This is a genomic window from Campylobacter sp. BCW_4338, from assembly GCF_001763255.1.
GTDB lineage: Bacteria > Campylobacterota > Campylobacteria > Campylobacterales > Campylobacteraceae > Campylobacter_D > Campylobacter_D jejuni.
In genome coordinates this window covers 1-57,239 of record NZ_MJYJ01000033.1, presented here as the reverse complement: position 1 = coordinate 57,239, position 57,239 = coordinate 1, and the positions used below count along the sequence as shown (strand labels likewise).

Sequence of the window (57,239 nt, the reverse complement as noted above, 5' to 3'; positions counted from 1 at the left end):
ATCGCCTATAATCTCAAGTTTAATGCCCTTTAACAAAAACGCTCCAAAGCTATTACCTGCATTGCCTATAGCTTTGATATGGATACTATCTTCATCTAAAGCATCTTTTCCATAAGTTTTTAAAATTTCACTTGAAAGCATAGTTGCAAAAGTACGACTTTGATTTCCTACTTCTAAAGAAAGTTTGATAGGCTCTTTTTTCTCCACAGCATTTTTACAAAGTGGTAGTAAAATTCTATAATCAATCGTTTTTTCAAGTTTATTGTCTTTATAATCTTTAAAATGCACAGCAGTTCTATTATAAGTAGGCAAGGATTTTAAAATTTTATCTAAATTTAGCTTTCCTGCTTTACCTTGCACACTTTTTTGGCGGAGTTTATCCACACGACCTATCATATCATCTAGGCGTTCAAAACCAAGCCTTGCCATGTATTCTCTAAGCTCCTGGGCTATAAAATACATGAAATTAATCACATCATCTACTTTGCCCTTAAAACGATCTCTAAGTTCTGTATCTTGAGTGGCTATACCAAAAGGACAGGTATTTAGATGACAAACTCTCATCATCGTACAACCTAAAACAATCAAAGGCGCGGTTGCAAAACCAAATTCTTCAGCTCCTAAAAGTGCCGCTATGGCTAAATCACGCCCATTCATAAGCTTTCCATCAGTTTCTAATCTTACCCTATCTCTAAGCTTATTTAAAATCAAAGTTTGATGTGTTTCAGCCAAACCTAACTCCCAAGGAATTCCTGCATGCGGTATAGAAGTCCTAGGACTTGCACCCGTACCTCCATCATAACCTGAAACAAGGATTAAATTCGCTCCTGCCTTAGCCACACCTGCAGCAACCGTTCCTATGCCATTTTCGCTTACAAGTTTTACTGAAATTTTAGCGTCTTTGTTAGCATTTTTTAGGTCATAAATAAGTTGAGCCAAATCTTCTATAGAATAAATATCATGATGAGGAGGTGGGGAAATAAGCGTCACACCTGCAGTAGAATGTCTAGCCTTGGCTATCCAAGGATAGACTTTAAAGCCCATTAATTGTCCGCCTTCACCTGGTTTTGCGCCTTGAGCGACTTTGATTTGAATTTCTTTTGCATGACTTAAGTAGTTTAAATCCACGCCAAAACGCCCACTTGCTACTTGCTTAATGGCTGAGTTTTTATCCACACCCTCTTTGATTTCATAGCGTTCTTCATCCTCTCCACCTTCACCTGAATTTGATTTAGCACCTATTTTATTCATAGCCTGTGCTAAACACTCGTGTGCTTCTTTAGAAATAGAACCATAACTCATCGCTCCTGTTCTAAAGCGTTTAACTATACTTTCTACGCTTTCAACCTTATCTATACTGATAGCTTCACTAAAATCAAATTCCATCAAAGAACGCAAATTAACTTGTTTTTCATCTACTAAAGCCGAGTATTTTTTAAAGCTTTTATAGTCTTTGTTGCGGCAGGCTTGCTGAAGATTAAAAATCACAAACGGATCGATTAAATGTTCTTCTTTAGCACTTCTAAAACCATGAATTCCTTTAGAATCTAAAGCCTTATGTGTATCGTTAAAAGCATATTTGTGTAAAGCAATGAGCTCTTTTTCAAAATCTTCTAAATCCATACCTTCAATGCGTGAAGTTGTAGAAGTGAAGTATTTATCAATCACCTTAGAGCTTAAGCCCAGACATTCAAAAAGTGCAGAGCCATTATAACTTTGCAAGGTAGAAACTCCCATTTTAGAAGCAATTTTGACTATGCCACTTGAACTTGCCTTGATAAAATTTTCTACCGCCTTTTCATAACTTAAATTTAAATCTTTATTGGCAATGAGTTTTTGTATGCTCTCATAAACCAAATAAGGATTAATAACAGTCGCACCATAGCCTAAAAGACATGCAAAATGATGAATTTCTCTAGGTTCACCACTTTCGATGATAAGACTTGTGTGTGTTCTTAAATTTTTTCTTACTAGATGATTATGCACTCCAGAAACAGCAAGCAAAGCGGGGATATAAGCGTTTTTTTCATCCACTCCTTTATCGCTTAAAATGATAATAGAAACACCTTTTTTAACCTCATCTTCTATCTTAACACAAAGTTCATCTAAAGCCTTTTCTAAAGTTTTTTTAGAATAATCATAAAGTATAGAAAATTCTTTAACTTGAAATTTATTTAAAGCCTTAACTTCAAAAAGTTCTTCATTACTTATCACAGGCAAGGCTATTTTTACACGTTTTGCATTGTTTTCATCGGGTTTTAATAAATTGCCTTCGCTTCCTAGATAAATCCTTGTAGAAGTAACGATCTCTTCTCTTATGGCATCAAGGGGAGGATTAGTTACTTGTGCAAAAAGTTGTTTAAAATAATTATACAAAGGTTGATAAGTTTTAGAAAGTATAGCCAAAGGAGTATCTACACCCATAGCTGCTATAGCTTCTTTACCATTTTGAGCCATAGCAGCCACACTCATTTTAAGCTCATCATAACTCCAACCAAAAGCTTTTTGGAGTTTTAAAACCTCATCTTCTTTTAAAAACTGATGTTTATAAACTCCGCTTTTTTGTTTTTCAAGTTCAACTAAATTTTTAAGCCATTTTTTATAAGGCTTAGCATTAGCATAATGCTCTTTGATTTCATTATCAGCTATAACCCTACCTCTTGCTGTATCAACGAGTAAAAGTTTTCCAGGTTCTAAGCGTTTTTTAGCTTTGATATTTTTTTCATCAAGTTTTAAAGCCCCTGTTTCACTTGAAAGTATGAGCATATCATCTTTTGTAAGATAATACCTTGAAGGACGAAAACCATTTCTATCCAAACTCGCCCCCATAATCACTCCATCAGTAAAAACTATAGCAGCAGGTCCATCCCAAGGCTCCATCAATAAAGAATGATATTCATAAAAAGCACGCTTTTTGCTTTCCATATTTTCATTTTTATGCCAAGGTTCTGGCACCATCATCATAAAAGCTTCTTCTAAAGTGCGACCATTTAGAGCTAAAAATTCTAAAGTATTATCAAACATTGCAGAATCACTGCTAGGCTTAGCTATGATGGGAAAAATTTCATCTAAATTTTCAAAATACTCACTTTGCATCAAACCTTCTCTAGCTCTTATACTATCAACATTTCCGCGTATGGTATTAATCTCTCCATTATGCACCATATAGCGGTTTGGATGTGCTCTTTCCCAACTTGGAAAGGTATTAGTCGAAAAGCGAGAATGCACCAAAGCGATGGCTGATTTCATATTGACATCTTTAAAATCAAGATAAAAATTGCTCAATTGAGTTGAAAGAAGCATTCCTTTATAAACTATGGTACGTGAAGAAAAACTTGAAAAATAAAATTTTGGCACATTAATAGCTCTTTTTTCTATAAGGCGACGCGTACTATAAAGCACTCTTTCAAACTCAAGTCCTGCACTTATTTTACTTGGTTTTTTCACAAAGGCTTGTAAAAAATAAGGCATAGCTTTTAAAGCACTTACACCTATATCGCTAGGATTAAAAGGCACTTCTCTAAAACCTAAAAATTCAAGTTTTTTATCCTTTAAACCTTGTAAAAATATCTCTTTTGCTTCTTCTTTTGCATCAGTATTGGGTGATAAAAACATCTGTGCTACGGCATAATCACCCTTTTTAGGAAGTTCAAAACCCAATTCTTGAGTTTTAAAAAAATCATGTGGAATTTGGATCAAAATCCCCGCCCCATCACCTGAATTTTCTTCAGCTCCTGCACCACCTCGGTGCTCAAGATTCATCAAAATTTCTAAAGCATCACAAATAACCTTATAAGAGGCAATACCGCGTATATTAGCAATTGCAGCGATACCGCAGGCATCATGTTCGTTCTTTGGATGATATAAACCTATGCTTTGATTACTTTCTAGGATATTTTCTAAATCCATTCTGCTCTCCTTATAAGACTGATTTAAATTTTGTTAGCTTTATAAAGGATTATAGCATATATTTTTTTAAAATCGATATAATTTTTATCTTAAAAATAAATAAATTAAAAAATATTTTGATAGATTTGTAAAAATTATAAAAACATGGCGATAATACTACCTAAAATCAATAATGAGCCATTATAAAAAATAAAAGTTGGTATGCAAGTATCTTTAATGTGATCGTGTTGTTTATCAGCATTTAATCCTACAGTAGTTCCCATGGTTGTTTCACTAGCTGGACTTCCTGCATCTCCTAAAGCTCCTGCTACTCCTAAGATAAATATAATAAGTGCTGTACTAAAACCAAGTTCCAAACAAATAGGACAAAAAAGCGTAGCTATGATAGGTATAGTTCCAAAAGAAGTACCTATACCCATAGTGATGATAAGTCCTATTAAAAGCATAAAAAATACTGCTAAAAATTTACTTTGTTCCATCCAAGGAACGACTGAATTTACAAGCTCTACTACTGATCCACTTTCTTTTAAAACTTCTCCATATCCTGCAGCAACAAGGATAACAAAAGCTATAAAACCCATCATTTTAAGCCCATCATCAAAAACTTCATTGACTTTTGAAAATTCAACTCCACCCAAAATAACCATTAAAACAAAACCCAAAAGCCCTGATAAAGGTAAATTCATAGTCAAAATTTGCAAAATTAAAGTTAAAACAAGCCCAGCTAAAACGCCCCATTCCTTACGCGTCATTTCAAGATTTTCTAAATTTACTTTAGCAATTTCTACTTCTTGATACTCTCTTGGCTTACGATAAAACACAAAAAGCGCTAGAAAAAGTCCTGTTATCATACAAATAGCAGCAAAATACATAGTATTTGTAACATCATTTAAAGATACACTTACATTATTTGCATTTAAATTATCTTTTAAAAGATCTTGAAAAGTAAGTCCAAAGCCTACTGGCAAAACCATATAAGGCGTAGTAAGTCCAAAAGTTAAAGCACAAGCAACCGCTCTACGATCGATTTTAAGTTTATTAAAAAGACTTAAAAGAGGTGGAATTAACAAAGGTATAAAAGCCACATGAATAGGAATTAAATTTTGAGAAAAACAAGAAATCAAAGCTATAGACAAAAGCAATAAATATTTTTTATGAGATATAAAATGGCTTACTATCTTAATCAAATATGCAGTTAAATTTGTCTTTGAAATCGCTGCGGCAATGGCCCCTAAGAGTATATAGCTAAGAGCTGTTTTTAAATTTTCCTTCATTCCGCTTATAAGTATATTCATAGTATCTACGAGTTCAAGATGAGAAAATACACCTGCAACAAGAGCTGAAATCAAAAGACTCAAAAGCACATTAAAACGAAACAAACAAAGTAAAGTCATCAAAACAACACTGATAATGATAGGATTAGTAAGTAAAGTCAAAATCATTCCTTAAATAATTTTAAAAATTTAATTGTAGAAAAAACTTAGTTAAAATGTAATAAAACTCGAACATATGATGATTTTATTTAATATGTAAAATTATAAAAATAATTAATTTTTTTAATTTAAATAATTAATATAATTAATTATTTAAATTTTTAAAATTTATAATAAAATAAAAGATTATATAAATATTTAAGGATATTTCAATGAAACAGAACAATCAAAAAGAAAATCGTAGAGACTTTCTAAAAAATATAGGACTTGGTTTATTTGGCATTAGTGTATTGTCAAATTTTTCTTTTGAGAATTTTTTAGGAAGTAAGGCTTTGGCAAAAGAATTACCTGATTTTAAAATAGAAGGTAAAAAAGATCTTATCTATCATGGTGAAAAACCATTAACAGCAGAAACTGAAATTTATGCTCTTGATTCTGATTTTACAAAACCTGAAAATTTCTTTGTTAGAAATAATGGCTTACCACCAAGCCTAGAAACGATAAAAGAAAGACTTCATAAAGGTTGGACTTTAGAAATCGATGGAGAAAGTATTATCAATAAAAAATCTTACACCATAGAAGATTTAAAAAAGAAATTTAAAACCTATACTTATGCCTTAACAGTTGAATGCGGTGGAAATGGTAGATCTGAAGTTATACCTAGCACAAAAGGAACTCAATGGGGTTATGGTGCAGTAGCTTGTGGTAGATGGACAGGAGTGCGTTTAAAAGATATTTTAAAAGATTGTGGCATCAAAAATGATGCGGTGTATATTGGATATTATGGTATAGATACAAAATTAAATGGTGAAGAAACTTCACCTATTAGTAGAGGGGTTCCTATTTCTAAAGCTTTACAAGATGAAACTCTAATAGCTTGGGCTTATGAAGGCAAAGATATTCCTTTAGTCAATGGCTATCCACTTAGACTTGTTTGTGGTGGTTACCCTGCAAGTACAAGCGGTAAATGGCTTTATAAAATTTCAGTAAGAAATAAAATTCATGATGGTGAAAAAATGGAAGGTTCTTATAAAGTTCCTGTAAATCCGGTAAAACCAGGAGATTTTAATTATAAAGGCGAGATGAAAATCATAGAATCAATGCCTATAAGATCTGTAATTACTAATATCAAAAATGGTTCTGAAATAAAAGCAAATAAAAAATTTGAAGTTAGAGGTAAAGCTTGGGCTGGAGAACTTGAAGTTAGTGAAGTTTATATAAGCAATGATTATGGCGTAACATGGACTAAAGCAAAGGTAGAAAAACCATTAAATAGATTAGCATGGCAAAAATGGAGTGCTCAAATATCAATACCAACAAAAGGATATTATGAAATTTGGGCAAGAGCTATCGATAGTCAAGGTAACAGTCAACCTATGGTTTTAGCACAGTGGAATCCAGGAGGATATATCAATAATGCATGCCATAGAGTTAATGTTTATGGAGTTTAAGTATGAAAAAAATTATATTGATCTTAGCATTGTTTTTAAGTGCAAGTTGGGCTCAAAATCTTGAAATTAACCCTGATACAGGATTGATTATCGATCCTGATTCACCTTTAGTGGAAGCAAATTGTTTAGCTTGTCATGGATCCAATCTCATTACCAACATGCATGCAAGTAGAAAAGCTTGGTTAGCAGCTATAAGATGGATGCAAGATAGTGAAGGACTTTGGGAAATAGAACCTGAAGATGAAGAAAAAATTTTAAATTATCTTGAAAAATATTATGGAGAAAAATACGATACAAGAAGAAGAATTCCTCTAGCTATATTCTTACAAAACAAAATTCATTGAAGAAATCATTTCTTCAATGATAAATTTTACACATCCAAATGTTTTACATCTTTAGCGTGTGCTTGAATATAATCGCGTCTTGGTTCAACCTCATCGCCCATAAAGAGATTAAAGGTATCATTTGCACTTTGTGCATCTTCAATAGTAATTTTTAAAAGTCTTCTTACGCTTGGATCCATTGTGGTTTCCCAAAGTTGCTCAGGATTCATTTCTCCTAAACCTTTATAGCGTTGTATAGTAGCACCTTTTTTAGCATTGGTTTCAACATCTTCAAGAACTTCTAAAATATCTTTATCAAATTCTAAGCCTCTATCTTTAATCTTATCAAAAATATAACTTGCTTCTTCATATAGTGGATGAGTGAAAAGTTCTTCATTGATCACAAGTTCTTCTAGGCCATTTTGAGTTTGAACAAAAGCTCGAATTTCATTTTCGTTGATATAATGATTTAAGATATTGTGTCCTTGTGTTTCTAAAAATTGTTTGATTACACTAAATAATTCTTCATTATTTGCTTTAACTAAATTTGAATTTTCTATCATATAACGTATCACAGAAATCACATTAAAACGCTTTTCAAGATCTTTTAAAATCGCACGATAAGCTGCAACGATTTTTAAATAATCTTTTAAATCATTCATTCCTATACCTTCATAATTTAAACCTTCTATTCCCGTTTCTATCAGGTATTCGCTCAAAGCTTTTTCATCTTTTAAATAAATTTGTTTTTTAGCTTTTTTATAAAGATATAAAGGCGGTTGTGCTAAATAAATATGTCCATTTGTCACAAGTTCATTCATAAAACGGAAGAAGAAAGTTAAAAGCAAGGTTTGTATATGTGATCCATCAACATCCGCATCTGTCATGATGATGATTTTATGATATCTAAGTTTTGAAAGATCAAAATCTTCACCTATACCACAGCCAAAAGCGGTAATCATATTTTGAATTTGCTCAGATTTTAAAATTTTATCCAGTCTTGCTTTTTCAACATTTAAAATTTTACCACGCAAAGGCAATATAGCTTGGAAAGATCTTTCTCTACCTTGTTTTGCAGAACCTCCTGCAGAATCCCCTTCCACAAGATAAATTTCACTTTCACTTGGATCTTTACTTTGACAATCAGCTAATTTCCCTGGTAAAGTTCCTACGCTTAAACTTTCTTTTTTACGCGTTAATTCTCTGGCTTTTTTCGCTGCTTCTCTACCACGAGCAGCCATTAAAGCTTTGTTCATTATAGCTTTAGCTTCGATAGGATTTTCTTCAAAATATTTAGTCAAATACTCAAAACTTGCTTTTGAAACTATAGGACGCACATAAGTTGAACCAAGTTTTCCTTTGGTTTGTCCTTCAAATTGTGGTTCAGGCACCTTTACACTCACAACAGCGATTAAACCTTCACGCACATCTTCGCCTGTGATTTTATTATCCTTTTCTCTAGCACTTGCATTTGCTTCTATATAGTTACTTATCACACGAGTTAAGCCCATTCTAAAACCAGCTTCGTGTGTTCCACCATCTGGAGTTTTGATATTATTTACAAAAGAGAGTAAATTTTCGCTATAAGTATCATTGTAAAGCAAAGCTACTTCAACATTCACATCTTCTTCATCTACGCTAAAGAAAATTGCTTTAGTTAAAGCTTCTTTTTTATTTAAGTCTGTAACAAACTGAGAAATTCCACCTTCAAAGTGAAAACTTTCATGTTTGCCTACGCGGTTATCTTTAAAATTTATAGTGATTTTTGGATTTAAGTATGCAAGTTCACGAAATCTTTTAGCCAAAATTTCATAATCAAATTCAGTCACTTCAAAAATTTGATCATCAGGCCAAAATTCTATAGTTGTTCCTGTCTTTTTACTTTTTCCTATCACACCAAATTCACTGATAACTTTACCTTCTGAAAATTCTTGACGATAAATTTCTCCATTTCTTTCAACTGTAGCTACAAGTTTTTTAGAAAGTGCATTTACAACTGAAACCCCAACACCGTGCAAACCGCCTGAAACTTTATAAGTATCTTTATCAAATTTTCCCCCTGCATGAAGGACAGTTAAAACAACAGTTAAAGTTGGCATATTTTCAGTTGGGTGCATATCAACAGGAATACCACGACCATTATCACTAACTATACAGCTTCCTTCAGTAGTGATTTCTACATCTATAGTATTACAATGTCCTGCCATAGCTTCATCGATAGAATTATCCACAACTTCATAAATCATATGATGAAGTCCGCCTATGTTTGTATCTCCTATATACATACCTGGGCGTTTTCTAACAGCTTCTAGGCCTTTTAGGACTTTAATATTACTCGCACCGTAATTTTCTTGCATATTTTTCCTTTATCTTTTACTTGTTCTTATTATAAAACCATAGGCATGATAATCATTGATAGTCCTTGGGATTTGACTATAAATGCTGAATTAGGTTCATTTACACTTAAAGTGAATTTTTCTTCTTCTATAGAAGTTAAGAAGTCAAGTAAATATTTGATTTTTATAGTAAGATTAAATTCTTCACTCACTCCTGTTTGAATTTCAAGTTCTGTTTTTGCTTCCATATTGTCTAAACTTATACCTTCAAAGATGATTTTATCTTTGTTAAAATGAAGTTTCATTTTTTCAGTTACAACGCTGATTTTTTTAAGACTATCTATAAAATCTTCGGTTGAAAAGCTAAGTTCTTGTTTGAAAGTTTTTGGTATAACTTTTTCATAGTCTGGAAATTTATCGTTAATAAGTTTTGTAAAGAATTCAAAGTTTTCATTTTTAGCGATAAGCATATTTTGATCATAAAAGATTTCTATTTTTTCATAGAAAAGTTTTTGCATTTCCATGATAGCTTTTTTAGGGATACTAAAACTAAATTCTTGATTATTTGCTTTTTCTAAAGTATAGATTGCAAGGCGTTTTGTATCAGTTCCTACGAAGTTAATTTTATCTGTTTTTATATCTAAAAATGCACCATTTAAGGAGTATTTTGGGTTGTTTGTATCAATACTTGGTAATATCTTTTTAAGAGAACGGCTTAAATCACTTGAATCAATGTCAAATTGGTTTTTTCCTTCTGTATTTGGAAAATTTGGAAAATCTTCATGATTAAACATAGGAAGTTTATATTTTGTGCTTTTTTGTCTTATAAATAAGAAATTATCAATAGTTTCTAAAACAACTTCTTCATTATTTAAGCTTTTAATAACATCTGCAATATTTTTTGCATTTGCAGTAGCAAAACCACTTGATTCTACGCGGATTTTTTTTATCTTATAGTTGATACCTATTTCATAATCACTAGCTCTAATAAGAAGTTTATCTTCATCAGCATGAAAAAAAAGATGAGAAGTAATGGTGCTTGAATCTTTTTTTTCTACATAAGCATTACATAAAATCACTGCAGATTCTAAAGTATTTTTATTGATACTTAACTTCATTTTTTCTCCTTGGTTTATTTTAATTTAAATTCGTTGTAATAATAAGCTTGTTGAAATTGTGAAATTCTTCAAAGCAAAATAATCAAATTTGTATTTTATCATACTTTGCTTAATTTCTTTTTTTCACACTCTAGAATTTATTTTTCACATCCTTTCACTTAACTTTGACTTTTAACAAGAATTTTGTTTTTAAGTTCTTCGATTTTTGCTTTTAAAGAAGCATCATTTTCTATCATTTCTGTGATTTTTTTAACATTATGTGAAATAGCTGTATGATCTTTCATTTCAAAATAATTCGCAAGTTGTGGCATAGTCAAAGCCGTAAGTGCCCTAGCTAGGTAAATCACAATGCGTCTTGCTGTGACTATATTTTGAGTTTTTTTATTGGATTTCACATCGCTTGGTTTGATGTTAAATTCTTTACATACCAAAGATAAAATGTCATCTATAGTGATATTTTCTTTCTTTTCTTTGATATGATCTTTCATCACACTTTTGGCAAGTTCGAGTGTGATTTCTTGTCCTAGTATGGTTGCATAAGCATTTAAACTTATGATGATACCTTCGATTTCTCTTATATTATCCCCTAAAGAAGTAGCGATATAGTTTATAATATCATTAGAAAGATTGATATCGTTAAATTCACATTTTTTTCTTATGATGGCTATTTTTGTATCTAGTTGAGGTGGAGTTATATCAGCTATGATCCCATGTGCAAAACGACTTTTTAAGCGTTCGGTTATACCTTTTAGCATGTTGGGTGGATTGTCTGAAGTCATGATGATTTGTCCATCGTTATTTTTGATTTCATTAAATATAAAGAAAAATTCTTCTTGAATTTTATCGGTTTTTCCTAAAAACTGCACATCATCTATAAGCAAAACATCGCAGTTTCTATACTTTTCATGAAATTTATCTAAAGAGCCATTTTTTAAATTTGAAGTAAAATCATTGATAAAATTTTCACTTGTAGCGTAAATGACTTTTTTTCCCATTTCTAAGCTCGCATTTCCAACTGCTTGAAGTAAATGTGTTTTTCCAAGTCCTGTAGGTCCATAAACAAAGATAGGATTATAAAGTTTTCCAAGCTTGTCTTTATGTATTATAGCTTTACATGCTCCATAAGCGTATTTGTTAGAATCCCCTACAACAAAACTTTCAAAAGTAAAAGAAGGATTTAAAATCGTGCTTTGTGCTTTTATATGAGCTATGTCGATTTTTGTGCTTTTGTTGCTTTGCTTAGCACTTTGTGCTTGTATATTTATGATGGCTTTATTTCCACTTTGTACTTCATAAAAATGCGCGATTTTTTTGCCGTATTTTGTTTGTATGAATTTAGCCATGAGTTCATTTGGAGCGTTAAAAACCAAAAGATCTGCTTTGCTTTGCTTTTCGTTGAATTTTAAATTTGATAGATAGTTTTCGTATTCGTTTTCGCTTAATTCTTTTTTTAAATTTTCAAGTATTTGGCTTGGATTCATAATCTCTCTTTAAATTTTGCATAATGTATAAATTTTATCTTAAATTTCATAAAAAAAGGTTAAAATCCGCTTTTGTATTTTATTTTCAAAAGGTATGAATTTGAAAATTTTAGGTATAGATCCAGGTTCAAGAAATTGTGGTTATGCTATTATAGAAGCTAGCAAAGGAAAAAACATTCTCATAGAAGCAGGGCTTATAAAGATAAAGCCAAGCACCTTACAGTATCAAATCACAGAGCTTTGCGAGGGTTTGGACTTGATTTTTAAAAATCATTCTTTTGATGAGGTGGCTATAGAAGATATCTTTTTTGCTTACAATCCAAAAACCGTTTTAAAACTTGCACAATTTCGTGGAGCCCTATCTTTAAAAATTCTTCAAATTCATGGAGACTTTGCAGAATACACTCCCTTACAAGTGAAAAAAGCCGTCACAGGAAAAGCCAAAGCAACCAAAGAACAAGTTGCTTTTATGGTAAAAAGACTTTTAGGACTTAGCAAAGATATCAAACCTTTAGATATCACAGATGCTATAGCAGTGGCTTTAACCCATGCGGCAAATTTAAGAGTTAGGGTGTGATTTTGGTAATTTTCATTACATAAAAGCCCAAAGTTCCATAAACTCCTAAAATACCTTTAAATTTTTTCTATAAATTTTTAAAAAATTCATAAAAAATTTCAAAAGTTGGAACAGAACTTGCTTGTAAAACTTCACATAAACGCAAAAGTTTTTAAAGTCAAAGCGTTAAATTTTTAAAGCAATATTTTATAAAGGATTTAAGATGATGAGATCACTTTGGTCTGGCGTAAGCGGACTACAAGCACATCAAGTTGCGATGGATGTTGAAGGTAATAACATTTCAAATGTTAATACCACTGGTTTTAAATACTCTCGTGCAGATTTTGGAACTATGTTTAGCCAAACTGTGAAAATCGCTACAGCACCAACTGACGGAAGAGGTGGATCAAACCCACTTCAAATTGGTCTTGGTGTTTCAGTAAGCTCTACAACAAGAATTCACTCTCAAGGTTCAGTTCAAACTACAGATAAAAACACTGACGTTGCTATCAATGGTGATGGTTTTTTCATGGTGAGTGATGATGGTGGTCTTACAAACTATCTTACAAGAAGCGGGGATTTTAAACTTGATGCTTATGGGAATTTCGTAAATAATGCAGGCTTTGTGGTTCAAGGATGGAATATCAACTGGGATGATCAAACCATAGATAGTTCAAGAACTCCACAAAATATTTTCATCGATCCCGGTATGCACATCCCTGCAGCAAAATCAACTGAAGTGGCTATAAAAGCAAACTTAAATAGTGGTTTAAATATAGGAACTTCAAGTAGAAATCTTTATGCACTTGATTCTGTTCATGGTTATAATAACAAAACCAATAGAGCAGAAGATGAAAACGATACAGGAACCACTCAGTTTTATACCACTTCTAAAAATGCTATAGAAGTAACAGAAAAAGGTGTGGATGCGGCTTCTTTGTTTAATGCAAAAGGACAAGGCTTAAATTTAAGAGATGGGCAAGGCATTTGGGTATCTTATGCCGATGCGAAATTTGAGACAAATAAAGTAGGCGTAAATGCTTTTGATCCAAATTTACAAGCAAGTCAAACTGCGGCTTTTTGGGGAAATGCAGATCAAAAAGTAAATTTGGATATAACTTTAAATGGGGTTAAAATTCAAAATGCTAATATTCAAAGCATTGATGATGCTATAGCTTATATCAATACTTTTACCGCTCCAACTGATACTAGAGAAGGCACAGGAGTAAAAGCGGTTAAAAATAAAGATGGTAGTGGAATTGATTTTATCAACACAAATTCTGATGGTACTACAGATAATATGAAAAATATTGATCTTGTGGTTGCAAATACTAATACAGCAGGGGAACTTTGGAATGCTGTATGGGACCAACAAAATTCAAAATTTACTTTTAATACAGGTGGAACTGGAATGCAACCTACCATTAATAGAAATGGTAGTTCTTTATGGACAGCTAATAAAATGACGCCTAACCCACCAAATGGAAACAATGCTATAACATTAAATGGGCCAGATCGTGCCAAGATAATAACAGCTCATAAATATATTTATAGCTCAAATCCTGTGGACATAGGCCCTATGTATAATCCTGATGGCGGCCCTGGATTTCAAGCTGGAGCTAATCAAACCACAAGACCAACAGATCCTGCTTCAGCAGCCTATTGGGATGCAGTTAATGGCGGACTTTTAAATACAAATGCAAGAACTTTTAGAACCACAGAAGATTTAAGAGAGCTTTTGCAAAGAGATGCTAGATATGGGGTTGATTATGATGGAAGTGGAACTTTTGCAGCAGCAGATATCAATCAAAATGTAAAAGTAGTGGTAACAGAAAATGGAAATTTTGCTATCTCAAATGCTAATGAAAAATCAGATATTCCAGCTAATGCAATTAATGGTGTAGGACAAGTAACTCAAACAGATCCAAAAAATATGAGTTTTAATATCACAGCCTATACTAACAAAGAAGGCACAGTTAGTAAAAATGATGCTTTTACAGCTATGTTTAAATCTTTTGATGGGCCTCTAGTTATAGGAAGTCAGATTAAAGAAAGTGAGCAATTTAAACTTTCAGCTTTTTCAGCGGGACTTGAAATTTATGATTCTTTAGGTTCAAAACACACTTTAGAAGTGCAGTTTGTCAAGCAAAGCACCACTCAAGATGGGGGTAATGAATGGCAAATGATCATCCGTGTGCCTGAACCTGCAGAGATAAATACTACAGGTGAAGGTCCAAATAATATCATCGTAGGAACAGCAAGATTTAATAACGATGGATCTTTGGCAAGCTATACACCAAAAACGATCAATTTCTCACCAAATAATGGTGCTGCGCCAAATCAACAAATCAAACTTTCCTTTGGAACAAGCGGAAGCAATGACGGCCTTGTAAGCTCAAACTCTGCTTCAACTCTAACAGGACAAGCAACTGATGGTTATACTTCGGGTAACTTAAAACCTGATGCTATCCGCGTTGATGATAAAGGAAATATCTTAGGCGAATTTACTAATGGTAAAACCTTTGCAGTGGCAAAAATCGCTATGGCTTCAGTGGCTAATAACTCAGGTCTTGAGGAAATCGGCGGAAACCTTTTCAAAGTTACTGCAAATAGTGGTAATATCGTAGTAGGTGAAGCAGGAACAGGGGGTCGTGGTGAGATGAAAACCTCAGCTCTTGAAATGTCAAATGTGGATTTGAGTCGTTCTTTAACAGAACTTATCATTATCCAAAGGGGTTATCAAGCAAACTCAAAAACCATTTCAACCAGTGATCAAATGCTTCAAACCTTGATCCAGCTTAAACAATAATTTAAGCTTAGTATTCTATAAAATATTGTTTTTTGCTCCCTTAAAGGGAGCAAGCCTTGCTTTACAAGCCTATCTTGGTAGTCTTGTAATACTAGGCTTAGGCTTGAACTGCCTTCAATTTATTGCTAACTCACTCTTGCTAGGGGTGAGTTGCAATAAAATTGCATTTTCTTATCTGTATCATAATCGTTTTAAAAACTTATTTTGTTATAATTTTTGCTTGAATTTAAATTTAAGGAAAATCTATGCGTTATGGTGAAAAAGAAATCAAAGAATTTGATGTAGAAAATATGGAAATTTGGCCAAATGATGCGAAAAATGACTATATTATTAAAATTACTTTGCCTGAATTTATGTGTTGTTGTCCGCGTTCGGGTTATCCTGACTTTGCGACGATTTATCTTGAATATATGCCTGATAAATTTGTGGTTGAGCTTAAGGCGATAAAGCTTTATATCAATACTTTTATGCATAGAAATGTTTCACATGAAGCAAGTATCAATGAAATTTATAATACTTTAAAAGATAAATTAAAACCAAAATGGATTAAAGTTGTGGGGGATTTTAACCCGCGTGGAAATGTGCATACGGTAATAGAATGTCGTAGTGATATAGTTGTTCCAAAATAATATTTGAGTAAAATATTCACATATTTTTATGTAAAGATTAAATATTTTATAAAAAATTCTTATTTAATCTTTGAAGAATATATAATATAAAAAGATCTAAAATTTTTAGATCGAATTTTATTATAAGGAGTTAGGTTATGAATAAAAAATTATTAAGCATTGTCGCAAGTGCTACTTTGTTTTCAAATTTGGCTTTAGCAGATGAGAATTCCGGTTTTTTTATAGGTGCTGATGCAGCTTGGATGCATGCTCAAGTAAAAAGTGAGTTAAAGCATAATAAAACAACTAAGCAAATTTTCAATGGAGATATTTCAGGTAATATACCATCGTTTGGTCTAAAACTTGGATATCGTTTAAATGAAAATCATAGAATTTATGCTGGTTATAATTATTCTGATGAATTTAGTGATTTTATCAAAACTCCTAGAATTCAAATCGAAGGTGATTTTACTACACATAAATTTTTAACAGGTTATGATTTTACTCCTAAGCTTTTTGAAAAAACCAGAGCTGTTTTAGGTGTGTATGGAGGATATGCAAGAACAGATCTTACCTTAAAAACAAGCTTTTTATCTTTGTCGCAAAATTTTGACGGTTATTTTTATGGAGCGAAAATAGGTGCTTTATATGATTTGACACCACATAATGAAATAGAATTAGGCTTTAAAGCAGAGCAAATTCATTATAATTCTAGAAATTTTTATCAAAATAAAGTGGGCTCAAACTTTTACGATCCTAAACAAACAAATTATGGTGTATATTTAGGATATAATTATAAATTTTAATCTAATGCAAGTTTTTATAACTTGCATTAATGAAATCAACCTCCACCAATAAAGTATTTTTCAACATCATCAAGTAATTTTTCACAAATTTGAGAATCTGTGTTTTTTTCTACTATAAGATTTATATAAGTTTTAGTATCTCTAAAGCTTCCTGCTGATTTTGAATTTTCGCGAGTGAGTTTTTGAGTGTCTCTAGTGTATTCTATATTGATGTTAAATTTTAGCGCAGCGCTTGCTTCTCCTAAATTTGTTTTTACTACTACATTCATTTTAGAAGCTTTAGCGAGTGTGGCTTGGGTTTTATTTATGATTTCTTTAAAGCGTTGGCAAGATCGTATGAGTGTAGCGATAAATTTGTTATCAAGTCCCTCATAAGCTACTTTGAGTTTGTTTTTGATATCTTTTGTACTTTCCTTTTCAGGGGCGACAAAAACCATGTAAAAACCATTTTTTATAGCTACATTGTCTGTTTTTACATCGCGTCCACTTGACATAACTTTAACATAAATGGCATTATCAAGATAAACACGATCTACCATAGGGCCATAAATTTCGTATTCTTTTTTTCGGACTATGACTTCACGGGCTAGCATATTTAATTTTACATTGGCTTCGTGAATAACAGGTTCCATTTCTTTTTTAATCTCTAAGAGTTCTTTTAACATCAACATCCTTTTTGTTACTTAAAATTACAATTATATCAATAATTTTCTTAATTTAAGAATTTTACAAACACATTTACTAAAAATATGATACATTAAGGATTAATTTGAAACAAAGGAGGAAAAGATGAAACAAATTTTTGAAATTTCAAATTCAGTCCAACAAAAAAGTAAAGACAATACTTTTAATCTGCTACTGCAACTCTCACTCTAAAACTCAATTTTATTTTTAATCATTTTTTACATTTTTAATTTTTTATCATTGTTGTTAAGTTTTTGAATTTTTAATTCATTTAGTCTGTTTCGTTTTAAAGGATTAAATCATGAAAGATAATAAAATCATAATCTTTGATACCACTTTGCGTGATGGAGAACAAGCTTTAGGCAGTTCTTTAGGTATCAATCAAAAATTACAAATCGCTTTAGCGCTTGAAAATTTAGGCGTAGATGTTATAGAAGCAGGTTTTCCGGTATCTTCACAAGGGGATTTTAAAGCGGTACAAAAGATCGCTTCTAAGGTTAAAAACTCAACTATTTGTGCACTTTCTAGGGCATTGGATAAAGATATAGATATGGCTTATGAAGCTTTAAAAGTGGCAAAGCATTTTAGAATTCATACTTTTATAGCCACTTCAACTTTGCATATACAAGATAAATTAAAAAAAGATTTTGATGAAATTTTGTCTATGGCAAAAAGAGCGATTATAAGAGCAAGATCTTATACTGATGATGTAGAATTTTCATGCGAAGATGCAGGAAGAACTCCTATAGATAATCTTTGTTTTATGGTGGAAAATGCGATAAAAGCAGGTGCTAAAACTATAAATATCCCAGATACTGTGGGCTATACCTTGCCAAGTGAATTTGCTAATATCATCAAAATTTTATTTAACAAAGTGCCAAATATAGACAAAGCTATCATTTCTGTGCATTGTCACAATGACTTAGGTATGGCAACGGGTAATAGCTTAAGTGCTATTTTACAAGGTGCAAGACAGATAGAGTGCACTATAAATGGACTTGGTGAAAGGGCGGGCAATTGTGCTTTAGAAGAAGTGGTTATGGCGATAAAAACTAGGAAAGATTATTTAAAAGGTTTTTATACTGATATTAAATGTGAAAATATCTCTAAAACTTCAAAATTAGTTTCAGCTATTACTAATGAAAGCATACCTTCGCATAAAGCTATAGTGGGTAGCAATGCGTTTTCTCATAGTTCTGGCATTCATCAAGATGGAGTGCTTAAAAATAGGCAAACTTACGAGATCATAAGCCCTAGTGCTATAGGAATTCATGAAAATCGTATGTTAATGACGGCAAGAAGCGGAAGAGCTATGATAAAAACTTGCCTTGAAAATTTAGGCTATGATGAAAATACTTATAATTTAGATGATGTTTATGAGCGTTTTTTACGCCTTGCGGATAAAAAGGGTCAAGTGTATGATTATGATTTGGAAGCTTTGATGTTTTTAAGCTATGAAAATGAAGAAGAAAATGAATTTGTGCTTGAAAAATTAAGCGTGATTAGTGGCAATATCCCAACAGCTTGTGTTTGTATGCGTATCAAAGAAGAGCTAAAAACTGAAGCTTGCACAGGAAATGGTCCTGTTGAAGCAGTTTTTAATTGTATTGCTAGGATAACAAATTTAAAGCCTGTGCTAAAAGCTTATAGTATCAATGCAAAAAGTTCAGGGGTAGATGCTCAAGGACAAGTGGATGTAGATTTGGAATTTAAAGGGAGAAAATTCCATGGAAAAGGACTTTCAACAGATGTTATAGAAGCTTCAGCGCAGGCTTTTGTGAGTGCTTACAATGCGATTTATCGCTCTTTAAAAGTAGAAGAAAGGAAAATGGCATGAAAACTTATAAAGTAGCTATCCTAGCAGGAGATGGTATAGGACCTTTGGTAATGAAAGAAGCTTTAAAAATTTTAACTTTTATTGAGCAAAAATACAATTTTAATTTTGAATTTAACGAAGCTAAAATAGGTGGTGCAAGTATAGATGCTTATGGAGTGGCTTTAAGTGATGAAACTTTAAAGCTTTGTGAGCAAAGTGATGCGATTTTATTTGGTTCTGTGGGTGGACCTAAGTGGGATAATTTGCCCATAGATCAAAGACCTGAAAGAGCCTCGCTTTTGCCTTTAAGAAAGCATTTTAATTTGTTTGCAAATTTGCGTCCTTGTAAAATTTATGAAAGTTTAACTCATGTTTCACCTTTAAAAAATGAGATTATCCAAAAAGGAGTGGATATTTTATGTGTTAGAGAACTTACAGGTGGGATTTATTTTGGTAAGCAAGATTTAGGCAAAGAAAGTGCGTATGATACTGAAATTTACACTAAAAAAGAGATAGAAAGGATAGCTCATATCGCTTTTGAAAGTGCAAGAATAAGAAAGAAAAAAGTGCATTTAATCGACAAGGCGAATGTTTTAGCAAGTTCTATTTTATGGCGAGAAGTGGTGGCAAATGTTGCAAAAGATTATCAAGATATAAACTTAGAGTACATGTATGTGGATAATGCTGCGATGCAGATTGTAAAAAATCCTAGCATTTTTGATGTTATGCTTTGTTCAAATCTTTTCGGTGATATTTTGAGTGATGAGTTAGCTGCCATTAATGGATCTTTAGGTTTGTTAAGTTCAGCAAGTTTAAACGATAAAGGTTTTGGACTTTATGAGCCAGCAGGTGGAAGTGCGCCTGATATAGCTCATTTAAATATAGCCAATCCCATAGCTCAAATTTTAAGTGCGGCTTTGATGTTAAAGTATAGTTTCAAAGAAGAACAAGCCGCACAGGATATAGAAAATGCTATATCTTTGGCATTGGCACAAGGAAAAATGACTAAGGATTTAAATGCTAAGTCGTATTTAAATACTGATGAAATGGGGGATTGTATTTTAGAAATTTTAAAGGAGAATAATAATGGCTAAAACTTTATATGAAAAAGTCTTTGATGCTCATGTGGTTTATGAAGGCAAAAACGAACTTCCTATACTTTATATCGATAGGCATTTAATCCATGAAGTAACAAGTCCTCAAGCATTTTCAGGGCTTAAAATGGCTAAGCGTAGAATGGCAAGAGCGGATTTAACTTTAGCTACTATAGATCATGATGTTTCAACTAAAAGTGTGGATTTAAATGCTTGCTCTGATATGGCAAAAGAGCAAATTACAACTTTGATGCAAAATACTAAGGAATTTGGAGTAAGGCTTTTAGGACTTGGAGATAAAAATCAAGGCATAGTTCATATAGTAAGTCCTGAGCTTGGCTTTACTTTGCCTGGAGTTACTTTAGTTTGTGGGGATTCTCATACGGCAACACATGGGGCTTTTGGAGCTTTAGCCTTTGGTATAGGCACGAGTGAAGTAGAGCATGTCATGGCAACGCAAACTTTAAAACAAGTCAAACTTAAAACTATGAAAATCGAATGTAAAGGGCAGTTTCAAAAAGGTGTTTATGCTAAGGATTTGATTTTGTATTTGATCGCACAATACGGCACGGCAAAAGGCACGGGCTATGCTATAGAATTTTGCGGAGAACTTATAAGAAATTTAAGTATGGAAGCTAGAATGACTCTTTGTAATATGGCTATAGAATTTGGAGCGAAAGTAGGTATGATAGCTCCTGATGAGATCACTTTTGAGTATATTAAGGGAAAGGAATTTGCACCTAAAGGAGAAGAATTTCAAAAGTATTGTGAGTATTGGAAGAGTTTAAGAAGTGATGAAGGAGCAAAATATGATGAGAGTATTACTCTAGATGTAAGCAAGATAAAACCACAAATTAGCTATGGAACAAATCCTTCGCAAGTGATTGGCATAGATGAAAAAATTCCAAAAATAAGTGATTTTAAAAATCAAAGTGAGCAAAAATCTTTACTTGATGCTTTATCTTATGTAAATTTAGAGCAAGATCAAGTTATAGAAGGGGTAAAAATCGACATTGTATTTATAGGATCTTGCACAAATGGGCGTTTAGAAGATCTTAAAATAGCCGCAGATATCTTAAAAGGGCGCAAAATTCATAAAAATGTTAAAGCTTTAATCGTGCCTGGTTCAATGCAAGTAAGAAAAGAAGCTGAAAATTTAGGACTTGATAAGATTTTTATCGAGGCAGGGTGTGAGTGGAGATATGCAGGGTGTTCTATGTGTCTTGGTATGAATGATGACAAAGCAAATTCAGGTCAAAGAGTTGCTTCAACTTCAAATCGTAACTTTGTAGGCAGACAAGGTAAAGGTTCTATCACTCATTTGATGAGTCCTGCAAGTGCGGCAGCTTGTGCCATAGAAGGTGTTATTTGTGATAATAGAAAGTATTTAGGAGTTTAATATGCAAAAATTTATTATACATAAAGGTATAGCTTGTCCTTTAGAATATGCTAACATAGATACAGATCAAATTATACCTAAACAATTTTTACTTGCAGTGTCTAAGCAAGGTTTTGGTAGGCATTTGTTCCATGATTTGCGTTATTTAGATGATAAAGAAAGTGTTTTAAATATGGATTTTAATCTTAACAAAAAAGAATATCAAAATAGCTCTATTTTGGTGAGTTTTGAAAATTTTGGTAGTGGCTCTTCAAGAGAGCATGCGCCTTGGGCTTTGGTTGATTATGGTATTAGAGCTATTATCGCACCTTCTTTTGCGGATATTTTTAAAAACAATGCCTTAGGAAATGGTTTACTTACCATAGAACTTGCTAAAGATGAGGTTTTGGAAATAGTTGATGAGTTAAAAAAATCCCAAGATAAAAATATAGAAATTTCTTTGTTGGAAAAAAGAGTATTTTTTAAAGATAAGATTTTTTCTTTTGATTTAGATGATTTTCACAGAATTTGTCTTTTGGAAGGACTTGATAATATAGCTTTAACTTTAAAACATGAAGCACAAATCAAAGCCTATGAGAAAAACTCAAAAAGCTTTTTGGTTTAGAATTTTTTCATAAGCTAAAAAAGGATCTTGGTAATTGGGTATGTCAAAATTTCCACAAAAATTAAAATCGAGCTTTTTAAAAAGCGAATTCATAGGAAAATTTTTACTATGAGTATCTGCTCTTAAACTTGCCTTGTAATTTTCCAAGGCAAAATTTTCGCAAAAATTTAAAAGTTTTTGTGCTACGCCTTTGCCCTTTGCCTTTTGTTTGACGGCTAAACGGTGTAGATAAAAGGCTTTATCATCATAATTTTTGTTAAAAATAACTTGTTTATAAAATTCAGGTTCAAATTTTTCATTGATACAGATAAAGCCTAAAATTTCATCATTTTCTTTAAACACATAAAGTTCTTGTGCTTGTATATCTTCTTGAAAAACTATTTCATTGGGATAATTCTCATCCCATTGGTGAAAATTCATAGCTTTCATAGCATTTAAAGCATCTTTTGTGATTTCAAGTATAGAATTTAAATCTTTATGGATGGCTTTTTGTATGATAGTGTTTTGCATGATAATCCTTTGTATAAGGAAGGGTGATGGTGGCTCCGATTGGACTTGAACCAACGGCCACTACCATGTCAAGGTAGTGCTCTACCAGCTGAGCTACGGAACCATATGGTGGAGCATAGCGGGTTCGAACCGCTGACCCCAACGCTGCCAGCGTTGTGCTCTCCCAGCTGAGCTAATGCCCCTTTATAAGTCTGAGATTTTATCGCAATATTACTTGTTTTTGGCTGAAAACTAAAATCAAATTTTTAATTTATGATGTAATATACTACTTTATTAAAAGATTTAAATCAAGTTTCTAAATATGTTAAAGATGAAAAAATTAAAAAACTTTTAATAGAAAAAGATAAAGATAAAAAAGGCGAAAATGGCGGAATAGGAACTCCAGCAACAAGAAGTAATCACATAGAAACTTTAATAAACAGAGGCTATATTGTAGTTTCAAAGGATAAAAAGCAAATTGTTAATGCTACAGAACTTGGAATTAATTTAATCCAAAATTTAGATCCTATATTGACAAATCCAGACATGACAGCTTTATGGTTTGAATCTCAAAAAGAGATACAAGAAGGAAAACTAAAAAGAAGCGATTTTTTAAATTCAATTAATGATTTTATTTTAAAAATAATTGATAATGAAAAGAGTTTAAACAAAAAAATTGTTTCTAATGAAGAAAAAGAAAAAATAACTTGTCCTAAATGTCAAAAAGGTTTTTTAAGAGAAATAAATGGAAAATTTGGAAAATTCTTTTCTTGTTCTGAATATTCTAATGGTTGTGATTTTAAGGCAAAATCTGTTAATGGAAAACCTGAATTAGAAAATAAAAGCACTAATTTAAATACATCTTTTAAATGTCCTCAATGTAATCAAGGAGACTTAATAAAAAGAGAAAGTAAAAATGAAAAAAACAAATTTTGGTATGGTTGTTCTGAATGGAAAAATGGTTGTAAATTTATGTGTCCTGAATTAAATGGCGAACCTAATTTAAATGCTAAAAATAATTTTCAAAACAATTATAAGCAAAAGGTTAAATACAAATGAAAAAAATAATTTTATTTTTATTGCTGTTTAATTTCTTATTTGCAGAAGGAACAAATAATGGGCAAGGAGTTGTTTCTGAAACTACTAAAGAAGAAATGCAAAAAATATTTCCTAATAGTGATGATGACATAGATTCTAAAAATGAATGTAGTTGGGAGTGTAGAAAGGTTAATAGCGGATATGGAACTCAAATCATAGGATTTGATTTTAAAAATGGGACAACTTTTTGTAGAGTTTATAAAAATGAAAATTTTGATTTAGATTTAAAATTTAATGCTTCAAAAACTAATTTATCTTGTGCTAAACAAGTGTATACAGGACTTGATACTGAATTAAAAAATTATGAAAATATAGATAGAAAAATTAATTTAGAAAGTATAATTAAATGGACGCCAAGCGATACTAAAATTAATTTTGCAAAATATTTAGTTGCTTTAGCAACTTTAAATCCAAATATTATTGATAGAGAAAAAACTTATAATTTAGGAGAATTAACCTTAAAAGATGGTATAGATAATTTTAGCATTAAAACTATACAAAAAAATCAAAGTTTTATGGATTTTTTGATAGCTCCAAATTCTGTTTTAAATCAAAATAAAGGATTTTCTACTTCAAGTATAAGTTTGCAAGAAGCTTCAGCTGTAGATGGTTTTAATAAAAACAATATGGCATATTTTTCAAATCTATTTTTAACCAATGAAAAAATTTATCAACATTTACAAATTCTAATTCTTGTTTTAGTTGGCGGATTTTTTCTTACTTCAATTAGTGCAGAAAAAATTCAAGCTTACTTAGAAAATAGGGGCGAAAATGAAGGAAAACAAAAATTTTTACATAAATTTTATATTCCAATGATTATGATGGGAATATTTTTTATGCCTATACCTGAAGGAAATGGTTTAGCTCACTCAACAATTATGCAAAACGTCATTAGATATTTTGCATTAAAATTAACAGATATTGCAGATATGGCTAGTGCAATTGGTGGAAAAACCTATATGGATAAAATTTATAAAAGTATAGGTGGAGTAAATATTCAAGGTATTAAAGCCTTATTAGAAAAAAAGAAAGAAAATGAGTTTCTTATAAGTCAAGGAGATGAAATTTATAAAAAAACTTGTTCTTTAAGATATAAAAACCAACTATCTGCCATTAGAGAAAGCTATATCACTTCTTTAACAGATGAAGATAAAGAAAAAATAAAACGATTTTTAGCTGAAGATAGTAATGATATGGCAGGAAAAAATGGCGATATTTCCTTGGAAGCTTGTATAGCTTTAGAAGCTGATATTTTAAAAGCAAGAAATGAAATAACTAAAATAAATTCTCAAATGGAAAAAATTGATAAATTAAGAGATAACACTCAAAAAATCAATGAAATGAAAAATCTTGATGCTTATTTTGCAGTAAGAGAAATGCAACTTGGATGGATAAATTCTTTATTTACGCCAAGTAGTGCAATTTTAGCAGAAGTAACTATGTTTAAAGAAGAGCAAGTTGATGAAGATGAACAAAAAGAAAGGATGATTAAAGCAACTAAAAAAAATATTCAAAACACTAAAGAAAATATAAATAAAGGAGATATTGAAATTAGTAAAGATGATATTACAGATAGCTCTTTAGGATGGATAGCAGGTAAATTAGTATGGATGATGTTACCAGGAGCTTCAACTATAAAAGATTTTGTAATGGAAAATACTGGAAAATTCATGGCTGTAATTCAAGCAGTAGCAGCTTCTACTGTGCCAATCATAGGAACAGTAGGTGGAGCTATCGTTGGATACATAACAGGAACAGTTGCCTCAACAATTACAGGATATGCTATAGCTATAATGTTAATAGAATGGACTTTTCAAAAAATACCATTATTGGTTTGCACTACAGCTTCTATTATAATATTTGTATCTTATTTAGTTTCTTTGATAAAATATTTTTATATTTCACCATTCGTTGTAGCTTTCTCCTTAGCAACTAAAAGAATGGATAAAATTATTGAATTCTTAATTAATGGTATGGCTATATTTTTAAAACCAGTATTAATTATTCTCTTTATATATTTATCATTATTTATAAATGTTTTAGTAGACGAATTTTTCTTATTTGTTTCTGTAGAACAATTTACAGGAATTAAAACTAGCGTATATAATTTTCACACTAACTTTATTATAGGTGCAATCACAGGCTTATTAACCATATTTGCAAAAATTGCTTCAGCGGTAATTATGTGGAATTTAATTATTAAAGGGCCTTCATGGGCTTTATCATTAGTAGGTATTGATGGAAAACAAAGTGAAATGATTTCTCAAGGTATGGAAAACACTTTAAACAAGAGAGCAAATATTGTTTAAAGAAATCTCAACTAAACCAAATATATACAAAGGAATAAAATGGAAAATAAAATGAAAAAAAATATATAGAACTTGAAAGAAAAGAAGGACAAATCAATGACATTCCATACACTATTTTGAAAGTTGAATATCCTAATCTAAAAGAATTAAAAGATAAGGATTTATTAATGCAAAATGACAAAGGACAATGGCTTTGTGGCTATATTGGCTTAAAACACGAACAAAAATTAGATTTTAATAAGTTGAAAAATGAAGTTTGTATAGCCCCTATTTATTTAGAAAAATTTGACACTGATTTATTTGAAAAAGACGAGAATGTTACTAAAATCATATTTTTTGATCAAAATCATTCTTGGAATAAAAGTAGGATAAATACTCAGTTAGATGAAGATTTATGCTTAAAAGATATTGAAAAAGTAGTAAATCACATTATTAATTTTAACAAAAATAATATAAAAGAAGAAAATTCCAATAAAGAATATAAATTTCAAAGGAGAAGAAAATGAGCAATTTAATGATGGAACTTGCAATGATGGACAAGAAAGACTATTATAAAGAGTTTATAGAAAACGATGTAATAAGAGTTATATTTGGTTATAAAAATGAAAAGGAATATGATAGCGATGATTATTTTGAAATGTCGCTTAGAGTGTGGGTAGGAAAAGAATATTTTGATGAATTTCTTAATAATCCAAAAGTGGAAAACAATATGGAAGTTGTGAAATTATTTATGGAAACCCCATTTTTCAAAGAATTAGCAGAACAAACTATCAAGATTGATTTTAAAAATTGGGATTTTATAATCCCCGATTTTTTTAAAAAGCATAATATAAAAATAATTCCTTATTTTCAATTAGGCAATAATGAAAATTTAAGCCCAAAATAATTTTTATGTTTCTAAAAGAACTAAAAGTTAAAGAATTAAAATATATAACCACCATTCTTTGCAGTAAATCAATTGAAGATGAGTATAAACTTTTGCATAAAAAATTTTAGTTAGCAAGAAAAAAGGAGTTAAAATGCTATTAGAGAATATACAAGAAAATAATCAGTATTTTTTTCATTCCTTACAAAATGATATTGATGATATTGCAAAAAATTATATGGATAAATTTTTTGCAATTTTAACCCTAGCAAGAAATGAAAATACAAAGTTTGTAAATTTAAAGCATTTCCATAATTTAAAAAATGCTGAAATGGAAATATTTTTTGATAATGTATTTAGAAACAATGAATTTAAAAAAATATAAAAGATAAATTAAAATTATTTGATAAAGATAGGAAGCATTCAATAAAAAAAGGAAGTTACCTTGTGCTTATTTGTTTTTTTAAATGAGTTATATAAAAATCTTATCATTGATGACAAACAATTTGAAAATTTGTTAGTTTCAACAACAAAAGAATATTTCATAAGAATAATTGATAAAAAAAGAAAAGGAATGATTAACATATATTTCCAAAAAGATAAAGAAAATGTATGGGTAGATAGATTTAAAATTGTAACAGATGGTTTTGGAGGCAATGATTATGATGAAAAAATGCTTTATTATGGATTAGAAAAAGCAAATTATATAAAAATAAATGAAAAATTTATAGAAGAAGAACTTGAAAAATTAAATTTATTTAAATTTATTTAAATACAAGGATTTAAAATGAAAAAAACAGATTATTATGATTTTGTAGCATAGAGAAATGTTTTAAAAATTTTTAGGAACTGATTATAGGAAGTAGAAAAAATCATCTTGATATTATGATTACAAATCCAAATGCAAAAGAAAAAAGATATAGAAAAGGATAAAAAGAAAATGGTAGAAGAGAAAGAAAGTAAGGGGAGCAATCTTATACAATTAAGAATTAGCGATAAGACGAAAGAATACCTTCAAGAGAGAGCTGACAGTTTAGGTTTTCCTTTAAATACATATATTTATCATCTTATTATGAAAGATATGGAAACTTTTAATCGAAAGTGATTAAAAGTTTTTTCGAAAAATGCTAAACTCAAAGAAACACTAGATAAAAAAGCTGAAGAGTTAGGCATTAACACAACTCAACCCATAAAAACATTTTAATTATTAGAAATATCACAAAATTTCCTTCGCAAATTGCACTCAACGCTAAGTATACTATAATGATCATTATAATTTATAATCATTATATCAGCATATTGATATCTTCCATTTTCAATTTCTTTTTTAGATTCTTTTTGTGAATTTAAAAGAAAATTATAATCTCTTTCTTTAAGTGTTTTAATATTTTTTATTTCGTTTAAATCAATTAAAGAATACTTTCCACGTGTTTTATACTCTTCATCAATTTTTTTAAGTGCAAATTCATATCCTTCTTTACTTCCTTGCTCTGAATTATAAGTATATTCTTTAAGTTTTAGGTTCTCCACAACCTATAAAAATTAAAGATAATCCAAAAATAATTAAATGCAAACTTTTTTCTTTTTTCATTTTAGTTCCTTCTTATTTTATCTTTTAAATTTTCTTGATATTCATTTTTTTCATTTTTTAGAGCGAAATGTTTTCTTTTTTCTAGTTCATTTTTAACTTCTTTTATTACTATTGTGTCAAATTTTTCAAAGTTTTTATAATAACAAGCTTCTTCCAAAGCTTGAAAGTATTCTTCTTTTGAAGAATACTTAATATTGATAGGTGGATAATTATTTTTAACAAGCTCATAATTCATTAAAAGCCTTGACATTCTTCCATTACCATCAATAAATGGGTGTATTCTAACAAAGTCAATATGTATTCTTGAAGCTCTAATAATAGGGTGTAAATTTTGTGCTTCATTCTCATACCAATTTAAAAAGTTTTTCATTTCAAAATCAATACTCAAATAATCAGGTGGAATATGTTTTGCACCGCTAATCACTACATTAGCCTTTCTATATACTCCAGCATTCTTTATATCAATTGTTTGTAAAATAATTTGATGTAAAGATTTAATATCAAATTCATTTAAAATTGTATTAGCATTTGCAAGTTCTAACATAAAATCAATAGCATGTGAATGGTTTATGGTTTCTAAGTGTTCTTTTACACTTTTTCCTGCAATAGTCATACCTTCAAGCACTGCTTTTGTTTCAAATAAGGTAAGTGTATTTCCTTCGATTGCATTAGAATCATTTGTATATCTTAATTTAAAATCTTCTTCTAGTGATTTTTTAGTTTCAAAAGCTAGTTTGTGTTCTTTCAAAAAATCTTTTAGAATATCAATTTCCTTTAGAACATCTTTTAAATTCATTTTCTTTTCCTATTTTTTATAATGATAGAATATTTTTTTATTTTATCAATTTTTCTATTAATTTAACCATCCCAATACAAAAAACAGATATTTCTCCATATAAGACAGAAATTCCCTAACTTTTCTTTTGTTATTCATTTTTTCTCCTTTTATTCCAAAGATAATCAATATTATATTATATAGTATTATATTATAAAATTTTCACTCCTTAACTTCTAATAACTCCTTGTTTTCATAGATATTGCCTACGATTTCAAAATTATAATAATATTTTTCATAATAAGTTATTTCTCCACCTTGTTCCGCATCTTCATCTATATTCGATGTAAGCACAAAACCATTTTTCCCAAATTTAACAATACCCATATATTTTTGCCAAAAATGATAAGCTGTGATAAATGTATAAAAAGATTTATTTTATGAAAAATTATTTGATTAATTCTAAAATATCTCTTTTTTTGTTAAGTTCAAGTTGTCTAGAATAATAAAAATATTTAGTCAAAACCAAAATTCCTATATGGAATTCTTTTTTCTTATCTAAAAATTTCTTAATATATTGATGAGCATTATTAATAATTTCCAATGCATCTTTTGGGCGACTTTTAAAATATTCAATTACTGCTGACAAATTCTCATTATCAATCAAAGCAAAGTGATAATTTGGTTTTAAAGTTCCTTCCATAAACCAAGTTTCGCAAGTTATTTTTGGAGCTAAAACTAAAGAATTAGAATTCATAGCCTATTTTAAGTTGCTTGCTACATCGCCACCCTCTAAAGAAATTATAAATTTATATTTCATTTGTTCTTTTTTGTTTAAAAAGTTTTTTTCCATTGGCTAGGTTGTTTTGAAGTATCTCCTATATCGCAAAAAGTTCTATCAAAATAAGAATCAAAAAATTCTTTTCGATGTTTTTAATATACTGCTCCTCTAAATATTGCTATATCCTTTTTATTTTCATAGTTTATGTTATCTTTTAAAAAGCAAAAATGCCTATTTTTATCAAGTTTTAATAAAATATTATTTATATTATTTTCCAAAGATCTTGATTTGCAAATAGTTGCTTCTTTAAAAGTATGTCTTACATCGCCAAATTCTTTATTCCATAAAAATTCATCTTTAAAGTATTTACTGATTTCATAAGCATCAAAAGCATAAGAGGTGTCTTTAAAAGGAAATTTTCCTATTTTTTCCTTTGCTGTAGGTGTAAAAAATTCATTTATTTGATTATAATATTTAACTCGAGTTTGTATTTCTTCTAAGTCTTTAATATTGTATTTTAAAATATCATTAAAAATTTTATCTAAATTTATTTGAAAAAATATTTTGGTATAAAAGATATTCCTATTTCTTTTAAATTCATCAAAAGTCTTGATTGTAGCATTATAAAAAACCTAATAAATAAAATTTTTAATATTTTATCAAAAATTTAAGAATTTGTAAACAATAAAATAACTTTTGACAGAACAATAATTTTTAAATATTAAAAATAAGAATGGCAGACAGGAAGGGATTCGAACCCTCGAAAGCTTGCACTTTACACGCGTTCCAGGCGTGCTCCTTCAACCGCTCGGACACCTGTCTATGAAATAAAGCTTTTATTATATCTAATAAAAGCTTTAAAAATAAAGAAATTTTGTAAATATTGAAAATAAAATTATTTTTTAAAAAAATCAGAAAATTTTTAGTAAAAAGTAGTATAATTATATTTTTATTTTTAGTCAGGGTAGCTCAGCTGGTTAGAGCGCTGGTCTCATAAGCCGGAGGTCGGGAGTTCAAGTCTCCCCCTTGACACCATTAAGTGTAAGAATTATTTTTTTTCTTTTGTTACTACAAAAACAATTCCGCCAAAACCTATAATCACAACAGCTGTTATAAAAACGATTTCAAAAATATCTAGCATTGTCATTGTTCTTTCGCCCTTTCTTTAAGCTGTCCGCAAGCAGCTGAGATATCAAGCCCTTTACTTTCTCTTATAGTACAAGTTACACCTTTATTGCTGAGTAAATCTTGAAATTTAATCGCATTTTCTAAACTAGGGCGTTTATATAAGCTTCCTTCATGTGGATTAAAGAGTATTAAATTCACTTTGGCTTTAATGCCATTTAAAAGCTTGACTAATTCTTTAGCGTGTTCAAGCTTATCATTGATACCATCAATTAAAAGATATTCAAACATTACCCTTTTTCTTTGATCTATAGGAAATTCACGCACCGCATCCATAATCGCAGCGATATTATAAGCTTTATTGATAGGCATAAGTTCGGTTCGAAGCTCATCATTAACCGCATGCAATGATATAGCAAGTAAAACACCTAAGTTCATTTGACCTAATTCTTTGATTTGTTTTGCTAAACCACTAGTGCTGATGGTTTGACGGCGGGGACTTATGGCAAGCCCCTCATTTTGTGCTAAAATTTTTACCGCTTTAGAAACATTTTTAAGATTATCCAAAGGCTCGCCCATACCCATATATACTATATTTACACGGCGTTCATAAGGGATATTATTTTGTTTTTTGATCCATAAAATTTGTCCGACTATCTCCCCTGCGCTTAAATTTCTTTTCAAACCACCCTTGGCAGTAAGACAAAAACTACATCCACTTTTACAACCCACTTGAGAAGAAACACAGATAGTGTATCTTGCATGAGAAATTCTTTTGCCTTCTGTGTCTATTTTTTCTTCTTTCATAGGCAAAAGCACACTTTCTACCCTTAAACCATCAACGAGTTCAAAAAGATATTTTATACTTCCATCTTTACTTTGCTCATTTTTAACACATTTTACAGGAGAGAAATGAAAATTTTGCGCAAGTTCTAAACGTAGATCTTTTGATAAACTTGACATATCGGAAAAATTATTGGCGTATTTTTGATAAATCCATTGATAAATTTGTTTCACGCGAAACATCGGTTTGATTTTTTCTCCTAATTCTTCGGGTAAAAAATCTAAAATATTAACAAGCTCTTTCAAAATTATTTTCCTTTTTGAATTTTTAAATATAGTGATATTTTTTTAAGTATTCTTCTAATTTTTCTTTCGCCTTTTGATGATTTTTTATAAAATCTTCGTGAGCATTTTCATTGCAAAAATTTGTCGCACACAAAATACACTCTGCATCAATATCTAAATTTTGAGCTACGCTTAAAACAGAAAAGGCTTCCATATTTTCTGCAAAAAAACCTAATTTCGAAAATTCTTTTGCTGCTTTTGAATTTTGACAAATATAATTTGAAGAATTGATTTTGATTGTTTCACGAGAAACATTTTCTTTTTCTAAGCAAATTTCATATTTTGCAGGAGTATAAAAAGCATGTGAAATTTTAGAAAATTCTACATTAAAAGCACATGAACTTCTATAAATTTCTAAAATTTCCCCCTTATCATAAAGCCCACAAGTTCCTATAAATATGAGTTTTGATGGTTTTTCTTTTAAGCAAAGTTGACCCAAATGAAAAGCTGATTCAACCAAACCTATACCTATAGCTTTTGCAAAAGAAAAATTTTCATTTCCACCCGCACAAACAATCATTTTGATCCTTATGAAATTTTATAAAAATAATTCTACCTAAAAAGACTTAATTAAGAATTTTTAGATAAAATTATTTCTTATGGTTAAAGCAAAAAAACAATACGGACAAAATTTTTTAATCGATAAAAGCGTATTAGCAAAAATCATCCAAGCCATACCCAAAGAGATGAACAATATCATTGAGATTGGGCCTGGCTTAGGTGATTTAACGCAAGAACTTTTAAAAATTTCTCAAGTAAAAGCTTATGAAATCGATAATGATCTCATACCTATTTTAAAAAAGAAATTTCAAAAAGAACTTGAATGTGGAAAATTTAACTTGATCCATCAAGACGCAAGCGAAGCTTTTAATCCTAGTCTTGATGAAAAACCATATTTTTTGGTTGCAAATTTGCCTTATTATGTTGCAAGTCACATTATATTAAAAGCTTTAGAAGATAAAAATTGTCTAGGGCTTATTGTAATGGTGCAAAAAGAAATGGCTGAAAAATTCTGCGCTAAAGAAGGAAATAGTGAGTTTTCTTCCTTAGGTGTTTTAAGTGCAATGATTTGCGAAAGAAAAATGCTTTTTGATGTTGATCCACAATGTTTTAATCCGCCGCCAAAAGTTGTGTCAGCGGTGATGAGTTTGATTAAAACTAAGGATTTTGATGAACTTTGTGAAATAGAAAATTTCAAAAATTTTCTAAAAGACTGTTTTAAAGCTCCTAGAAAACAACTCTTAGGAAATTTAAAAACATATAAAGCAAAAGTTTTAGAAGTTTTAAGCACTCTTGGCTTAAAAGAAAACATCAGACCACATGAAATTTGCGTTGATTCATACCTTAAAATTTATGACAAATTAAAGGATGAATATGGACGAAAACAAAGAGATAAATAAAAACGAACAAAATCCGAACTCAAATTCAAAAAACAATAAACGCTATAAATATAAAAATCGTAGAAAAAAATTAGTTGATTCTTTGCAAAATGAAAATGATACTCCAAAAATCGATCAAAATTCCAACAAGGAAAATTCTGAAAACTCAGAAAATAAAACTGAGAAAAAAAAGAAGAAAAATCGTAATCTTCCTTCAAAACTCACAGGCAATGAAGATTGGCAAATCGCTCTTGCAGAATGTATAGAAGCCAACCGTGTTTCACATGAAAACCGCTTGCACCCTTTAAAATATAATAATTCTAGCGAACATAAAATCCGCATCACTCCTTTAGGGGGCTTAGGGGAAATTGGTGGAAATATCAGTGTTTTTGAAACCAATAAAGACGCAATTATAGTAGATATAGGTATGAGTTTTCCAGATGGGACTATGCATGGGGTAGATATTATCATCCCTGATTTTGACTATGTAAGAAAAATTAAAGATAAAATTCGCGGTATAGTGATCACTCATGCACATGAAGATCATATCGGTGCGGTGCCTTATTTCTTTAAAGAATTTCAATTTCCTATCTACGCTACACCTTTAGCTTTAGGAATGATTTCAAACAAATTTGAAGAACATGGCTTAAAAGCAGAACGCAAATGGTTTCGTCCTGTAGAAAAACGTAAAGTTTACGAAATAGGTGAATTTGATATAGAGTGGATCCACATCACGCATTCTATCATTGATGCTTCAGCACTTGCGATCAAAACAAAAGCAGGAACGATTATCCACACAGGTGATTTTAAAATTGATCAAACTCCAATCGATGGCTATCCAACAGACTTAGGGCGTTTGGCACATTATGGAGAAGAAGGGGTTTTATGTCTTTTAAGCGATAGTACAAATTCGTACAAAGAAGGTTATACAAAAAGTGAAAGCTCCGTAGGGCCAACTTTTGATCAAATCTTTGCACGCACCAAAGGCAGGGTGATCATGAGTACTTTTAGTTCTAATATCCACCGCGTTTATCAAGCTATCACTTATGGTTTAAAATACGGTAGAAAAGTTTGTGTGATCGGTCGTTCTATGGAAAGAAATCTTTATACCACTATGGAATTAGGCTATATCAAACTTGATAGAAAAATTTTCATCGATGCTGATGAAGTAAGCAAATACAAAGACAATGAAGTGCTTATCGTAACTACAGGAAGTCAAGGTGAAACTATGAGTGCGCTTTATAGAATGGCAACAGATGAGCATAAATTTATAAAGATTAAGCCTACGGATCAAGTGATCATTTCAGCTAAAGCTATACCAGGAAATGAAGCAAGTGTTTCTGCTGTGCTTGACTATCTTTTAAAAGCAGGAGCTAAAGTAGCGTATCAAGAATTTAGTGAAATTCATGTAAGCGGACACGCTAGTATAGAAGAGCAAAAGCTTATGCTAACCCTTACCAAACCTAAATTTTTCTTACCCGTTCATGGAGAATACAATCACATCACCAAGCACAAAGAAACAGCAATGAAGTGCGGTATCCCTGAAAGAAATATTTATCTTATGAGCGATGGCGATCAAGTAGAACTTTGCCAAAAATACGTCAAACGCATAAAAACCGTAAAAACAGGTAAAGTTTTTGTGGATAATCAAATCAACAAACAAATTGCCGATGATGTAGTTATAGATCGCCAAAAACTTGCAGATAGTGGTATAGTGGTTATTATCGCACAAATTGACAAAGCTACAAAAACACTGATCAACAAACCAAGAGTATTTAGCTATGGGCTAGTAGCTGACAAACACGATCATGCTTTTAGCAAAGATATGGCTGAAGTTTTAGGACAATTTTTCATCAATGTTAAAGATGAAGTACTCAATGATCCAAGATTTTTAGAAAATCAAATCCGCCAAGTTTTAAGAAAACATATCTTTAGAAAGATTAAAAAATACCCAACCATAGTTCCAACTATTTTTGTAATGTAAAAAAGGGCAAAAACGCCCTTTTTAAGGAAGAACAAATGAGAATTAATAAATTTATATCCCATAACACCCGCTATTCACGCCGTGAAGCTGATGAACTTATTAAACAAGGCTTAGTAAAAATAAACAACAAAATTGCCCTTTTAAGTGATGAAGTTAAATTTGATGATAAAGTCTTTGTTAAAGGTAAAAGAGTACAAAAAAGAACGCAATTTAGCGTGATAATCTACCATAAACAAAAAGGTGAAATTGTCAGTAAAAAAGACGATCGTGGAAGAAAAACTATATACGATACCTTGCCAAGACAATTTAGTACTTGGCTTAGCGTAGGCAGACTGGATTATGCAAGCGAGGGCTTGCTTTTGCTTACAGATTCTCCTGTGATTGCTGATGCTTTAATGCATAGTGATTTAGAAAGAGAATACTACCTTAAAGTTAAAGGTACGGTGAGCAAACAAGTCATCGAAGCCATGCAAAATGGACTTGAGATTAAAAATGAAAAAAAAGGCGCACACGCAAAAACCAAAATCACCTCTATGAGTTTTGCTCCTTTTATTGACTTTGAAATTTTTGGATCAAGTGGAGGTTATACCAAGCTTAGAGTAATTATAAATGAAGGTAAAAATAGAGAGCTTAGACGCTTTTTTGGACATTTTGATCTTGAAGTCATGGATCTTAAGCGTGTTGCTTTTGGGGCTTTAGATCTTGGTATGTTAAAGGCAGGAAAACATCGCTATTTGGAAAATGGCGAATATGAAAAATTAAGAGATTTTTTAAAATTTAATGAAATAAGATATTGATCATTATATACAAAAATTTAAAAAATAATGATAATTTTTAAATTCTAAAAATTCTATTATTATCCTTTTTAAAAGGAAAATAATAGAAAAATTTCATCAAATTCCTTGACTTTGAAAACAAGATTTTATATACTCTCATTTCAATTTTTATAAATTGGTTAGTTTTTAACTAACGAGTTCTTTTTAAAGGAAATATTATGGAAAGAATTAGGCTTAAGCTAAAAGCTTATGACCATCGAGTACTAGACAGAACAGTTGCAGCAATCGTAGAAGCTGTTAAAAGAACAGGTGCGGATATCAGAGGTCCGATACCAATGCCTACTAAAATCAAACGCTATACAGTTTTAAAATCTCCACACATTAACAAAGATTCTCGTGAGCAGTTTGAAATAAGAATTCACGCGCGTATGCTAGATATAGTAGCAGCGACTCCAGATACAGTTGATTCTTTAACTAAGCTTGATTTAGCGCCAGAAGTAAGCGTTGAAGTAAGAGCTATGGGTAAGTAAGGATAAGATATGGAATATATTGTAGAAAAAATCGGAATGAGCAGAACAATTACTAATCCAAGTATCGCTGTAACTTTGCTAAGAGTTGTAAATGCAAAAGTATGTGAAGTTGAAGGCGGAAAGGCTTTAGTAGCATATCCAAAAGGTAAAGCAAGTAATAAATGTGTCGCAGGGCAACAAAAAAAATACAATCTTTCTGCAGAATACAATAGATTTGCGACTTTAGAAGTAGCAAATACTGAAGCAGGAGATTTAGATGAAACTCCATTAAATGAAGCAAAAATTTTAAAAGTAAGCTTTAACACTAAAGGTAGAGGTTATAGCGGTGTTATGAAAAGACATAACTTCGCAGGGGGTCCAGCAAGTCACGGTTCGAGATTTCATAGACGCCACGGATCTATTGGTAATAGAGAATGGCCAGGTCGTGTTCAACCAGGTATGAAAATGGCAGGACACTATGGAAATACTAAAGTAACCGTTAAAAACGAAGTTGTATCTTATGATGCTGAAAACAAAATTTTAGTAGTTAAAGGTGCAGTACCAGGTTATAATGGTGCTATGGGTAAAATAAGGATTGCAAAATGAGTAAAGTAGTTGTTTTAAATGATAAGTTAGAAAAAGCAGGTGAGCTTGATTTGCCTTCAAAATATGCGGAAGTAAATCCACACAATCTTTACTTATATGTGAAATCTTACCTTGCAAGTTTAAGAGCAAATACAGCTCATGCTAAAGGTAGAAGTGATGTAAGTGGTGGTGGTAAAAAACCTTGGAGACAAAAAGGTCGTGGCGGTGCTAGAGCGGGTTCAACAAGAACTAACGTTTGGGTAGGTGGCGCGGTTGCTTTTGGCCCAACAAATGAAAGAAACTACTTTCAAAAAGTAAATAAAAAACAAAAAAGATTGGCGCTTGAAAGAGCTTTAGCAGATAAAGCAGCTAAAGGTGCGTTATTTACTGCTGATTCTTTAGCTATTGAAAGTGGCAAAACAAAAGATGCAAACGCTGTGATTAAAAAACTTGGCGTCAAAGATGCTTTAATCGTTAAAGATTTACTAGATGAAAAAACACTTTTAGCTTACAGAAATTTAGCAAATTGCTATGTAGTTGATGTAAGCGAAGTAAATGCTTATTTAGTATCTGTATTTAATGCTGTTATCATAGAAAAATCAGCGTTAGAATCTATTACAAAAGAGGGATAATTATGGCAGATATTACTGATATAAAGACTATACTTTACACAGAAAAAAGTTTGAATTTGCAAGAGCAAGGTGTCGTAGTTATTCAAACTTCACCAAAGATGACTAAAACAGGCTTAAAAGCGGTTTTAAAAGAGTATTTTGGTGTAACTCCAAAAAGCATCAATTCATTAAGAATGGATGGAAAAGTTAAGCGTTTTAGAGGTCGTTTAGGTCAAAGAAACGATTACAAAAAATTCTATGTTAAGCTACCTGAAGGTGTTAGCTTAGAAAATACGGAGGCTTAAGATGGCAATTAAAACTTATAAACCATATACTCCAAGTAGAAGATATATCACAGGTTTAAGTTCTGAAGATATTACAGCTAAACCAAGTGTGCGCTCACTACTTGTTAAACTTCCAGTGCACGCAGGTCGTAATAGCTATGGAAGAATTACAAGTCGTCATAAAGAAGCGGGTGCTAAAAAACTTTACAGAATTATTGATTTTAAACGCCGTAAATTTGGTATAGAAGGCAAAGTAGAAGCAATCGAGTATGATCCATATAGAAATTGTAGAATTGCTTTGATTGCTTATAAAGATGGGGAAAAAAGATATATTCTTCAACCACGTGGATTAAGCGTTGGCGATATTGTTGCAGCTGCTGAAAGCGGACTTGATATTAAACCAGGTAACGCAATGAAACTTAAAAACATTCCTGTGGGTACTATTGTTCATAATGTTGAGTTAAAGCCAGGTAAAGGCGGTCAAATGATTCGTTCTGCGGGTGCTTACGCACAACTTATGGGTAAAGAAGAAAAATATGTTATTTTAAGACTTGCAAGCGGCGAAATGAGACAAGTTTTAGCTGAATGTATGGCAAGTATCGGCGAAGTAGGTAACGAAGAATGGGCTAATGTAACTATCGGTAAAGCAGGTAGAAATCGCCATAGAGGTATCCGTCCACAAACTCGTGGTTCTGCTATGAACCCAGTAGATCACCCGCACGGTGGGGGTGAAGGTAAGAAAAATTCAGGCCGTCATCCAGTAACTCCATGGGGTAAACCAACCAAAGGTGCGAAAACTCGTCGTAAAAAAGCTAGCGATAAGCTAATAATTTCAAGAAGAAAAGGAAAGTAAGATGGCTAGATCACTAAAAAAAGGTCCTTTTGTTGATGATCATGTAATGAAAAAAGTCATCGCTGCTAAAAAGGCTAATGATAATAAACCAATTAAAACTTGGTCAAGAAGAAGCACAATTACTCCTGATATGATAGGACTTACATTTAATGTTCATAATGGTAAAAGCTTTATTCCAGTTTATATTACTGAAAATCATATCGGTTATAAGCTTGGTGAATTTGCTCCAACACGCACATTTAAAGGGCATAAAGGCTCTGTGCAAAAGAAAATTGGTAAGTAAGGGATAAGATATGAGTAAAGCATTAATTAAATTCATAAGATTATCTCCAACTAAAGCAAGATTGATTGCTAGGGAAGTTCAGGGGATGAATGCAGAATTAGCTATGGCTAGTTTAAAATTTATGCCAAATAAAGGTGCAAAATATATCGCAAACGCAATTTCAAGTGCAGTAGCAAATGGTGGCTTTGAAGCAAACGAAGTGGTTGTAAAAAGTTGTCGCGTGGATGCAGCTGCGGTGTTGAAAAGATTTAGACCAAGAGCTAGAGGAAGTGCAAGTCGTATTAGAAAACCAACTTCACATATTTTAGTAGAAGTGGCAAAAGCAGAAGTGAAAGCTGAAGAGAAAAAAGCAGTAGCTAAAAAAACTACTACAACAAAAGCTCCAGCTAAAAAAACAACAAGCACTAAAAAAGCAACAGCGAAAAAGGAAAGCTAATGGGACAAAAAGTTAATCCAATTGGTCTAAGACTAGGAATCAATAGAAACTGGGAATCAAGATGGTTTCCAACTAAAGCAAATTTAGTAGAAAATATCGGTGAAGATTACAAAATCAGAGCTTTCTTAAAAAGAAAACTTTATTACGCAGGAATTAGCCAAATTTTAGTAGAAAGAACTGCTAAAAAACTTCGCGTTACTGTAGTTGCTGCAAGACCAGGTATCATCATCGGTAAAAAAGGTAGTGATGTTGATAATTTAAGAAAAGAATTGCAAGATTTAATCGGTAAAGATGTAAATATCAATATCAAAGAAGAAAGAAAAGCAGGAGCTTCAGCTCAACTTGCTGCTGAAAGTGTTGCAACTCAACTTGAAAAAAGAATTGCTTTTAGAAGAGCAATGAAAAAAGTAATTCAAGGCGCGCAAAAAGCAGGCGCTAAAGGGATTAAAGTTTCAGTTTCTGGTCGTTTAGGCGGTGCTGAAATGGCAAGAACAGAATGGTATCTTGAAGGACGCGTTCCACTTCATACTTTAAGAGCAAAAATCGATTATGGTTTTGCAGAAGCTAGAACTACTTATGGAAACATAGGGGTTAAAGTATGGATCTTTAAAGGTGAGGTATTACACAAAGGTATGCAACCTGAAAAAACTGAAGAAAGTGCTCCAGCTAAAAAGCCAAGACGCACAAGAAGGGGTAAATAATCATGTTAATGCCAAAAAGAACTAAATATCGCAAAATGATGAAAGGGCGTAACAGAGGTTATGCTAATCGTGGAACAGAATTTACTTTTGGTGAATTTGCATTAAAAGCAACTGAAGCAGGACGCATTAACTCACGCCAAATCGAAGCAGCGCGTATTGCTTTAACTCGTTTCGTTAAAAGACAAGGAAAAACTTGGATTAGAGTTTTCCCAGATAAGCCTTTGACAAAAAAACCTTTAGAAACTCGTATGGGTAAAGGTAAAGGTGCTGTTGAGGAATGGGTAATGAATATCAAGCCAGGCCGTATCATTTATGAAATGGCAGGAGTAAGCGAAGAAATGGCAAGAGAAGCATTGACTTTAGCTATGCATAAACTTCCATTTAAAACTAAGTTTGTTACAAGAGAGAGCCAAAATGAAATATACTGAGATTAAAGATAAAACAGCAGCTGAGCTTGCAACAATGCTAAAAGAAAAAAAGGTGCTTTTATTCACTTTAAAACAAAAGCTAAAAACAATGCAACTTACTAATCCAAAAGAGATTAGCCAAGTAAAAAAAGACATTGCTAGAATAAATACAGCAATTAACGCTTTAAGATAAGGATAGAGAAAATGGCATTTAAAAGAGAAATTCAAGGCGTTGTTGTTAAAATCGCTGGTGAAAAAACCGCAAGTGTTTTGGTTGAAAGAAAAGTGGTTCATCCAAGATATAGAAAAATTGTTAAACGCTTTAAAAAATATCTAATTCATGATGAGAGAAATGAAGTTAAAGTGGGTGATACTGTTGTTGCAGTAGAATGCAGACCACTTTCAAAAAGAAAATCATTTCGCTTAAAATCTGTATTAGCTACAGGAGTTGAGTAATGATTCAAAGTTTTACAAGACTTGCAGTTGCTGATAATAGCGGTGCAAAAGAATTAATGTGTATCAAGGTTTTAGGGGGTAGCAAAAGAAGATATGCTACTGTAGGTGATGTGATTGTTGCATCCGTTAAAAAAGCTTTACCAAATGGAAAAGTTAAAAAAGGTCAAGTGGTAAAAGCGGTTATCGTTAGAACTAAAAAAGAAATTCATAGAGATAATGGTTCTTTGATTCGTTTTGATGAAAATGCTGCGGTTATTCTTGATAACAAAAGAGAGCCTATCGGAACTCGTATCTTTGGGCCAGTGGGCAGAGAAGTTAGATATGGTGGCTTTATGAAAATCGTTTCACTAGCACCGGAGGTATTATAATGGCGGTTAAATTAAAAATCAAAAAAGGTGATAGCGTTAAGGTTATCACAGGCGATGATAAAGGTAAAACAGGTAAAGTTTTAGCGGTATATCCAAAAACACTTAAAGTGGTAGTTGAAGGATGTAAAATTGCTAAAAAAGCTATTAAGCCGAGCGAGAAAAACCCAAATGGTGGTTTTATCAATAAAGAAATGCCAATGGATATTTCCAATGTGGCAAAAGTTCAGGAGTAAGCGATGATGAGATTAAAAGAAAAATACAATCAAAGCATTAAACCTGCATTGGTTAAAGAATTTGATATTAAAAATCCTATGCTTATCCCTGTGATCGAAAAAGTAGTTATCAGCGTAGGTGCTGGTGAGTTGGCTAAAGATCAAAAAGTATTGCAAAATGTTGCAGATACTATTTCTTTAATTGCAGGACAAAAGGCTGTAATTACTAAAGCTAAAAAATCAGTTGCAGGATTTAAAGTTCGCGAAGGTTTTCCTGTAGGTGTAATGGTAACTTTAAGAAAAGAAAATATGTATGCTTTTCTCGATAAATTAATTTCTATTGCTTTGCCAAGAGTGAAAGACTTTAGAGGTTTAAGTAGAGATGGTTTTGATGGACGCGGAAACTATAACTTCGGTCTTGATGAGCAGTTGATGTTCCCAGAAGTGGAGTATGATAAAATTTTAAGAACTCATGGTATGAATATTTCTATAGTTACAACAGCACAAAATGACAAACAGGCACAAAAGTTATTAGAACTTATCGGTGTGCCATTTACAAAAGGAAAGTAAGATGGCTAAAAAATCAATGATTGCAAAAGCGGCACGCAAGCCTAAATTTAAGGTTAGAGCTTATACGAGATGCCAAATTTGTGGGCGTCCGCATTCGGTTTATAGAGATTTTGGAATTTGCAGAGTTTGCTTAAGAAAAATGGGCAATGAAGGTTTGATTCCAGGTCTTAAGAAAGCAAGTTGGTAAGGATAAAATATGATAAATGATATTATTTCAGATTCACTCACTCGTATCAGAAATGCAGGAATGAGAAAGCTTGAAACAACCAAGCTTTTACATTCTAAAGTTGTAGAAGCTTTAGTTGGAATTTTTCAAGCTAAGGGCTATATTGAGAGTTTTAACGTTATTGAAGAAGATAAAAAGAAATTTATCAATGTAGTTTTAAAATACGATGAAAAAGGTAAGAGTGTTATCAATGAGCTTAAAAGAATTTCTAAGCCCGGTCGTCGTGTTTATAAAGGTAAAGATGAAATCAAGCGTTTTAAAAATGGTTATGGTACTATTGTAGTTAGCACAAGTCGTGGCGTTTTGGCTAATGATGAAGCTTATAAAGCAGGTGTTGGCGGCGAAATTTTATGTACTATTTGGTAAAAAATCTGCTTTTTATGGCATTGGGTATCCATTCTTTTAAAAAAGTAGAAATATCCTAGACAAATAAAAAGGAAAAATATGTCTCGTATAGGTAAACAACCGATTGCTATTCCAGCAGGAGTAGAAGTAAAATTAGAAGGAAATTTGCTTAAATTTAAAAAAGGAAATTTGGCAAAAGAACTTGATACTAAAGCAAATGTAAATGTTGAGATTAAAGATAATAATATTCTTTTTTCTCCAAAAGGTGAAGATAGACAAAGTAGAGCTTATTGGGGAACTTACAGAGCTTTAGCTTACAATATCGTTGTAGGTTTAACTCAAGGTTTTTCAAAAACTCTTGAAATCAATGGAGTTGGTTATAAAGCAGCTTTAAAAGGTAAAGTTTTAGAACTAAGCCTTGGTTTTTCTCATCTTATTAATTATGATATTCCAGAAGGAATTGAAATTGTAGTGGATAAAAATACTATTGCAGTTAAAGGAAGTGATAAACAAGTTGTAGGTCAAGTTGCTGCTCAAATTCGTGAATTTAGACCACCAGAGCCATATAAAGGAAAAGGCGTTAAGTATTCTGATGAACGCATTATCCGCAAAGCTGGTAAGACATCTAAGAAGTAAGGGTAGAATATGAGAGCAAATGTATTAAAAAGAAAACTAACTTTAAGAATCAAAAGAAAAAAAAGAATTAGAGCGAAAATTTCAGGTTGTGAAAATTTTCCAAGAATTTCTGTATTTAAATCGAACAGAACTCTATATATCCAAGCGATTGATGATGCAAAAGCTGTAACTTTAGCAGCAGTTGATGGACGCAAACTTGGCGTTAAAGCAAATAAAGAAGGCGCTAAAAAAATCGCTGCTGAATTTGCTAAAACTTTAAAAGCTAAAAAGATAGAACAAGCTGTTTTTGATAGAAATGGTTATGTATATCATGGTGTTATTGCAGTTTTGGCTGAATCTTTAAGAGAAAATGGCATTAGGCTATAAGGGGTAAATCGATGGAAAAATATAATAGAGAAGAATTTGAAGAAGTAATCGTCGATATCGGCAGAGTTACTAAGGTTGTTAAAGGTGGTAGAAGATTTAGATTTACTGCTTTAGTTATCGTTGGAAACCGCAAAGGTTTAGTAGGTGTTGGTTATGGTAAGGCTAAGGAAGTTCCAGATGCTATCCGTAAAGCTGTTGACGATGCGTTTAAAAATATCGTTGAAGTTAAAACTAAAGGCTCAACTATCGCTCACGATGTAGAGGTAAAATATAATGCAAGTAGAATTTTACTTAAACCAGCTAGTGAAGGTACAGGAGTTATCGCAGGTGGTTCTACACGCCCTATCGTGGAACTTGCAGGTATTAAAGACATCTTAACCAAGTCTTTGGGTTCAAATAATTCAGCTAATGTGGTTCGTGCTACAATCAAAGCTTTAACAATGTTAAAAGGATAAGAAGATGAATTTAACAAAAGCAGCGGGTTCAACGCATAAAACTAAAAGAATTGGCCGTGGTCAAGGTTCTGGCATGGGTAAGACTGCTACTAAAGGGGGTAAAGGTCAAACTGCTAGAAAAGGTTATAATGAAAAAAGAGGTTTTGAAGGGGGTCAACAACCGCTTCAAAGAAGACTACCAAAAGTAGGTTTTACTTCTAAAATTCAAAAACCTTATGTGATCAATGTTGAAAAAATCACAGCTGTAAAAGAGCTTAGTGAAATTACATTTGAGAGTATTAAAAGTGTTCACAAAATTTCAAAATCTGTGAATAAAATCAAATTAATTGGTGCAAGTGCAAAAGATTTAGTATCAAAAATCAAAGACGAGAATATTAGCGTCACCGGATCAAAATAATGAATAGAGCATTGACGAATAAGATTTTAATCACCTTAGCATTTTTGTTTGCTTATAGGGTTCTGGCTTATGTGCCAGTTCCTGGCGTCAATGCTGATGTGATTGCGGAATTTTTTAATAACAATCAAAACAATGCTTTGGGTTTATTTAATGTTTTTAGTGGTGGAGCGGCTGAACGCTTTTCTATCATTTCTTTAGGTATTATGCCTTATATTACTGCTTCTATTATTATGGAGCTTCTTGCAGCAACTTTTCCAAATATTGGTAAGATGAAAAAAGAGCGTGATAGTATGCAAAAATATATGCAAATTATCCGTTATGCGACTATTGTGATTACTTTGGTTCAAAGTATAGGCGTTGCTATAGGTTTGCAAAGCTTACATGGTCGTGGTGGCGCAGGGGCTATAATGGTGGAAGATTTAAATATGTTTATCGCACTTTGTGCTATTTCTATGCTTGCAGGAACTATGCTTTTAATGTGGCTTGGCGAACAAATTACACAAAGAGGTATAGGAAATGGTATTTCTTTAATCATTTTTGCAGGTATTGTTTCAGGTATTCCAAGAGCGATTTCAGGAACTGTAGGACAAATTAATTCAGGTGAGATGAATTTCTTAACCGCTTTTGCAATTTTTGCTTTGATTTTAATCACTATAGGCGTGATTATTTATGTAGAACTTGGAGAAAGAAGAATTCCTATTTCTTATTCTCGTAAAGTTGTAATGCAAAATCAAAACAAACGCATTATGAATTATATTCCTATTAAACTCAATCTTAGTGGAGTTATTCCACCGATTTTTGCTAGTGCGATTTTGATGTTTCCAACAACGATTTTACAAACTAGTACAAATCCTTATCTACAAGCCATTAATGACTTTTTAAATCCAAATGGTTATTTGTTTCATGTTTTAACTTTCTTGTTTGTAATTTTCTTTGCTTATTTTTATGCTTCTATTGTATTTAACGCTAAAGACATAGCAGAAAATTTGAAAAAGCAAGGCGGTTTTATCCCTGGAATTCGTCCAGGTGAAGGAACTTCAAATTATCTTAATGAAGTGGCTTCTCGTTTAACTTTATCAGGTTCTATTTATTTAGGGCTTGTTGCAACCTTGCCTTGGGTTTTGGTGAAATTTATGGGTGTGCCTTTTCATTTTGGCGGTACTTCTGTACTTATTGTAGTTCAAGTAGCGCTTGATACAATGAGAAAAATTGAAGCTCAAATTTATATGAGTAAATACCAAACTTTAAGTGCAGTAGGTTTGTAATAAATAAAATTAGCAAGATTTTTCTTGCTAATTTATCCTAGGTTTTTGCTTTAAAAATAAAAACACAATGCACACTATAAAAATTACTATTGACCATATTAAAAAAGCATCTACAAGACCCATTTGCCTAACGATAGGTTGAGAGATAATAGGACTTAAAAATTGTCCTAAAAATATACAACTTGCTAAAATTCCATAAGCCCTAGCGCGAGCATTTTCAGGACAGATTGAAAAAAGATAAGCCGTATTATTTACAAGCATAATACCTCCGCCCATTCCAAGCAAAGCTAAGGCGATTAAAACTGTGAAAAAGCTATCTACTAAAAAAAGCAGCAAAAAAGAACAAGATACGATAAAAAGAGTTAAAACATAGATAGTTTTAATACTTAAGAATTTTATAATATATCTATAGCTTAGAGAGAAAAAACCATAACATAGTGCAGACACAGACATCGAAATACCTATATATTTAGGATCCAATCCTAAATGTTCTTCTATATAGTAAGGAAGTTGAGTTGGCGAAATATAATAAACTACCATGATAAAAAAACCTATAAAATAGATAGGAAAAAATTGCCAATAATTTGTTTTTGCTTCTATTTTTGTATGATTATAGAATTTAAATTTTCTAGGTTCAAAAAGATAAATGATAGCCATTAAGGTAATTAAAATTCCAAGTCCATATACCAAAAAAGGATAACGCCAAGAATAACTTGAAACAAATCCCGCAATAGAAATAAAAACAGCACCCCCTACCGCACAAAAAAATCCTTGAAGACTTAAAGCATTTTCTCTGCGATTAAAGCCACCGCGACTATAATAATCTCCAAGTAAAGCCGAAGCGCCTGTCATTATAAAAGCAGTTGCCATACCAAAAATAGCTCTTGAAGTCAGTATAGCATAAATATCATTTAAGAAAAAGCCACTTACTCCAGAAATAGTCCAAACCACCATAGCTGGAAGAATGAATTTTAATTTGCCAAATTTATCCATTAAAATACCAGCGAATGGAGATAAAATGACAACAAAAATAGCAGGAATGGTTAAAACTAAGCGAACAAGTATATCAAGATGAGCTAATGTGAAACTTGAAGCAAGAGTAGCACCACTTTGGGTTAAAAGTTCTTCAAAATGTCTGTTGATAGCAGGCAGAGCAGATGAAATGACCACACTTCCTAGCATAGTCATAGCGGCCATAGAAAACACAGCTGCTTTAAATCCGGATTTTTCGGTAATTTGAATTATTTTTTTATCCATTTTTGTATCATTTGGATGAAATTTATAAGTTTTGCCATTCATAATTTTGCCTTTTTTATTTTATTATACTCCAAAAATTATGATTTGTATTTAAAATTACTTAAAATTATATTTTATTTATTTTGTTATGATAGTTTTGTTTTTAAAATATATTTTATAAGTAGAATTTTAAATAATTTTAGCTAAATTCAGCTTTTTATTTAACAAGGGTGTAAAATGAAGAAAAATTTAATCATAGTAGAATCTCCTGCAAAAGCTAAAACCATAGGAAATTTTTTGGGAAAAGATTATGAAGTGATTGCTTCTAAAGGACATATTAGAGATTTACCTAAATCAAGCTTTGGGATTAAAATAGAAGATGATGAATTTATTCCAGAGTATAGAATCACAAGTGATCATAGCGCCTTAGTTAAAGAACTTAAAAGCAAAGCCAAAGATGCCAAAGAAGTCTATCTTGCAACGGATGAGGATAGAGAAGGAGAAGCCATAGCTTATCATATTGCAAAAGCTATAGGCAAAGATGAAAATACCTTGCCGCGCATTGTTTTTCACGAAATTACCAAAAGCGCTATAGAAAATGCTTTAAAAAATCCAAGAAAATTAGATATGCACTCTGTAAATGCTCAACAAACTAGACGCCTTTTAGATCGCATTGTAGGATATAAACTCAGCCCCTTATTGGGGCAAAAAATTCAAAGAGGACTTAGCGCAGGGCGTGTTCAAAGTGCGGCTTTAAAGATCATAGTCGATCGTGAAAAAGAAATTCGTGCCTTTGTACCACTGGAATATTTTAGCATAGATATGATTTTTCAAAAAGATTTGGATGCAGAACTAGTTGAGTTTGACAAAGCTAAGATAGAAAAACTTACCATTATCAACAAAGATCGTGCCAAACTTGTACTGGAAGCTTGCAAAAATGAAGCTTATACTATAAGTGACATTGAAAGCAAAGAAAGAAAAATCGCTCCACCACCTCCTTTTATGACTTCAACTTTACAGCAAAGTGCTAGCAATCGCCTTGGTTTTAACCCTAAAAAAACCATGATGATAGCTCAAAAACTCTATGAAGGAGTAAATACTCACGAGGGCGTGATGGGGGTTATTACCTACATGAGAACTGATAGTTTAAATTTGGCCAAAGAAGCTATAGAAAATGCAAGAAAATTCATACAAGCAAATTTTGGCCAAGATTATCTTCCAAGCCAAGCAAATGTATATACTACAAAGGCTAAAGGTGCTCAAGAAGCTCATGAAGCTATACGCCCTACAAATTTAAGTTTTACTCCAGAAATTGCGGCCAAATTTTTAGACAAAGATGAGTTAAAACTTTACACACTTATTTACAATCGCTTTTTAGCCTGTCAGATGAATCCTGCTATCTCTCAAACTCAAAATGTATTTGTAAAAAATGATAGAGCAGTTTTTAAAATAAGCGGTAGAAAAATCCTTTTCGATGGATATTATAAAGTTTATGGTGATATGGATAAGGATAAAATTTTACCAAATTTTAAAATAGGTGAAAATTTAAAAATACAAAATTTAGAAATGAACTCACATTTTACCGAACCACCTTCAAGGTATTCAGAAGCAGGACTTGTAAAAAAACTTGAAAGTTTAGGCATAGGTCGCCCTTCTACTTATGCACCAACCATTTCTATACTTACAAGCCGTGATTATGTAAAAATAGACAAAAAACAACTTATTCCTAGTGAGGTTGCTTTTAATGTAACCGAAGTGCTTGAAAAAAATTTTAGCGATATAGTAGATAGCAAATTTACTTCAAATCTTGAAAACACTTTAGATGAAATCGCAGAAGATAAGGCAGATTGGCAAGAAACTTTAAAAGAATTTTACTATCCTTTTATGAGAAAAATCGAAGAAGGAAAAACAAAAATCGCCAGTCAAAAAACTGTTACAAAATTAGGTGAAAGTTGTCCTGATTGTGGTGGGGAACTTGCTATTAGAAAAGGGCGTTTTGGAGAATTTGTAGCGTGTTTAAATTTCCCAAAATGTAAGTATTCAAGAAATTTAAAAAGTGAAAGTAAAAATGAAAGCGAAAATACTGCCGCAAAAGCTAAAGCTAATGGTACAGGTATTACTTGTCCAAGTTGTCAAAAAGGTGAAATCGTAGAACGCTTTTCAAAACGCGGTAAATTTTATGGCTGTAGCGCTTATCCAAAATGCAATTTTATAAGTAAATACAAACCAAGCGAAGAAAAATGCGAAGAGTGTGGCGAAACTTTAGTGATAAAAGAGCTTAAAAAAGGTACATTCTTAGAATGTTTAAAGTGTAAAATTAAAAAAGAAATGAAGGATTAAAATGCAAATCATGCTTTGTGCTATTTCAAATATAGCGAGTGGAAATTGTTCAGAAGACTGTAAATACTGTACCCAAAGTGCCCATGTAAAAACAGATATTCAAAAATATCGTCGTAAAGAACTTTCACAAATCGTTTTAGAAGCAAAAATGGCAAAGAAAAATGAAGCCTTGGGTTTTTGTTTGGTTACAGCAGGACTTGGGATTGATGATGAAAAGCTTGAGTATGTTTGCGAAGCTGCTAAGGCTGTGCAAAAAGAAGTGCCTAACTTGCTTTTAATTGCCTGTAATGGCATGGCAAGCGTGGAGCAACTCAAAGAACTTAAAAAAGCAGGAATTTTTTCTTATAATCACAATCTTGAAACTTCTAAGGAATTTTTTCCACAAATTTGCACCACGCATACTTGGGAAAGTAGATTTCAAACCAATTTAAACGCTAAAGAAGCAGGGCTTATGCTTTGTTGTGGTGGAATCTATGGTATGGGTGAGAGTGAAGAAGATAGGCTAAGTTTTAGAAAATCTTTGCAAGAATTACAGCCTTTTTCAACGCCTATTAATTTTTTTATAGCAAATGAAAATTTAAAACTACAAGTTCCAAGACTTGGCGCTGATGAAGCTTTAAAAATCGTGCGTGATACCAAAGAGGCTTTACCGCAAAGCGTGGTAATGGTAGCAGGTGGGCGTGAAGTGGTATTACGAGAAAGACAATATGAAATTTTTCAAGCAGGTGCTGGGGCTATTGTTATAGGGGATTATTTAACCACTAAAGGTGAAGAACCAAGTCAAGATATAATAAAATTAAAAGAAATGGGATTTACTTTTGCATCAGAGTGTCATTGATCCGCAAGGTTTAATTGATCTAAAAATTCTTATTGTTATAGCTTTATGCTTACTTTTTTCTCCGCATATTGCAAAAATTTTACGCTTGCCTCTTTCGGCTACTGAAATTATTTTAGGGGCAATAATAGCGTATTTTGGTTTCATAGGAAAAAGTGAAAATTTTGCACTTTTAGCCAATGTAGGTTTTTATTATCTAATGTTTATAGCGGGCATGGAGGTAAATTTAAGAGCCTTTTTTAATATGGATAAAGAAGTTGTCAAAAAAAGTTTTTTTTATATTTTTTTACTTTACGCTTTATCTTCTTTTATAGTATGGATTTTTGGACTTTCTTTAGTATTTATTATCATTATACCTGTGATGAGTGTAGGGCTTTTATCTTTACTTTTTAAGGATTTTGGAAAAGAGTGTTATTGGCTAAATATTGCTATGATAGTAGCTACTTTAGCTGAAGTGATTTCTATTGTGCTTTTGACTATAGCGGGAGCTTTTTTGCGCGAAGGAACAGGTATTATTGATGTAGCGCAAAGTATTTTATATCTTAATATCTTTTTGGGACTTTGTTTGCTCGGATTTAAAATGCTTGGTGTGCTTTTTTGGTGGTATCCTCAGCTTAAAGTTGTGCTTATGCCATGGGAAGATAAAAATGAAAAAGATATAAGATTCTGTATGGCCATTTTTATACTGATTATTGTTGCTATGGTTATTACAAAACTTGAAATCGTTCTTGGCTCTTTTATAGCAGGTTCATTTATAGCTACTTTTTTTGATCATAAAAAAGATCTTGAGCACAAGCTTTCTACTTTTGGACACGGGTTTTTGATCCCTATTTTTTTTATCCATATAGGCTCAACCTTTGATCTTAAAATGATTTTAGATTATAAAATCGTTTTACAAGCATTTTTACTTATGTTTGTTATGGTGGGTTTAAGAATTTTATGTGCAAGTGTTTTTTTAAAAAGAATTGGTTTTAAAAATATGATTTTATTTGGTCTTAGTCATTCTATGCCTTTAACCTTGCTTATAGCAACAGCTACTCTGGGTTATTCGGGCAAGGTTATTGATGAGAAGCTTTATTCAGCACTTATTTTAACAGCGTTATTTGAGGCTATTATTGTTATGAGTATGATTAAATTTCTTTCTAATTCTAAAAAATGAAAGTTACTTTTTTACTCAAAAAAGCAAACAAAATCTTAAAAATTCAATAATAAAAAAACTCATAATCGTCCTTTTTTGTTAGAATTAATAAAAGTAACAATAAAAGGAGCGAAAATGTCAGATTCCGTTACTATAACCGATAATAGAAATGGAAAAAGCTATGAATTTCCTATATATGATGGTACAACTGGGCCAAGCGTTGTAGATATGTCAAGTTTTTATAAACAAACAGGAATGTTTTCTTATGATGAGGGCTTAACTTCTACAGCTACTTGTAAATCAAAAATCACTTATATTGATGGAGAAAACGGAATTTTAATGCACCGTGGCTATCCTATAGAGTGGCTTGCTGAAAACAAACTTTATTTAGATGTGGTTCATCTTTTACTTTATAAAGAATTACCTGATGCTACGCGTCTTGAAGCGTTTCGTTATGAAATGAAAAAGCGTTCTTTTATCCATGAAGGTATGCATCGTCTTTTTGATTCTTTCCCTGATAATGCTCATCCTATGGCAGTTTTACAAGGTGCTGTTTCATCGCTTAGTGCTTTTTATCCTGATCATTTAAATATGAACGTAAAAGAAGAATATATGGAAATGGCAGCTAGAATAGTAGCTAAAATCCCTACTATAGTCGCCACCGCTTATAGATATAAACATGGCTTTCCTATGGCTTATCCAAATTTAGATCGTGGTTTTACAGAAAATTTCTTATATATGTTAAGAACTTATCCTTACGATCATGTAGAGCTTAAACCTATAGAGGTAAAAGCACTTGATACAGTTTTTATGCTTCATGCAGATCATGAGCAAAATGCTTCAACTTCAACGGTTCGTGCTGTGGGTTCAACTCATGCTCATCCTTATGCCTGTATAGCAGCAGGTATTGGCGCACTTTGGGGTCATGCACATGGTGGAGCTAATGAAGGTGTTATTAGAATGCTTGAGCAAATAGGTAGTGTTGATAGGGTAGATGAATTCATCAAAAGGGCTAAGGATAAAAACGATCCTTTCCGTTTGATGGGCTTTGGGCATAGGGTTTATAAAAATTTTGATCCTAGAGCAAAAGTACTTAAAAAACTTCGTGATCAACTTATTGATGAGTTGGGTATTGATACCAATCTTATTAAAGTAGCAACGCGTATAGAAGAGATTGCTTTAAATGATGATTATTTTGTTCAAAGAGGGCTATATCCGAATGTTGATTTTCATAGTGGACTTATTTTAAAAGCCTTAGGTATTCCAAATGAAATGTTTGCTACTTTATTTGTTATAGGACGCACCCCAGGATGGATAGCTCAGTGGATAGAACAAAAAGAGCAAGAAAGTCTTAAAATAGTCCGTCCAAGACAACTTTATTTGGGTGAAACTAGTAAAGTTTAATTAAAATTTTTGTGGAAATTAAAAATTCCACAAAATCTTCTTGTATAATTTTAAAAAATCTTATAGAAAGTCTTATAATCATGCTTAATCTTGATAAATTTTTAGAAATTGCTATAAATGCTAGCAATCAAGCTTCTAAAGCTATTTTAGAAGAGAGAAAAAATTTTAAAACTTGGGAAAAAGAAGATAAAAGCCCGCTTACATCAGCAGATCTTGCTTCTAATAAAATTCTAAATGATATTTTAGGTTCTACGAATATTAAAATTTTATCAGAAGAAAAATTACTCAGCAAAGAAGAATGTGAAGAATTAAAAACTTTTTGGCTTATCGATCCTCTTGATGGAACAAGTGGTTTTTTAAAAGGCAGTGATGAATTTTGTGTTATGATAAGTTTAGTTCATGACAATCGCCCTGTTTTATCGCTTATACAAAATCCATCAAAAGGTGATATGTTCTATGCTCATGTAAAAACTAAGGTTTATAAAAACGATAAACCTTTGCAAATTGACCAGCAAGAATACGAGAAAAATAAATATAAAGCCTTATTGAGTGTTAATCATCTTAGCAAAGAAGATGAAGACTTTGCAAAAGAGCATCAATTAGAAGCTATTAATATAGGCTCTGGATTGAAATTTTGTGCTATTTTAGAGGCTAAAGCAGGAGTTTATAAAAGATTTGAAAAGCTTAATATTTGGGATATTGTAGCAGGAGATTTTTTGATTAATCAAAATGGAGGATTTATGGGAGATTTTTTTAAAAAATACATTTTATATAACCCTTTAAATTATAAGTCCAGTCCTTTTATTTGTGTTTCATCTAAGAATTTTTTACAAGATTTTTTATAAAATAAAGAGTATAATTTTATATTTAAATAATTTATAGGGATGAAGATGAGGTATTGTTTCATTTTGTTTTTAAGTTTAGTTTTAAGCTCTAATCTTTTGGCAAATAATTTTTCTCAGAAAAAAGTTATTAAAATTGAAAAAAGCGCAGATAGTTTTGAGCTAATAGATCTAAATCAAAATGTTGCAAATCCAAATCTAAATCAACAAAAAGCATTGTTTGATAGTTCTACCTTGATTGAAAAAAAATCACAAATCAGCAAAGATAAAGATATTGATTTTGCTATTGTATTAACTTTTAGGAAAAATTTCGGTTATTTTTTAGATGGTTTTAGGGTGAGTGATAAGGAGTTTTCTACATTATTTGCTAAAAATTTGATTCAAAGTTTAAAGCTTAATTGGGTTAATTCTGCTGCAAATGGTATTTATCAAAGTCCTAAAACTTTGTCACATTTTAGTCCTAAGGATGCAAAACTTATAAATGTAAGTCCTTTTTTAACACAAGAAAAAGATAAGGCTAAAATGTATGCTAAATTTACAGATTATGTTGTGGTGGTAAATTTGCAAGATTTTTATGTAAATATTACAAATTATTTTATCACAACAAGCAAGGAAGGTGTGGCTAGTATTAATTTTAAAATCATTTCTACAAGCAATGGAAAAATTCTTTCAGCTAAAAATGCAAAATTAAATTTGACATTAAAAGATCAAGATGCAAAGCAAAATTATCAAGATATTATAAACCAAATGCCAAAAATGCTAGCTGATGTTATCAAAAACCAAATTTTCCACCTAAAGCTCTTAAACTAAGCTTTAGTTTAAGATTTCTTTAATCAGTTTTTGCAAATTCCTTTTTGTTTCTTCTTGTTCTTTTATGATAAAACATTTTGCTTTTGGCCAAAAATAACTTTTAGGATTTTCAAATTTTCCCCAACGCCAATCAAATCTAGGATGTAAAAGAACTATAGTAGGAATATCCATAGCTAAGCTTAAATGCGCTATAGCACTATCAATACTAAGCATACAGTCAATATCATATAAATAATTTAGAGTATCATTCCAATTTTCTATAAGCTTGCTTCTATCTTCTATTACCTTAGGCAATTCTTCTTTTAATTGCATTTGAAAAGAAATGATTTCATAATCTAAGTCTTTTAATATATCAAATAAAAATTCAAATTTTACATTTCTTAATAAATCAGAATTTTCAGCATTAGGAGTAGCATAAAAAATACCAAGTTTTTTTCTTTGATTATGCGGTTTTTTCTGTGGCAATATAGGTGTTTTTAATCGTGAAATCTCATCAAGCTTAATATCAATAAAAAAAGGCAAAGAACAAATAGGAATAGCATAATCAAAATTTGTAGGTAGATTTTTTAAAACCTTTACATTTTTAAAAATATCATCATTTTGATTTAAAAATTTGATTTGATTTTTAAACATTTCATACATGGCACTTTGAGGAGCAAATAAAACCTTTGAAGCGATTTTGCAAAGTTTTTCTAAGCATCTTGCATACATTATAGTATCGCCAAAGCCTTGCTCGCAAAATACTAAAACTTCTTTATTTTTAAAAGCATCAACGCCAAATTTATTAAAAGCTTTTAAGCTTTCATTATAATGATAAGTAGAAAAAGTTTCATTATGAGCATAAAATAATCTGCTTTCATAATATTTCTTGCCCTCTTCAAAATTATCATCCACTCCCATACGCATCAAAAGATAAGCCAAATCAAATTGATAGGTTGCATGAGAATCCAAACTAAGACATTTTTTATAAGCATAATAAGCTTCTTGATAGTTTGAATTAAATTCTAAGACCTTAGCATAGTTTTGCCAAAACTGTGCATGGTGTTGATTGGCTTCTTGTAGTGATTGAAAAAGTTCTAAAGAATCAGATATTCTAAAAAGCTTAAAAAGCAAGTATGCTTTTTGGGGTAAAATTTGATGAGTTAAAAAATCTTCTATTTTAGAAATAGTAAGATTTTCTTTGGTTTTACTGTGAAGCCTATCTTCGAGTTTAATTAAATTAAGATTGGTTTGTTCAGCAATGATTCCTTTTTGTAGTTTATCAATCAAATCTTGCATAAAATGACACAAGTGCTCATGTGCATTTAATGCCTTCGTAAAATCATGTTTAAAATAAATTTCTGCATAATTTTTCCATAGATTAAGATTATACATATCTTTAGAAAGTAATTCTTTGAAAATTTGTTCAGATTCTTCTAGTTTATTACTCAGTTTATAAATAAAAGCCAATTCTAACTTAAGTTCATCTTCTAAATCATCTTTGCGAGTTAAAAGTGTTTGTAATAAATTCAAGGCTTCATCAAATCTTAAATTTTCAATATAGCTTTTAGCAAGTATAAGACCATTAAAACTTGTAGGATTTAAAGAAAAAAGCTCTTGAGCATAATATAAAGCTTTTTGAAAAAGAGAAAGTTTATAAGAAGAAAGCATAGCAAATTCTAAAGCAAATTTTGGACTTTCTTTTAAAAATTGCTCACTCAAGTTTAAACATTTTTCATAATTAGCATTAAAATAATAATAATGAATTTTATCAAACATGATCTTCCTAGATAATAAAATTAAAATCCTATATTATCTTATAAGTTGCATAAAAAGATAATTATATTTTTATAAAATTAAATAATAAAACAAAAATAAATACAATAAAAACATCCATCCTAATAATTTTAAAATTATTAGGATGAAATTTTTAACAAGTAGGAGAGTAAAAACTAATTAAACT

General features: G+C 31.3%; 63 protein-coding genes, 4 tRNA genes and 1 pseudogene (1 of these 68 running past the window's edge). 49 read left to right on the top strand and 19 right to left on the bottom strand.

What is annotated here, in order from left to right; genetic code table 11:
* Both gltB and AJN69_RS03155 read right to left on the bottom strand, forming a co-directional pair.
* Positions 1-3,909, bottom strand: the 5' portion of a protein-coding gene (gene gltB / locus AJN69_RS03160) for a glutamate synthase large subunit (RefSeq protein ID WP_070287860.1). The gene continues 582 nt to the left of window position 1, outside the view; 3,909 of the gene's 4,491 nt are visible here — the first part of the coding sequence; the start codon lies at positions 3,907-3,909; the stop codon falls past the left edge of the window.
* 134 nt (positions 3,910-4,043) lie between these two features.
* Entirely contained in the window at positions 4,044-5,351 is a 1,308-nt protein-coding gene (locus AJN69_RS03155) for a Na+/H+ antiporter family protein (protein WP_044779740.1), read from the bottom strand.
* A 203-nt stretch (positions 5,352-5,554) separates the two neighbouring features.
* Here AJN69_RS03155 and AJN69_RS03150 point away from each other — a divergent pair, with 203 nt between their 5' ends.
* Positions 5,555-6,793, top strand: a complete 1,239-nt coding sequence (locus tag AJN69_RS03150) for a sulfite oxidase (protein WP_070280593.1) — start codon at positions 5,555-5,557, stop codon at positions 6,791-6,793.
* Positions 6,794-6,795: 2 nt separating this feature from the next.
* Entirely contained in the window at positions 6,796-7,137 is a 342-nt protein-coding gene (locus tag AJN69_RS03145) for a monoheme cytochrome C (protein WP_070287858.1), read from the top strand.
* 26 nt (positions 7,138-7,163) lie between these two features.
* Here the strand turns inward: AJN69_RS03145 and gyrB are convergent, their stop codons facing one another.
* The 3 genes from gyrB to dnaA all read right to left on the bottom strand — a co-directional run bounded on the left by gyrB (position 7,164) and on the right by dnaA (position 12,051).
* Complete coding sequence (gene gyrB / locus AJN69_RS03140) at positions 7,164-9,473, bottom strand: DNA topoisomerase (ATP-hydrolyzing) subunit B (protein WP_070280591.1); 2,310 nt, start codon at positions 9,471-9,473, stop codon at positions 7,164-7,166.
* Between the two features lie 29 nt (positions 9,474-9,502).
* Positions 9,503-10,570, bottom strand: coding sequence for a DNA polymerase III subunit beta (gene dnaN / locus AJN69_RS03135; RefSeq protein ID WP_070287856.1), 1,068 nt, complete (start codon positions 10,568-10,570; stop codon positions 9,503-9,505).
* 158 nt (positions 10,571-10,728) lie between these two features.
* The gene (gene dnaA, locus AJN69_RS03130) at positions 10,729-12,051 is read right to left on the bottom strand and encodes a chromosomal replication initiator protein DnaA (protein WP_070277439.1); all 1,323 of its coding nucleotides are present in this window, start codon (positions 12,049-12,051) and stop codon (positions 10,729-10,731) included.
* Positions 12,052-12,145: 94 nt separating this feature from the next.
* On the opposite strand from dnaA, the gene ruvC reads away from it, so the two are divergent.
* The 4 genes from ruvC (at position 12,146) to AJN69_RS03105 (ending at position 16,830) form a co-directional block, all read left to right on the top strand.
* Positions 12,146-12,628, top strand: a complete 483-nt coding sequence (ruvC, locus tag AJN69_RS03125; protein WP_074469938.1) for a crossover junction endodeoxyribonuclease RuvC — start codon at positions 12,146-12,148, stop codon at positions 12,626-12,628.
* A gap of 202 nt (positions 12,629-12,830) precedes the next feature.
* On the top strand, positions 12,831-15,416 hold the full coding sequence (gene flgE, locus AJN69_RS03120; protein WP_070287854.1) for a flagellar hook protein FlgE: 2,586 nt from the start codon (positions 12,831-12,833) through the stop codon (positions 15,414-15,416).
* Positions 15,417-15,661: 245 nt separating this feature from the next.
* Positions 15,662-16,045, top strand: a complete 384-nt coding sequence (queF, locus tag AJN69_RS03110) for a preQ(1) synthase (protein WP_070233449.1) — start codon at positions 15,662-15,664, stop codon at positions 16,043-16,045.
* 137 nt (positions 16,046-16,182) lie between these two features.
* Complete coding sequence (locus AJN69_RS03105; protein WP_070276308.1) at positions 16,183-16,830, top strand: outer membrane beta-barrel protein; 648 nt, start codon at positions 16,183-16,185, stop codon at positions 16,828-16,830.
* A gap of 35 nt (positions 16,831-16,865) precedes the next feature.
* Here AJN69_RS03105 and AJN69_RS03100 read toward each other — a convergent pair whose 3' ends face one another.
* Positions 16,866-17,495, bottom strand: coding sequence for a hypothetical protein (locus AJN69_RS03100; protein WP_002860843.1), 630 nt, complete (start codon positions 17,493-17,495; stop codon positions 16,866-16,868).
* 320 nt (positions 17,496-17,815) lie between these two features.
* Between AJN69_RS03100 and leuA the strand changes: the two genes are divergently transcribed.
* From leuA to leuD, 4 genes are read left to right on the top strand one after another with little or no spacing between them, the layout of a single operon-like run.
* Entirely contained in the window at positions 17,816-19,351 is a 1,536-nt protein-coding gene (gene leuA / locus AJN69_RS03095; RefSeq protein WP_070287852.1) for a 2-isopropylmalate synthase, read from the top strand.
* Positions 19,348-20,424, top strand: a complete 1,077-nt coding sequence (leuB, locus tag AJN69_RS03090; protein ID WP_070282625.1) for a 3-isopropylmalate dehydrogenase — start codon at positions 19,348-19,350, stop codon at positions 20,422-20,424. The genes leuA and leuB overlap by 4 nt, the downstream gene beginning before the upstream one ends.
* Positions 20,411-21,823 carry a 3-isopropylmalate dehydratase large subunit gene (leuC, locus tag AJN69_RS03085; protein WP_079860798.1) on the top strand — a complete coding sequence of 471 codons (1,413 nt, stop codon included), beginning with the start codon at positions 20,411-20,413 and terminating at the stop codon, positions 21,821-21,823. The genes leuB and leuC overlap by 14 nt, the downstream gene beginning before the upstream one ends.
* 1 nt (position 21,824) lies before the next feature.
* Positions 21,825-22,427, top strand: a complete 603-nt coding sequence (leuD, locus tag AJN69_RS03080) for a 3-isopropylmalate dehydratase small subunit (protein ID WP_052791657.1) — start codon at positions 21,825-21,827, stop codon at positions 22,425-22,427.
* Here leuD and AJN69_RS03075 read toward each other — a convergent pair.
* The 3 genes from AJN69_RS03075 to AJN69_RS03065 all read right to left on the bottom strand — a co-directional run bounded on the left by AJN69_RS03075 (position 22,407) and on the right by AJN69_RS03065 (position 23,119).
* Positions 22,407-22,937 carry a GNAT family N-acetyltransferase gene (locus AJN69_RS03075; protein ID WP_070287848.1) on the bottom strand — a complete coding sequence of 177 codons (531 nt, stop codon included), beginning with the start codon at positions 22,935-22,937 and terminating at the stop codon, positions 22,407-22,409. The genes leuD and AJN69_RS03075 overlap by 21 nt on opposite strands.
* 27 nt (positions 22,938-22,964) lie before the next feature.
* Positions 22,965-23,040 (bottom strand) — tRNA-Val (locus AJN69_RS03070).
* A 3-nt stretch (positions 23,041-23,043) separates the two neighbouring features.
* Positions 23,044-23,119 (bottom strand) — tRNA-Ala (locus AJN69_RS03065).
* 115 nt (positions 23,120-23,234) lie between these two features.
* On the opposite strand from AJN69_RS03065, the pseudogene AJN69_RS10600 reads away from it, so the two are divergent.
* The 8 genes and pseudogenes from AJN69_RS10600 to AJN69_RS10020 form a co-directional block, all read left to right on the top strand.
* Positions 23,235-23,519: pseudogene (locus AJN69_RS10600) on the top strand (DNA topoisomerase); the annotation flags it as partial.
* The gene (locus tag AJN69_RS03060; RefSeq protein ID WP_407918704.1) at positions 23,496-23,975 is read left to right on the top strand and encodes a topoisomerase DNA-binding C4 zinc finger domain-containing protein; all 480 of its coding nucleotides are present in this window, start codon (positions 23,496-23,498) and stop codon (positions 23,973-23,975) included. The pseudogene AJN69_RS10600 and the gene AJN69_RS03060, both read left to right, overlap by 24 nt.
* A complete protein-coding gene (locus tag AJN69_RS03055; RefSeq protein ID WP_070287843.1) occupies positions 23,972-26,323 on the top strand; it encodes a hypothetical protein in 2,352 nt (783 codons plus the stop codon). The genes AJN69_RS03060 and AJN69_RS03055 overlap by 4 nt, the downstream gene beginning before the upstream one ends.
* Before the next feature lie 167 nt (positions 26,324-26,490).
* Complete coding sequence (locus AJN69_RS03050; protein WP_070274256.1) at positions 26,491-26,829, top strand: hypothetical protein; 339 nt, start codon at positions 26,491-26,493, stop codon at positions 26,827-26,829.
* Positions 26,826-27,209 (top strand): hypothetical protein, encoded by a 384-nt coding sequence (locus AJN69_RS03045; protein WP_180365756.1) that lies wholly within the window; start codon positions 26,826-26,828, stop codon positions 27,207-27,209. The genes AJN69_RS03050 and AJN69_RS03045 overlap by 4 nt, the downstream gene beginning before the upstream one ends.
* A gap of 133 nt (positions 27,210-27,342) precedes the next feature.
* On the top strand, positions 27,343-27,573 hold the full coding sequence (locus tag AJN69_RS10025) for a hypothetical protein (protein WP_004305866.1): 231 nt from the start codon (positions 27,343-27,345) through the stop codon (positions 27,571-27,573).
* Between the two features lie 60 nt (positions 27,574-27,633).
* Positions 27,634-27,960: a hypothetical protein gene (locus AJN69_RS03040; protein ID WP_180365755.1), complete on the top strand. Its 327-nt coding sequence runs from the start codon at positions 27,634-27,636 to the stop codon at positions 27,958-27,960.
* 129 nt (positions 27,961-28,089) lie between these two features.
* The gene (locus AJN69_RS10020) at positions 28,090-28,293 is read left to right on the top strand and encodes a hypothetical protein (RefSeq protein WP_140442065.1); all 204 of its coding nucleotides are present in this window, start codon (positions 28,090-28,092) and stop codon (positions 28,291-28,293) included.
* A gap of 95 nt (positions 28,294-28,388) precedes the next feature.
* On the opposite strand, the gene AJN69_RS03035 is transcribed toward AJN69_RS10020, so the two are convergent.
* From AJN69_RS03035 to AJN69_RS03020, 5 genes are all read right to left on the bottom strand, one after another.
* Positions 28,389-28,718, bottom strand: coding sequence for a hypothetical protein (locus AJN69_RS03035; RefSeq protein ID WP_004305859.1), 330 nt, complete (start codon positions 28,716-28,718; stop codon positions 28,389-28,391).
* A gap of 62 nt (positions 28,719-28,780) precedes the next feature.
* Positions 28,781-29,575 carry a Fic family protein gene (locus tag AJN69_RS03030; RefSeq protein WP_004305857.1) on the bottom strand — a complete coding sequence of 265 codons (795 nt, stop codon included), beginning with the start codon at positions 29,573-29,575 and terminating at the stop codon, positions 28,781-28,783.
* Positions 29,576-29,776: 201 nt separating this feature from the next.
* Complete coding sequence (locus AJN69_RS09630; RefSeq protein WP_004305855.1) at positions 29,777-29,941, bottom strand: YopX family protein; 165 nt, start codon at positions 29,939-29,941, stop codon at positions 29,777-29,779.
* A gap of 61 nt (positions 29,942-30,002) precedes the next feature.
* Positions 30,003-30,311 carry a hypothetical protein gene (locus AJN69_RS10300; RefSeq protein WP_250493654.1) on the bottom strand — a complete coding sequence of 103 codons (309 nt, stop codon included), beginning with the start codon at positions 30,309-30,311 and terminating at the stop codon, positions 30,003-30,005.
* A 758-nt stretch (positions 30,312-31,069) separates the two neighbouring features.
* A tRNA-Ser gene (locus tag AJN69_RS03020) sits at positions 31,070-31,157 on the bottom strand.
* A 136-nt stretch (positions 31,158-31,293) separates the two neighbouring features.
* Here AJN69_RS03020 and AJN69_RS03015 point away from each other — a divergent pair.
* A tRNA-Met gene (locus tag AJN69_RS03015) sits at positions 31,294-31,370 on the top strand.
* A gap of 13 nt (positions 31,371-31,383) precedes the next feature.
* Here AJN69_RS03015 and AJN69_RS03010 read toward each other — a convergent pair.
* The 3 genes from AJN69_RS03010 to AJN69_RS03000 are packed head-to-tail and all read right to left on the bottom strand — an operon-like array spanning position 31,384 to position 33,108.
* A complete protein-coding gene (locus AJN69_RS03010) occupies positions 31,384-31,482 on the bottom strand; it encodes a hypothetical protein (protein ID WP_002869298.1) in 99 nt (32 codons plus the stop codon).
* Positions 31,479-32,549 carry a 23S rRNA (adenine(2503)-C(2))-methyltransferase RlmN gene (rlmN, locus tag AJN69_RS03005; protein WP_004305852.1) on the bottom strand — a complete coding sequence of 357 codons (1,071 nt, stop codon included), beginning with the start codon at positions 32,547-32,549 and terminating at the stop codon, positions 31,479-31,481. Before rlmN ends, AJN69_RS03010 begins: the two co-directional genes overlap by 4 nt.
* Before the next feature lie 22 nt (positions 32,550-32,571).
* Complete coding sequence (locus tag AJN69_RS03000) at positions 32,572-33,108, bottom strand: purine-nucleoside phosphorylase (RefSeq protein WP_004305850.1); 537 nt, start codon at positions 33,106-33,108, stop codon at positions 32,572-32,574.
* Positions 33,109-33,187: 79 nt separating this feature from the next.
* On the opposite strand from AJN69_RS03000, the gene rsmA reads away from it, so the two are divergent.
* The 24 genes from rsmA to secY all read left to right on the top strand — a co-directional run bounded on the left by rsmA (position 33,188) and on the right by secY (position 46,692).
* A complete protein-coding gene (gene rsmA, locus AJN69_RS02995) occupies positions 33,188-33,988 on the top strand; it encodes a 16S rRNA (adenine(1518)-N(6)/adenine(1519)-N(6))-dimethyltransferase RsmA (protein ID WP_004305848.1) in 801 nt (266 codons plus the stop codon).
* Positions 33,957-35,951: a ribonuclease J gene (locus tag AJN69_RS02990; RefSeq protein ID WP_079860331.1), complete on the top strand. Its 1,995-nt coding sequence runs from the start codon at positions 33,957-33,959 to the stop codon at positions 35,949-35,951. Before rsmA ends, AJN69_RS02990 begins: the two co-directional genes overlap by 32 nt.
* A 35-nt stretch (positions 35,952-35,986) precedes the next feature.
* On the top strand, positions 35,987-36,748 hold the full coding sequence (locus tag AJN69_RS02985; protein WP_070287841.1) for a pseudouridine synthase: 762 nt from the start codon (positions 35,987-35,989) through the stop codon (positions 36,746-36,748).
* A gap of 197 nt (positions 36,749-36,945) precedes the next feature.
* Entirely contained in the window at positions 36,946-37,257 is a 312-nt protein-coding gene (gene rpsJ, locus AJN69_RS02980) for a 30S ribosomal protein S10 (RefSeq protein ID WP_002779353.1), read from the top strand.
* 9 nt (positions 37,258-37,266) lie between these two features.
* Entirely contained in the window at positions 37,267-37,842 is a 576-nt protein-coding gene (rplC, locus tag AJN69_RS02975) for a 50S ribosomal protein L3 (RefSeq protein ID WP_002779987.1), read from the top strand.
* On the top strand, positions 37,839-38,453 hold the full coding sequence (gene rplD, locus AJN69_RS02970; RefSeq protein ID WP_070287839.1) for a 50S ribosomal protein L4: 615 nt from the start codon (positions 37,839-37,841) through the stop codon (positions 38,451-38,453). The genes rplC and rplD overlap by 4 nt, the downstream gene beginning before the upstream one ends.
* Before the next feature lie 2 nt (positions 38,454-38,455).
* Positions 38,456-38,737: a 50S ribosomal protein L23 gene (locus AJN69_RS02965; protein WP_002856384.1), complete on the top strand. Its 282-nt coding sequence runs from the start codon at positions 38,456-38,458 to the stop codon at positions 38,735-38,737.
* 1 nt (position 38,738) lies between these two features.
* Positions 38,739-39,569, top strand: coding sequence for a 50S ribosomal protein L2 (gene rplB / locus AJN69_RS02960; protein ID WP_002869292.1), 831 nt, complete (start codon positions 38,739-38,741; stop codon positions 39,567-39,569).
* Between the two features lies 1 nt (position 39,570).
* Positions 39,571-39,852: a 30S ribosomal protein S19 gene (rpsS, locus tag AJN69_RS02955; protein ID WP_002851509.1), complete on the top strand. Its 282-nt coding sequence runs from the start codon at positions 39,571-39,573 to the stop codon at positions 39,850-39,852.
* Between the two features lie 10 nt (positions 39,853-39,862).
* On the top strand, positions 39,863-40,288 hold the full coding sequence (rplV, locus tag AJN69_RS02950; protein WP_004305840.1) for a 50S ribosomal protein L22: 426 nt from the start codon (positions 39,863-39,865) through the stop codon (positions 40,286-40,288).
* A complete protein-coding gene (rpsC, locus tag AJN69_RS02945) occupies positions 40,288-40,989 on the top strand; it encodes a 30S ribosomal protein S3 (protein WP_002851138.1) in 702 nt (233 codons plus the stop codon). The genes rplV and rpsC overlap by 1 nt, the downstream gene beginning before the upstream one ends.
* A gap of 2 nt (positions 40,990-40,991) precedes the next feature.
* Positions 40,992-41,417 carry a 50S ribosomal protein L16 gene (rplP, locus tag AJN69_RS02940; RefSeq protein ID WP_002779441.1) on the top strand — a complete coding sequence of 142 codons (426 nt, stop codon included), beginning with the start codon at positions 40,992-40,994 and terminating at the stop codon, positions 41,415-41,417.
* Complete coding sequence (gene rpmC, locus AJN69_RS02935; protein ID WP_002851566.1) at positions 41,404-41,589, top strand: 50S ribosomal protein L29; 186 nt, start codon at positions 41,404-41,406, stop codon at positions 41,587-41,589. The genes rplP and rpmC overlap by 14 nt, the downstream gene beginning before the upstream one ends.
* 11 nt (positions 41,590-41,600) lie before the next feature.
* The gene (rpsQ, locus tag AJN69_RS02930; RefSeq protein WP_002851549.1) at positions 41,601-41,852 is read left to right on the top strand and encodes a 30S ribosomal protein S17; all 252 of its coding nucleotides are present in this window, start codon (positions 41,601-41,603) and stop codon (positions 41,850-41,852) included.
* Positions 41,852-42,220, top strand: a complete 369-nt coding sequence (gene rplN, locus AJN69_RS02925; RefSeq protein ID WP_002779438.1) for a 50S ribosomal protein L14 — start codon at positions 41,852-41,854, stop codon at positions 42,218-42,220. Before rpsQ ends, rplN begins: the two co-directional genes overlap by 1 nt.
* Positions 42,220-42,453 carry a 50S ribosomal protein L24 gene (gene rplX, locus AJN69_RS02920; protein ID WP_002779437.1) on the top strand — a complete coding sequence of 78 codons (234 nt, stop codon included), beginning with the start codon at positions 42,220-42,222 and terminating at the stop codon, positions 42,451-42,453. The genes rplN and rplX overlap by 1 nt, the downstream gene beginning before the upstream one ends.
* Before the next feature lie 3 nt (positions 42,454-42,456).
* Positions 42,457-43,002 (top strand): 50S ribosomal protein L5, encoded by a 546-nt coding sequence (gene rplE, locus AJN69_RS02915; protein ID WP_002851453.1) that lies wholly within the window; start codon positions 42,457-42,459, stop codon positions 43,000-43,002.
* Between the two features lies 1 nt (position 43,003).
* Entirely contained in the window at positions 43,004-43,189 is a 186-nt protein-coding gene (locus tag AJN69_RS02910) for a type Z 30S ribosomal protein S14 (RefSeq protein WP_002851478.1), read from the top strand.
* A 9-nt stretch (positions 43,190-43,198) separates the two neighbouring features.
* A complete protein-coding gene (gene rpsH / locus AJN69_RS02905; RefSeq protein WP_002860830.1) occupies positions 43,199-43,594 on the top strand; it encodes a 30S ribosomal protein S8 in 396 nt (131 codons plus the stop codon).
* A gap of 78 nt (positions 43,595-43,672) precedes the next feature.
* A complete protein-coding gene (gene rplF / locus AJN69_RS02900) occupies positions 43,673-44,209 on the top strand; it encodes a 50S ribosomal protein L6 (protein ID WP_070287836.1) in 537 nt (178 codons plus the stop codon).
* A gap of 9 nt (positions 44,210-44,218) precedes the next feature.
* Entirely contained in the window at positions 44,219-44,575 is a 357-nt protein-coding gene (gene rplR, locus AJN69_RS02895; protein WP_002860829.1) for a 50S ribosomal protein L18, read from the top strand.
* A gap of 11 nt (positions 44,576-44,586) precedes the next feature.
* Complete coding sequence (gene rpsE / locus AJN69_RS02890) at positions 44,587-45,030, top strand: 30S ribosomal protein S5 (protein WP_002779428.1); 444 nt, start codon at positions 44,587-44,589, stop codon at positions 45,028-45,030.
* 4 nt (positions 45,031-45,034) lie between these two features.
* Complete coding sequence (gene rplO / locus AJN69_RS02885) at positions 45,035-45,427, top strand: 50S ribosomal protein L15 (RefSeq protein ID WP_002851292.1); 393 nt, start codon at positions 45,035-45,037, stop codon at positions 45,425-45,427.
* Positions 45,427-46,692 carry a preprotein translocase subunit SecY gene (gene secY / locus AJN69_RS02880; protein WP_002860827.1) on the top strand — a complete coding sequence of 422 codons (1,266 nt, stop codon included), beginning with the start codon at positions 45,427-45,429 and terminating at the stop codon, positions 46,690-46,692. The genes rplO and secY overlap by 1 nt, the downstream gene beginning before the upstream one ends.
* A gap of 27 nt (positions 46,693-46,719) precedes the next feature.
* On the opposite strand, the gene AJN69_RS02875 is transcribed toward secY, so the two are convergent.
* Entirely contained in the window at positions 46,720-47,991 is a 1,272-nt protein-coding gene (locus AJN69_RS02875) for an MFS transporter (RefSeq protein ID WP_002892040.1), read from the bottom strand.
* 174 nt (positions 47,992-48,165) lie between these two features.
* Here AJN69_RS02875 and topA point away from each other — a divergent pair, with 174 nt between their 5' ends.
* The 6 genes from topA to AJN69_RS02845 all read left to right on the top strand — a co-directional run bounded on the left by topA (position 48,166) and on the right by AJN69_RS02845 (position 55,297).
* A complete protein-coding gene (topA, locus tag AJN69_RS02870) occupies positions 48,166-50,268 on the top strand; it encodes a type I DNA topoisomerase (RefSeq protein WP_070209939.1) in 2,103 nt (700 codons plus the stop codon).
* A 1-nt stretch (position 50,269) separates the two neighbouring features.
* Complete coding sequence (locus AJN69_RS02865; protein ID WP_070210588.1) at positions 50,270-51,106, top strand: biotin synthase; 837 nt, start codon at positions 50,270-50,272, stop codon at positions 51,104-51,106.
* On the top strand, positions 51,087-52,262 hold the full coding sequence (locus AJN69_RS02860; protein WP_060816449.1) for a cation:proton antiporter: 1,176 nt from the start codon (positions 51,087-51,089) through the stop codon (positions 52,260-52,262). Before AJN69_RS02865 ends, AJN69_RS02860 begins: the two co-directional genes overlap by 20 nt.
* A 114-nt stretch (positions 52,263-52,376) precedes the next feature.
* Positions 52,377-53,645, top strand: coding sequence for a citrate synthase (locus tag AJN69_RS02855; protein WP_070287834.1), 1,269 nt, complete (start codon positions 52,377-52,379; stop codon positions 53,643-53,645).
* 80 nt (positions 53,646-53,725) lie between these two features.
* Positions 53,726-54,490 carry a 3'(2'),5'-bisphosphate nucleotidase CysQ gene (locus tag AJN69_RS02850; RefSeq protein ID WP_070287870.1) on the top strand — a complete coding sequence of 255 codons (765 nt, stop codon included), beginning with the start codon at positions 53,726-53,728 and terminating at the stop codon, positions 54,488-54,490.
* A gap of 39 nt (positions 54,491-54,529) precedes the next feature.
* The gene (locus AJN69_RS02845) at positions 54,530-55,297 is read left to right on the top strand and encodes a hypothetical protein (protein WP_079860797.1); all 768 of its coding nucleotides are present in this window, start codon (positions 54,530-54,532) and stop codon (positions 55,295-55,297) included.
* Positions 55,298-55,300: 3 nt separating this feature from the next.
* Here the strand turns inward: AJN69_RS02845 and AJN69_RS02840 are convergent, their stop codons facing one another.
* A complete protein-coding gene (locus AJN69_RS02840) occupies positions 55,301-57,055 on the bottom strand; it encodes a hypothetical protein (RefSeq protein ID WP_070290198.1) in 1,755 nt (584 codons plus the stop codon).
* Between the last annotated feature and the right edge of the window lie 184 nt (positions 57,056-57,239).

Coding starts and splice junctions, on each gene's coding strand:
- AJN69_RS03030 (WP_004305857.1), bottom strand. CDS start 29,575: ATGAATTTAAAAGATGTTCTAAAGGAAATTGATATTCTAAAAGATTTT.
- rpsQ (WP_002851549.1), top strand. CDS start 41,601: ATGGCATTTAAAAGAGAAATTCAAGGCGTTGTTGTTAAAATCGCTGGT.
- AJN69_RS02845 (WP_079860797.1), top strand. CDS start 54,530: ATGAAGATGAGGTATTGTTTCATTTTGTTTTTAAGTTTAGTTTTAAGC.
- secY (WP_002860827.1), top strand. CDS start 45,427: ATGAATAGAGCATTGACGAATAAGATTTTAATCACCTTAGCATTTTTG.
- leuD (WP_052791657.1), top strand. CDS start 21,825: ATGCAAAAATTTATTATACATAAAGGTATAGCTTGTCCTTTAGAATAT.
- rplC (WP_002779987.1), top strand. CDS start 37,267: ATGGAATATATTGTAGAAAAAATCGGAATGAGCAGAACAATTACTAAT.
- rplN (WP_002779438.1), top strand. CDS start 41,852: ATGATTCAAAGTTTTACAAGACTTGCAGTTGCTGATAATAGCGGTGCA.
- ruvC (WP_074469938.1), top strand. CDS start 12,146: ATGAATTTGAAAATTTTAGGTATAGATCCAGGTTCAAGAAATTGTGGT.
- flgE (WP_070287854.1), top strand. CDS start 12,831: ATGATGAGATCACTTTGGTCTGGCGTAAGCGGACTACAAGCACATCAA.
- gyrB (WP_070280591.1), bottom strand. CDS start 9,473: ATGCAAGAAAATTACGGTGCGAGTAATATTAAAGTCCTAAAAGGCCTA.
- AJN69_RS02985 (WP_070287841.1), top strand. CDS start 35,987: ATGAGAATTAATAAATTTATATCCCATAACACCCGCTATTCACGCCGT.
- rpmC (WP_002851566.1), top strand. CDS start 41,404: ATGAAATATACTGAGATTAAAGATAAAACAGCAGCTGAGCTTGCAACA.
- leuB (WP_070282625.1), top strand. CDS start 19,348: ATGAAAACTTATAAAGTAGCTATCCTAGCAGGAGATGGTATAGGACCT.
- AJN69_RS10025 (WP_004305866.1), top strand. CDS start 27,343: ATGCTATTAGAGAATATACAAGAAAATAATCAGTATTTTTTTCATTCC.
- rpsJ (WP_002779353.1), top strand. CDS start 36,946: ATGGAAAGAATTAGGCTTAAGCTAAAAGCTTATGACCATCGAGTACTA.
- AJN69_RS03000 (WP_004305850.1), bottom strand. CDS start 33,108: ATGATTGTTTGTGCGGGTGGAAATGAAAATTTTTCTTTTGCAAAAGCT.
- AJN69_RS02840 (WP_070290198.1), bottom strand. CDS start 57,055: ATGTTTGATAAAATTCATTATTATTATTTTAATGCTAATTATGAAAAA.
- AJN69_RS02865 (WP_070210588.1), top strand. CDS start 50,270: ATGCAAATCATGCTTTGTGCTATTTCAAATATAGCGAGTGGAAATTGT.
- AJN69_RS02990 (WP_079860331.1), top strand. CDS start 33,957: ATGAATATGGACGAAAACAAAGAGATAAATAAAAACGAACAAAATCCG.
- AJN69_RS02965 (WP_002856384.1), top strand. CDS start 38,456: ATGGCAGATATTACTGATATAAAGACTATACTTTACACAGAAAAAAGT.
- AJN69_RS03150 (WP_070280593.1), top strand. CDS start 5,555: ATGAAACAGAACAATCAAAAAGAAAATCGTAGAGACTTTCTAAAAAAT.
- AJN69_RS03155 (WP_044779740.1), bottom strand. CDS start 5,351: ATGATTTTGACTTTACTTACTAATCCTATCATTATCAGTGTTGTTTTG.
- AJN69_RS02910 (WP_002851478.1), top strand. CDS start 43,004: ATGGCTAAAAAATCAATGATTGCAAAAGCGGCACGCAAGCCTAAATTT.
- AJN69_RS10020 (WP_140442065.1), top strand. CDS start 28,090: ATGCAAAAGAAAAAAGATATAGAAAAGGATAAAAAGAAAATGGTAGAA.
- rplX (WP_002779437.1), top strand. CDS start 42,220: ATGGCGGTTAAATTAAAAATCAAAAAAGGTGATAGCGTTAAGGTTATC.
- AJN69_RS09630 (WP_004305855.1), bottom strand. CDS start 29,941: ATGGGTATTGTTAAATTTGGGAAAAATGGTTTTGTGCTTACATCGAAT.
- rplE (WP_002851453.1), top strand. CDS start 42,457: ATGATGAGATTAAAAGAAAAATACAATCAAAGCATTAAACCTGCATTG.
- AJN69_RS10300 (WP_250493654.1), bottom strand. CDS start 30,311: ATGAATTCTAATTCTTTAGTTTTAGCTCCAAAAATAACTTGCGAAACT.
- AJN69_RS03050 (WP_070274256.1), top strand. CDS start 26,491: ATGCAAAATGACAAAGGACAATGGCTTTGTGGCTATATTGGCTTAAAA.
- rplD (WP_070287839.1), top strand. CDS start 37,839: ATGAGTAAAGTAGTTGTTTTAAATGATAAGTTAGAAAAAGCAGGTGAG.
- rplF (WP_070287836.1), top strand. CDS start 43,673: ATGTCTCGTATAGGTAAACAACCGATTGCTATTCCAGCAGGAGTAGAA.
- rplV (WP_004305840.1), top strand. CDS start 39,863: ATGAGTAAAGCATTAATTAAATTCATAAGATTATCTCCAACTAAAGCA.
- dnaN (WP_070287856.1), bottom strand. CDS start 10,570: ATGAAGTTAAGTATCAATAAAAATACTTTAGAATCTGCAGTGATTTTA.
- AJN69_RS03105 (WP_070276308.1), top strand. CDS start 16,183: ATGAATAAAAAATTATTAAGCATTGTCGCAAGTGCTACTTTGTTTTCA.
- AJN69_RS03100 (WP_002860843.1), bottom strand. CDS start 17,495: ATGTTAAAAGAACTCTTAGAGATTAAAAAAGAAATGGAACCTGTTATT.
- rplO (WP_002851292.1), top strand. CDS start 45,035: ATGAATTTAACAAAAGCAGCGGGTTCAACGCATAAAACTAAAAGAATT.
- AJN69_RS03075 (WP_070287848.1), bottom strand. CDS start 22,937: ATGCAAAACACTATCATACAAAAAGCCATCCATAAAGATTTAAATTCT.
- dnaA (WP_070277439.1), bottom strand. CDS start 12,051: ATGAATCCAAGCCAAATACTTGAAAATTTAAAAAAAGAATTAAGCGAA.
- rpsS (WP_002851509.1), top strand. CDS start 39,571: ATGGCTAGATCACTAAAAAAAGGTCCTTTTGTTGATGATCATGTAATG.
- AJN69_RS02855 (WP_070287834.1), top strand. CDS start 52,377: ATGTCAGATTCCGTTACTATAACCGATAATAGAAATGGAAAAAGCTAT.
- rpsH (WP_002860830.1), top strand. CDS start 43,199: ATGATAAATGATATTATTTCAGATTCACTCACTCGTATCAGAAATGCA.
- leuA (WP_070287852.1), top strand. CDS start 17,816: ATGAAAGATAATAAAATCATAATCTTTGATACCACTTTGCGTGATGGA.
- AJN69_RS02850 (WP_070287870.1), top strand. CDS start 53,726: ATGCTTAATCTTGATAAATTTTTAGAAATTGCTATAAATGCTAGCAAT.
- topA (WP_070209939.1), top strand. CDS start 48,166: ATGAAGAAAAATTTAATCATAGTAGAATCTCCTGCAAAAGCTAAAACC.
- AJN69_RS03045 (WP_180365756.1), top strand. CDS start 26,826: ATGAGCAATTTAATGATGGAACTTGCAATGATGGACAAGAAAGACTAT.
- rplR (WP_002860829.1), top strand. CDS start 44,219: ATGAGAGCAAATGTATTAAAAAGAAAACTAACTTTAAGAATCAAAAGA.
- rsmA (WP_004305848.1), top strand. CDS start 33,188: ATGGTTAAAGCAAAAAAACAATACGGACAAAATTTTTTAATCGATAAA.
- AJN69_RS03055 (WP_070287843.1), top strand. CDS start 23,972: ATGAAAAAAATAATTTTATTTTTATTGCTGTTTAATTTCTTATTTGCA.
- AJN69_RS03145 (WP_070287858.1), top strand. CDS start 6,796: ATGAAAAAAATTATATTGATCTTAGCATTGTTTTTAAGTGCAAGTTGG.
- rplB (WP_002869292.1), top strand. CDS start 38,739: ATGGCAATTAAAACTTATAAACCATATACTCCAAGTAGAAGATATATC.
- queF (WP_070233449.1), top strand. CDS start 15,662: ATGCGTTATGGTGAAAAAGAAATCAAAGAATTTGATGTAGAAAATATG.
- rpsC (WP_002851138.1), top strand. CDS start 40,288: ATGGGACAAAAAGTTAATCCAATTGGTCTAAGACTAGGAATCAATAGA.
- rpsE (WP_002779428.1), top strand. CDS start 44,587: ATGGAAAAATATAATAGAGAAGAATTTGAAGAAGTAATCGTCGATATC.
- AJN69_RS03010 (WP_002869298.1), bottom strand. CDS start 31,482: ATGACAATGCTAGATATTTTTGAAATCGTTTTTATAACAGCTGTTGTG.
- rplP (WP_002779441.1), top strand. CDS start 40,992: ATGTTAATGCCAAAAAGAACTAAATATCGCAAAATGATGAAAGGGCGT.
- AJN69_RS02875 (WP_002892040.1), bottom strand. CDS start 47,991: ATGAATGGCAAAACTTATAAATTTCATCCAAATGATACAAAAATGGAT.